Origin of the sequence: Lactiplantibacillus dongliensis, from assembly GCF_005405105.1 — a bacterium.
GTDB classification, from domain to species: Bacteria; Bacillota; Bacilli; order Lactobacillales; family Lactobacillaceae; genus Lactiplantibacillus; species Lactiplantibacillus dongliensis.
Genome location: NZ_BJDK01000025.1, coordinates 1 through 51,825, shown reverse-complemented (window position 1 = coordinate 51,825; position 51,825 = coordinate 1). Strand labels below are relative to the sequence as shown.

The window sequence follows — 51,825 nt, the reverse complement described above, 5'->3', positions numbered from 1 at the left end:
TAGACCCTACACATTTGATTCGTCGAAACTTTGTTCAGTTTTCAAAGATCTAAATCTATTTGGTTGATTACCTCAACGCAACTTAATCATCTTATCATCATGATTTAAAACTGTCAAGAACTTTTTTAAATCAATTTAATTTGAATCATTTGGTTGGTTGCCTCAAACGCAACGTTAATAAGAATAACAAAACATTTTTAAGCTGTCAACAACTTTTTTTATTTTGTTAATGAACTTATTTGTTGGCCGGTAACAGCAACGAGTAATACTATACCAGTATAAAAATACTCGGTCAAGAGATTTTTGATATTATTTTAAAATAAAAGAACTTATTAGTCATAACTAACAAGTTCCTACTATATAAGAGCCTTTTTAATTAAATTGTGCTTTGACGTAATGACTCAGCCGTAAAACGACTGGAAAAGCAATGACACCACCTAAAACGGCTTGCACGGCATTGGTCGGAATCCCAATCAAGCCAGTTGGAACAGCATATAGAATTGAATCTGACACAAAATATCCGACAACCATCACCAGACCGCCAACTGACATCGCTACTAATTGACGACGCTTAGACTTACCAGCACCTAATTGGCCAACTAGCCAGCCTTCAACACCATGCACAACCAAAGAAAATAACATATACTGTGAATATCCAGAAATCAGATCCAAAATAAAACCACTTGCACCGCCGACGATTACCCCACCACGCCGACCAAACAATAAAGCCGCAATCATAATCCCAGCATCACATAAATTCACATTACCATGAGTCATCGGTACTGGAATAATCAATAACCGCGAAATCACCACAGTCACCGCAATTAATAATCCTAATAACGCAATCGTACGGGTCGAAAGCTTCGTTGATTGAGGCTGCATAGGCCATCTTCCTTTCTATCTGTTAGCGAAAGTTTCCACTTAAATTATGAGCAATTTTTAATTCGATTTTAATTTTACTACATTTATTCGAAAATAACAGACTTGCACTAACAAAAAACGTCTTCGAGACTTATCTCAAAGACGTTTTTCTGATTCGCTTAAACTAGTTAACCCGCGCTAAGAAATACTTCTTCTTACCACGACGAACAATCACAAACTTACCATTAAAGGCTACGGTTGGATCGATCTCAGCATCAACATCCGTGATTTTTTCACCGTTAATCCGGATCGCACCGTTTTTAATATCTTCACGTGCTTGACGACGTGATGGTTCAAACTTGGTTGCATCAACTAACCACAACACAATATTTTGCTTTTCAGTTGAGACTTCAGCTGAAGGTACCCCTTTGAAACCTTGTTCGATTTCATCAGCATTCAAGTTTTGCACATCACCAGTAAATAACGCCTTGGTAATATTTTCAGCTTCAACAACAGCTGCTTTACCATGGACAAATTCCGTCACTTCTTCAGCTAAGCGACGTTGCGCTTCCCGCTTTTCAGGCGCCGTCTTAACGGTTTCTGCTAATCGGTCAATTTCTTCATGGCTCAAGAACGTGAAGTACTTCAAGTATTTCACAACATCACGATCATCTTGGTTAATCCAGAATTGGTAGAATTCGTAAGGTGACGTCTTTTCTGGGTTCAACCAGACAGCCCCACCCGCCGTTTTACCAAACTTCGTGCCATCAGCTTTCAACAATAATGGGATCGTTAAGCCGTATGCTTTAGTGTCATTGCCTTCCAAACGGTGAATTAAATCAGTTCCGGCCGTGATATTGCCCCATTGATCGGCACCACCAATTTGTAATTGGACGTGTTCAGCCCGGTATAGATGTAAGAAGTCGATTGATTGTAAGATTTGGTACGTAAACTCGGTGTAAGAAATCCCGACTTCAAGTCGACTAGCAACCACTTCCTTATTGAGCATCGTGTTGACACTGAATAATTTCCCGTAATCCCGTAAAAAGTCAAGTAAGGATAGCTTCGACAACCAGTCATAGTTATTGACGATTGAAAAGTTCTCATCAGAGCCAAACAACTTATGCATCTGTGCATTCAGGCCATCTTCGTTATGCTTGACCTGGTCCATCGTTTGTAAGACCCGTTCAGAGTTTTTCCCAGAAGGATCCCCGATTGCCCCAGTCCCACCACCAACGACGACGTAAGGATGGTGACCAGCTAATTGGAATCGTTTCAAAATCATAAAGGGAATCAAATGCCCGATATGCATACTGTCACCGGTAGGATCAATCCCACAGTATAGGGAAACAGACTGTTGTTCAGTTAATGCTTTCAAACCAGCTTCATCAGTCTGTTGATTGATGGCGCCGCGCCACTTTAAATCATCGATAATGTTCATGTTGGTTCCTCCTAAAATTAGTTACCGGCTAAAACAAAAAACTCGCCCCTGTTTAAAAACAGGGACGAGTTTACCGCGTTACCACCCAAGTTATCACTAAAAATCGTGATCTCTCATGATTAATAACGCAATCAGCCGGCCGAAATGGCAGTTCACTTTATGTAATTCATCGCTAGTCACAGCTCGGTTCGCACCATCCACCGAGTCGCTTAACTGTTGGACTAGCCACTACTCATTAAAGGTCACTACTTTTAATTGTTATCTCATATCATAAGCAATCCAGCCTGAAAAGTCAATCACGCTTTACGGGTTCGCATCGCGTTAATCAACGCAACCAAATTCAGGACAATCAAGACTAACAAAACACCTAACGCGACCGTTGAGCCCCAAGCTGTACGTTCAGCATTGGTCCCACTCGCTTGAGTTTGGACAGCCGTAATAACGGCAGACACAATCGAGGTCCCGGTTGCCCCCGCAAATTGTTGCAACGTATTAAAGACCGCATTACCATCGGCTTGCTGGGCAACGCTTAATTGACCCAAGCCACTGGTCATCGTGTTCCCCATCGTCAAGCCCATCCCAATCATCAATAAGATGTACAGGCTTAAGATCAATTCACCCGTTAAGTGCCGCCCCAACACTGTAAACAACGCTACCGCAATCGCTAGAATCATACTTCCAGTGAGAATCGGTTTCGCCGCACCAAAGCGATCCAAAATTCGCCCTCCTAAAGGCGCAAAAATCGCCCCAATCGCTGCCCCAGGTAACACAAACAACCCAGCTAATAACGCCGACTTGCCATTTACCAGCTGAATATAATTCGGCAAAATAAAGGCTAAGCCCAGCGCATTGATTTGAACTAAGAAGAAGCCGAGTAAATGCCAATCAAATGACGCGGTTTTAAAAATGGACAGGTTGATCAATGGCTGCTTAGCTCGCCGCGTCAACCCGATAAAGGCCGCTAACCCCACTAGCCCTAAGCCTAACCAACCCAGCACTAGCCACGGTTGCGTCCCTAATCGTTGCAAGTTGCTAAAGGCCATTGTAAAGCCAACAAAGACAACCACGATTGCTAGCCACCCGGCAACATCAAACCCAGCTTTCGTTGTGGGGGACGCCTGACGAATGGCAAACAGCCCCAGCACTAACGAAACGATTAGTAACGGCACTAGCAAGATGAAAATCCAATGCCAGCCTAAATTACTGACAATGAGCCCTCCAAACGTCGGTCCTAAAGCGGGGGCAATCGCCGTAATTAACGTCCCAATTCCCATCAAGGTGCCCCGCTGCTGATCAGGGGTCCAATCTAAAATGATATTGAACATCAATGGCAGGGCAATCCCCGTCCCCAATCCTTGAACAAGTCGCCCGACCACTAACATTGGAAAACTAGCGGCACTGGCATCAATCACTAACCCGGCCATAAACAATAAATTAGCCGTCACAAATAACGAACGCGTCCGAAAGCGCCGTTTTAAAAAGGACGAAATCGGGACGATCATTGAGACCACCAGTAAATAGGCGGTGGTCAGCCACTGTACCGTGGCCGTATTAATGTTAAATTGCCGCATTAAGACCGGAAAGGTGATATTCATCGCCGTTTCGACAATCACCCCACAAAATGAGAGTAGTCCAGTTGCCACGACCGCTAAAATTAATTTTAAGTCGACTTTTTTAGTCATCAGTTCAACTCCTAACAATTAATAGTTCTAATACGAACTAATTAACTAGTATAACACACGCTTTCAAATTTTAAAGGGGTGACTCTACGTTGACTTACCAGACCAGCTTGCCTATAATGCTCATTAGTTAAATAACGAACTATTAAGGAGATGCGGCTTATGCAACATTCTATCGGTATCGCAATCAAAAAGGCCAATAATGCTTTATCTCGTGACTCGGATCATTTTGCGAAGCAATTGGGCTTGTCTGGCATGCAAATCAGTACGATCAACTTCATTGCCGACCATGAAGCCACGCAAGACATCTTTCAACGTGATTTAGAACATGAATTCAATATCCGTAAAGCAACGGCCTCTAGCTTAGTGACGACCATGGTAGCCAAGGACCTCTTAATTCGCGTGCCCGCTGCCAACGATGCTCGTTACAAGCGGCTACTGCTGACACCTAGCGCCCGCCAATTAGCCACAAAGATTGAAGCTTTCTTCGAAGCTAGCGAACAGCGTATCCAAGCTCTACTCGGTCCAGCCTTCGACTCAACCTACACGCACCTAACCCAGATCAGTACTGACTTTACTGCGAAAGCAACCGATCAATCAAAAAACGACTAGCCAATTGGTTAGTCGTTTTTTGATTAAGCTAAAGTATTTTCGCCAGTCGCAAATAGCACCGCGTGACCACCCATTAAGACACGATCACCTCGCCATTCGCAATCTAATAAACCGACCCGCGCCGAAGCCTGTTGTGCACGTAAATGATGCTTGCCTAAGCGTTGGGCCCAGTATGGAATCAAGTTCGAGTGTGCTGATCCCGTCACCGGATCTTCATCCACTTGCAATTTCGGGTAAAATGCCCGTGAGACGAAATCAAATGTCGTATCTGGTGCCGTCACAATGACGCCTAACCCCTGTGTCAACGCTTTAACTTTCGCCAAATCTGGCTGTAATTGTCGCACGGTGGCCGCCGTGTCATAGACTAGAAACAAGTCCCGCGCCAAATAAGCTTTAGTGGGCGCACTACCCATTGCCGCCGCAAATGCTGGCTTATTTTCAATTGGCTTGGGCATCAAGCTTGGAAAGTCCAAATAGTAAGTCTCACCGGAACGGGTCGCAAACAACGGTCCCTTTTGCGTTTGGAAGCTCAACTTGTCAGCTGCTGGCTCATAATATGTAAATAGCACGTAAGCGGTGGCTAATGACGCGTGTCCGCATAGGTCAATTTCTTGTTCTGGGGTAAACCAACGTAAATCGTAGTGATCGCCATTTTTAACCGTAAAGGCCGTCTCTGATAAATGATGTTCCAACGCTAATTGTTGCATCACCGCATCGGCCGGCCATTGATCTAAAACATAGACCGCCGCTGGATTACCTTTAAAAACGGCATCATTGAATGCATCGACTAAATAAAACTTCATCTTCGCCACTTCCTCTAACTAGACTTGTCAAAATCGACATGTGCTAATTTTAATCTAATTCAAATTATTTTGCAATCGTTTTATCATAAATCCAACTAACTCGCGAGTACGCCATATAGCTAGATATGCTTGGTGCTAGTTGGATTACATTGCCACTCTGGTTGGCCCAGCATCGGCTGGAACGTGGTGGCCGCGTTTGCGAGCCAAAGTACGGTCTCGCAAGCCGGGGGTTATCTAAGCCGAAAACCACGGCTAAGATAACCGACACCACTGAGCCAATGCTGGGCCGCCCGTCGTTAAATAACGGGAATTAAAAAAATTAACAATTGATATTTTAAGTTCAGCTATTTAGCCGAGATATTGAATGCTAAACTACTCAGCCGTATCACTCCAGCATTTTAGCATCCAGCCGGCAGAATGATTACTCAATTAAATTGGATCAGTCCGCAACTGAACACAAAAAACTAGGGATTCAGAAGTCATTTGCTGATTTCTGAACCCCTAGCTTAAATTCTGCTTGGTTAATAATGTTTCAACCACTTAACACTTAGTCCAATGATCCGCCTGATCGGCAAAGTGTAAGTGAGGCATCGTCACTAATCCGTGCTTTTGTTGTCCCACCGCATCGGTCAATGTTAACGTTCGTTGACCAGATAATTGCCAATAACCATCGAGCTGATGTTCCCCAATTGTTAACTGATAGCTGCCGTCAGCTCGTAACTTTAATCGTTGATCGGCTAGCCGCCAAGTTCCAATCACGGCCGTTGGTTGTACCGCTTGCGCCGTCCCCGGATCCAGCTTTTGGACCGTTAACGCTGATTTAGTCACCCTAGTTGGCACAACCGGTGTTGTCAGCTGACTGGCACTGACCGTTGTGACCCCTAATAGGCCAATCATTAAACAACCCCAAAGAAATTTTTGCATCCTGCCACTTCCTTTTGCGACACAAAAGGCGCTGGACTAGCCAGCACCCTAAATTGTGGTGCTTTAATGACGTTGCGCATCCGCCGCAATCTTTAACGCGGTATTGGCTTGTTGCCCCTTAACTTGGTAGACCTGATCAGCTTTTTGCCATTTAACGGTATTCGCTTGACCAGATTGTGCTTGATCATAGACCGTCACAGAACCATGGGTGACATTAGTCGTTGTTAAGTTGTGCTTTTCAAGCTGATTATTCACTTGTTGGGCAAACTTAGCGGGATTCTTTTGCACGTCGGCCGTATTGGCAATCGCCGTTACTGACCAATTATTCGTGTTCCAATGGACATAAACGCGACCCATCGTCCCTTGCAGCTTAGCGGTAGTCCCATTGCTTAACGTCACGGTATCACCTTTGACATTGTTAATGTAATCAACCTTATCAGTGGCAGTATGCTTAGTATTATAAGCTGTCTTCTGGTAAGTCGCGGTTTTAGCGCGCGTGCCTGACTTCACATAGCTGACCCGATAATTCGACTTCGTCCCGCTAGCCGTCGTTGCTTTGACCGTTTGATCCGTGGCTTTAACCGTCGTTGGGGCTGCTGTTTGACTAACAGTCGTTACATTGTTAGAAGCGGCATGCAGCACATGATTAACCGAGGGTACAGCGATTAGTCCAATCGCTAACGCCCCAGTGGCCGTCGCGATTCCTAATTGAAGCTTTCGTTTAAATTGCATCAAAAATAACCTCCTAATTCGTCACGTAGTTCTTATTAGCTGTGATATATTGTCCATTAGTCGTCACAAAGTAACGTGAGCCAGTCGAACGGCGACCAACTTTTTGAATGGTTAGCTTCGTTCCGGCGGCCACCCCATTTTGCCGATAAGCCTTCTTCAATGATGACTTCGAATAGGCATAAATCTTCCTAGTCGTCGTAATCGTCTTACTGCTTGGCACCGACTCGAGGTAGGCAGGGGTAGAATATTTCACGTTAGCACTGACATAGCCTTGACTCGTCTTTAACCGGCGAACTTTACCGTTTTTGATCATCTTGGCTTTTAGTTGAGTCCCCTTCTTATACTTAGCGCCGACTTTATGTTTCAAAGCAGCATCCGAATACAAGTTTAAATTACTGGTTAAATTATAGGCGCCATGTTGTCCATACCAGTAGGCATCAACATCTTGTGATAAGACCCATTGATTCAAGCCGCTCAGGTACAGTGCTTGGGCTGAATTACCACTATTAACCGCTTTTACGGCTGTAATCTTATAGAATTTCTGTTTAGCACTACTTGGAATGGCAGTATTCGTTCCATAATAAGTTGACGCAGCCTTATGCACATAGGCATGCTGACCCAACTTATATTTACTGTATGCCGTCGGTTTGGCGGGAGTCACCGGCGCTGGCTTGTTGCTCGAATTGTTGCTCGTATCAGTGGTGACATTATTCGTCACCCCGCCAGCTGCCGTCCACCAACTAATCGGATGCACACTAACCGTGGCGCGACTGTTATCAATGTACTTGTTCAACGCTGACATGTAATAAGCGTCCGTATATTGCCACAGCGCAAATGGAATCGTTGGTGTATAAGAATAGTTGGCAATCCACTGCGCATCAAAGGTCTGCCGCGCCGTATTGGCATACGTCGTTGCAAAGGATTGATAAGAATAGAAAATTAACTTTTTATTCGTCAATGATCGCATCTCATCATACCAAGCTTTAACCGCCGCATTGGTTGTCCCAGACTTAACCGTATTGACTTCAAAGTCCAAGACGTAAAACGCCGCATTTTTATTGGATCGATTGTAGAAATCTTTAGCTTCTTGCTTAGCATCGCTTGCACTCACAAACTGCGAGTAAGCATATTCGCCAAATGGCACCCCGTACTTCACATACAAATTCGTATTATTAGCCGCGTATTTATCAATATAGTCTGAACCATATTGACGCCGGTTAATAACAAACGACACATTTGGCTTCATATTCTGAACCTGCGTAGCCGTTAACTTCCCCTGCCATTCAGAAATATCGGGAATTGCGGCCGTTGTCGCCGCATTAGCCGTGACCGTTTGGGTAACACCCAGACTAACGACTGCCAACGCCGCGATAGCTAACCCCTTAGCCGCAGTTTTTAATTGTTGTCTATTCAATGTTTGACCTCTCTCTGTTGTTTAACAACGTTTACTCACTAACTCAAACCCTGATTAACCCGTAGCCCCCCTTAAAGTTATGTTGGAAAACACCTAATTCGTTAAACCTTTTGTCATCCCTTAATTTTTATGTACAAAAAATTCAATATTTTCCAATTACTTTAATAATAAGCTAGTTTTCTTTAGATTCGACAACATTAACGTTGCAATTAAGTTACACAACCTTACAAAAGTTTGAAGAAAATGTAATAATTGAAAAAATTCACACTGTATTTTATTTCAGTTGCGTTGGATTTCAGTGACTTGTAGCCTGATACTATAGAATTTGAATGCTTGATGCTAGTTGGTTTAAGTTGTCACTTTGGTTGGACCAGAATCGGCTGGAACGTGGTGGCCGCGTTTGGAAGCCAAAGAACGGTCTTCCAAGCCGGGCTTTATCTAAGTCGGAAAATCACCGACCAAGATAAACGACACCACTGAGCCAATTCTGGCCCGCCCGCCGTTAACTAACGGTGGTTAAAAAATTAACGATTGATTACTTTCAGTTCAGTCAATTTAGCCGAGCCGTTGGTTTCTAAAATGCTCAGCCGTGTCGTTGGCCTTAATGCGAGTGGTCTGCTCGGACTTAGACCAAGGTCAGTTTTGAAGACCGGGCTTCAAAATGGCTCATGGCATTCCAGCATTTTAGGAACCAACCGGCAGGCAACAAGTTCAACTAGCACCAAGCGTAATTTTGGTGGGGGATGACGTGAGATATAGTTGGGGGTAAGACGATATGGTTTATTAGGTTGGCTTTTAAGTTGCCGAAATGTGCTCACTTGACCTGTCCACTCCACTTGGCTAGGCAATGCTCATGGGCAACCCGGTCGCACTCACACTCTTATTTGAAACGTGCTCGTTCAGGCTGAGGATTCCGCTTGCTACGCTAAATGACCATCCGGAAAGCCCGCCGGATACTCATTTGGCTAGGCAATGCTCACCCTCAAACCACCTTCACTCACACTCTAAATAAAAAAAGCTCACGAAATTCGCGAACTCTCCTTTTACAAACACTTATTCATTTTACTGACAATAACTGAACCTCACCGGTAGTCTGCCGATGCTCCTCCAAAGATTTTTATCCAGTTAATTACGAAAAAAATACTGTGTTGGCACGCCAAAATCATCATGCAACTGCTGGACTTCTGCCGTATTCCAATGCGACCGACCGTGGAGTTTGTTCCATACCGTGTTCACACTGCGACCGATTGAATCTGCCAAGTCCTGCTGGGTAATCCGATTCTGCTTAAAATAAGCCAATAACAACACATCATTATTAGGTTCCATTTGACCACCCTCTTTCTTTTGTTCCCCATAAGGGAATCTTACACCAATTAAGCGTTATCATCAACATTTAATTATAGCTTTTACCAAAATTATGGGTAAAATAGGGATGAGGTGGCAGTGGATGTTAGCAGATGAACTAAAGCGTACCCGGCGATCAGAAAAGTTAACCTTAGCCGCGGTTTCGCAACAAATTACAGCTCAATACCATGTCCGGATCTCACCTTCCATGTTATCACGTTACGAAAATGGCTACTCAATCTCGATTAATCATCTCTTTGCCTTAGCCGCTTTCTTTAACATTAATTTAGATCCGCTCGTGCAAGAATTTGCGCGGACTGGTGAGCGTTATCAGACTCGATAGCTAAAAAAATCCCGCTTAGTCAAATTGACTGAGTGGGATTTTTTTAATGCTCTAAAGTTAACACGATGGCTTGGCGCCCCATCTGCTGATAAGCCGCAGCAAAATCGGTCCAGTTGACCGCTTGTTGCTTGTGACCATACGGATTATTAATGTAAATCACCTTTTTAGCGCGGTTAAAACCAACAATCACCACACTATGCATGTCATAGGTCACTTTAACCGGACCAGTCGGCGTCTGCCACGTCTGTAAGCTGCTAACCGGGGCAAACGTCAATGTCGTTATGGTCCAGACGGGCCGGCCCTTTTCCAACTGCTTAATTACCGCTGAGAAGTCCGAACCGGTCAAATCTTTGACCTGACTCGTTTGCGTCTTAGCTAACCGATAAATAGGGCCATGGTTAACCCCTAATCCCGGTTGATCACCAGTAATATCACCAACAAAACCCGTATTCGGGTTACCACGTTCGCCATTGTCATAAGTTAAAGGCACGCTCGGCAATTTAGCTGCTAACGCATTCTTTGAGACATCCAGATGATGATAGGCTAACATCATCGCTAGTGACGTGACTTCACACCCATTATAAAGTCGTGGCGCCGTCATTTGATTAATCAATGGCACATCTAACTTGACCTGCTTGGTTACCTTGGACTTAGCCGTAGTAGTTGGTTTCGCAGTCAAGGCGGCATCGATCCAATCCGAGACTTGGGCCACGGTGACACCGGCCACGGCTAAAACAACGCCGATAATCAGCACTACCGGCCACCGGCGCCGCTGCATATGTTTTGGCATGCTTTCACACCTAATTTCTATCATCGTTAATTAAGTTAATTAATAATATAATTCATACTATCCCTGATGATGATAACATTAAATATATTACAAAATAACTCCAGCTTCCGCTTAAGCAACTAGCGGCCAACTGACATCGACCGTTAAGTAATCGAGTAAGCTCAACGCCCGACGCGTCGGCATTGCGGTTAACCAATCATGTTGCATCGCACGCGTGTAGATTGCCGTGGTTGCAGCCGTCGTCCCTTCAATTAACGTAAAATCAAGCTGACTATGACGCAACTGCCGTTCCATCATCCGAATGGCCGCCAATTGTTGCCGTTGTCGTCGTTGCTGATACCATTTCACCTGACTTTGCGTTATCGATAAAATACTATCCGGACTAGCCAGCATCAATCGCGTGGTTGGCTGGGCATTTAAAACAGCGATTAAGGATTGTGTTTGCGCAACCAGCGCCTTAGAATCTAATTGAGCTAAGATAATATCTTGATCAATTGCCGCCGCAGTTAACCCACCACGATCACTCAGGTCGCCAGTTAACACGGTAACGTCGGCGGGCCAGTCCGAACGATGGACCGCGGGGGCGTAGACGGTTAAAGTAACTGCCAGCATCTGATCAATTGTTTGTAAAAGTTGTTGAATGCGTTGTTGCGGGATAATCCCCGCGATTAAGATATTTTGCATCCTAATTAGCCCCTTTCAATACTGCTTATTTTGATAAGTTATAGGGTACTAGCTTCTAGTTAGTCGAAGGCAAGCAAAAAGTTACCTTTTTTTGCAAATTTTACGTGGCAACGATTACAAATTGATTTATGATTAATAATGTCAACTTACAAACTGTTTCTAGACTAAATTTTTTAACAAATGAGGTGTTATATCTATGGAAGCGCTCCTGTACGCTCTCTCGCTAACCTCGGGCGGCTATGAAATGATGATTTTTATGCTAGCCTTCCGAGAGTATCTGACTTGGAAATTAAGTGCGGTTTGGGTCAGCCTAGTCATCTTCTTCGGGATATTTGGCCAATTAGCCACGGTCTGGTTTCCACAAGTGCCACTTGTCTTTTTCTGGGTCGTCCCCATCACCGTCGTCAACACCATTATGAGTGCCCGGCTACTGTATACCAAATGGATCTTGATGTTGCCGTTATCAATCTTTTTAAACGCCGTCAAACGATTAATCGGCGGCTTGGCCGGGGTATTTTTAAAATGGTTAATGTCTTCCGATGCCCCCATGCGCTTACGGCAATCGATTCACATGCATGATTGGGCAGCCAATCTGAACTTATTTGGCGCCGTCGTCATCTGTTTACCAATCATTATCATCATCGGGCTGCTCGCCCATCGATGGGTGGTTAACGTTTCAGCTGCCGACTTTTTCCAACACGCCAAGATCGACCATAGCGACTATTGGCTGGTCCTATTATTCTATGGCCTATATATCCTGGGATACGCTTACGTCCTAGAACTAAACGTTGTTTTACAAATGTACGTGGCAATTGCTGCTTGCATTATTTTCGGCATTATCGGCTTTTACTTAGTCAACAGCAAAAACAGCCGTCTCACCGATGCCCAATTGCTCCGGCAAATGTCCAGTTATAATGAGCTGCTCAGCCATCGGAATCAGGAGCTCCACTTATTCAAGCATGACTACCAAAACATCTTATTAAGTATGTCACAATATATTCAAAATCAAGATGTCCAAGGATTGCAGCACTATTTCGAAAATGAAGTCCTCCCGGCTGGTAATAATTTAAAATCCAGCGCGGGACCTGAACAACTCCGCGACTTACAAGCACCAGAAATCAGCGGCTTGATTTACTCTAAATACGAGGCAGCCGCCAGTCGCCAAGTCAAGTTACAACTAGCCATTTTACAACCGATCAAACTGCAACCCAATGCGCATATTAAAATCGTCCGGATCTTAGGCAACCTATTGGATAACGCCATTGACGCTGCCAGTCAAGTCGATCATTTAGTTAATTTATTAATTACTTTGGACCAACAAGCTCACACCGTTCAATTCGTGATTCAAAACAAAATCTCGGCTAACGATACGATTAATTTAAGTCGCATCAAAAAGAGTCGTTTTACCACTAAACCAGGCCACTTAGGGTACGGCCTTAGTAGTATTGAGCAACTGGCGACTAAGGAAGTTAACGTGGCTTATCAGATTGCCGAACAAACCTTTACGGCCACGTTAACAATTGAAAATCCAGTCACCGATACTCAGCTTTAGAAAATCTTAATTTGCTAAATTCGTGAACTTATTTACAATTAAGGTAACGACTCTGAGTGGAAACGGTTACATTTACCGATCAGGCCACTCTTTGGAAAGGACTTGAAATCATGTCACAATCCGAAGACCAGATGGATAAACATCTACAAAATGCCATCTTTGGTGCGCCGGTCTTACATCCCGACGAACAGCATCGTAACTTAGGGACTTTTCACGAACGCTTAGACTTGGGGATTACCTTTACCCAAGCGCTCCTGCGCGACTACTCGCCTGAATTACGAACCGAAATGTTAGCTCATCCCAACTACCAATTGTTACTGCATGGGCTGCTAGACCAAGATATTCTCGACCGTTATATTTGTTTAGCAACTAAGAATCAAATTCGCTTCGCCATTCGTAACGACTTGATGTATCAGCATCAGCCCGATAGCTTAGCCATTGCCTTAGCTGCTCCCATGGCGATTCATCCACCAACGATCAATATCGATGACCGGTTTCCACTAACGCCGTTGACCCCCACTTCCCCGGTGCGCCGGCAATTATTGATTGACCGGATTCACCAGCATCTGGATAAGAATCGGTCCGTATTTCGACAACGCCATCATTTGGAGTGAGCATTCAACTTGCCACTGGGTTAAGCATCCATGACTCACGATGTTAGTTAGGACTACCGCCTACCAGTTGGTGCTAAAGTAACTAGTTACACTTAGTGCTAGTTGTAATTGCCGCCTGCCGGTTGGTTCCTAAAACGCTGGAACGCCGTGGGCCATTTTGAAGCCAAAGTTCGGTCTTCAAAACTGGCCTTGGCCTAAGTCCGAGTAAACCACTCGCACTAAGGCCAACGACACGGCTGAGCATTTTAGGAACCAACCTCTCGGCTAAATAACAGAACTGAAAACATTTTTTAACACCTGCTAGTTAACGTCAGGCGGCCCAGCATTGGCTCAGTGGTGTCGTTTGACTTAGCCGGTGATTTTTCCGGGTTAGTCAAAGCCCGGCTTGTGAGACCGCTCTTCGGCTCACAAACGTGGCCACCACGTTCCAGCCGATTCTGGGCCAACCAGAGTGGCAAGTTCAATCCCAAGCCCCAAGCGTCATCAAGGTTTAAACAACACGTAAAAACAATGCACCAGAAAAGCCGCCCTGAAACGAATCAGGACGGCTTTTCTATTAAAATAAGTTTAAAATTGCAATCGCAATTGGCGGCACTAATAACGCCGGCAGTAAATTCAATGTATTGATCTTTTTAATATTTAACAACCCTAAACCAGAAGCTAAGATTAAGATACCACCAACAATCGTAATTTCATTAATCAACGTGGTGCTTAGTGCCGAGCGCAAGACTACCGCCAAGACGTAAATCGACCCTTGCCAGAGAAATAACACGCCCGCTGCAATGGCGATACCGAACCCAAACGTTGACGCTAGCACAATCGAGGTAATTCCATCTAACATCCCGTTAGTAAATAAGAACGTATAGTCATGTTTCAATGCCGCTTCAATCGGGCCCAGAATCGATAACGAGCCGATGCAATACAATAAAATTGCTGTCGCCAGCCCCTCCGCTAAGTTACCGCCAGAAAACCGGCCGACTAGCTTATCAAAGTGCCCTTGCAGATCTAACGCCTGTCCAATAATACCGCCCAGTGCCAGGCTGACAATGAACAAGACCGGATACTTACTTTGCGGCATCCGCTGAACGACCGCATTAATCCCAATAACTGTTGCCGCTAAACCTAGTGCTTGCATTAAAATATCATGATAAGCCGGCTTAATCCCGTGCTTAAAAATACTCCCTAATGTACAGCCAATTAAAATCATACTGACGTTAAAAATCGTGCCAATCATGCTGGTTCACCCCTATTTGTTAGTTTCTCTAGCATAAAGTCTCTAGTTACTAGAGGGTCAAGTCGTAATTGGCAACTGAATTCGCGTCACCGATTGACTGACATCATCGGTAATCCCATAATCAATTAGCGCCGTCTCTAAGGCGGCCGCCCGGAGTTGCCAATGATGCTCACGGCACATGGTTAACAATTGTTCATAATATGGACCGGCCTGCTGATGCGTTCCCGCAAACGTGAGCTGCAGTGCCGCGCCGCCCGGCAATAGCTGTTGACCAGACTTCGGCTGATCCCCTGGTTCAAACGCCAACAATATGCCACTATATTGATCGAATCTACCAGCCCTCAAGGCGTCTACTGACAATGACAAGGTGATTTTGCCCAAAAAGACATCTTGTGCCAGATCATAACGTTCCCGCAACTTGGCAATCACCAATTCAATATCGTCCTGCGCAGTATAAGCTTGCCGCAAATATAACACTGGTTGCGGTGCTAATGTCACCAATTTAGGGACGCTTAACTGTGCTTGCTCAGCTTGTTCAATCTGCGTTAGTCGCGCCGTGAGCCGTTGATCGATGGTGTGCAACGTTGCTAGTTGCTCAGCGACCGTCGCTTGTTGCTGATGTAAGAGTTGTTTGAGTTTCGGCAAGTCGCGCGCGGCGAAAAAATCAGCGATTGCTGGCAAGCTCACTCCCAGCGCCCGAAAGTACTTAATCGTACTCAGGCGCTCAAATTGCGCCGTTGAATAATAACGATAATGACTGGTCGCGTCAACTTTAGCTGGCGTTAACAACCCCAGCTGGTCATAATAGCGTAACGTTGGTATCTTCACATCAAACAACGCCGCCAACTGCCCAATCGTAAAATACGCTTGCATCTTATTCCTCCCTCATGGCAAACAAAAAGGGCTGCTTAACAGTCCTTTCGTTAATTTCAACTTTACTTGGTCCCGGCCGCAGTCGTTTTGCCCGCACGAATCTCAGCTAGATATTGCGTACTTTGATCGGCATCAAATTCATGCTCTGACTTACCAATAATCACGGCAGCCAGTGAATTACCGGCCACGTTGACCACGGTCCGCCCCATATCAACTAACCGGTCAATCCCGGCGATAAAGGCCAACCCTTGAACCGGGACGCCAATCGATGAGATGGTTGCCAGTAAAACGACAAATGAAGCGCCCGGCACGCCGGCAATGCCTTTGGACGTAATCATCAAAACAATCAATAACGTAATCTGCTGACTCAATGACAAATGAATCCCATAAGCTTGTGCTAAGAATAACGCTGCTAATGATTGATAAATCGCTGACCCATCCAAGTTAAACGTATACCCAGTTGGAATCACAAATGACACGATGCCTTGACTGACACCATACTTACCCATCTTATCAATAATCTTCGGCAAAGCTGCTTCCGAACTAGCCGTTGAAAAGCCCAGCACCATTTCATCACGAATCACCCGTAATAAATGCCAGATATTTAACCCGAACGCCCGCGCAACTAAGCCCATCACGACCACGATGAAGATCGCCATCGTCACATAAGCTAAGATAATAAAGTAACCTAGCGGCGCCAAGGCTTTCAGACCCATTTGGGCAACCGTCACGCCAATTAGGGCACAGACCCCAATTGGGGCGGTGTGCATGACCCAATTCGTCACTTTGAACATCGCTTCTGCTACGGCGTTCATAAAGTCTAAGATCACTTTTCCTTGGTCACCAATGGCGGCAGTCCCTAAACCGAAGAAGACGGCAAAGAAAATCACCGGAATCATATCGCCATCCGCCAATGATTTAAACACATTGGTTGGGATGATGCCCATGATTGTCGACCAAATACCATTATGTGAGACCGTCTTGGCGGTAGCGACATATTGACTAATATTACTGCTATGGAGCTGATGAATATTGATGTAATCCCCGGGGTGAAAGACGTTGCCGACTAGTAGTCCTAGGGCAATCGCTACCGTCGTCATCAGTTCAAAATAAATAATCGTCTTGCCGCCAATCCGGCCAAGCTTTTTCAGATCACCCATATTGGCAATCCCCGTAATTAAACAAGCCACCACAATTGGCAACACAATCATCTGAATCAGACTGATAAACATCGTCCCAATATTTTGCATTGCCGTAATCGCGGTCTGATTCCCATAAAAGACCACGCCTAGGACAATCCCAAGGACTAACCCGACCAAAATCTGCCAACCTAAGCTCAATCGAAAATGGTGATACCGTTTCATTTGTGTCCCCTGCTTCACATCGCTCGCTCCGTTCCCATTTCTAGGTATTTTGGCTAAAAAAGCCAAACAATATTAACAGTTTAGCACAAATTATTAAGAAATGAGAAACTAATGTGAAAGTAACCGTTTTACTTAGTGTTTTTTCGTCAAGCGGTCATAAATCGCAGCACTGACCCAATCGGCCGTCCACATCCATAAGACGTGCCCGATTGCTTCTGAAACGTGTTCTTCGGTCGGCTGATCTTTGGCACTTGGAATCGTTCCGAGCGCTGGTAAGAGCCCATGATGAAATGCCGTCCAGATACCTAAACCAAAGAGCGCACTACTACCAGCTTGGGCCTTGGGATGTTTGCGAGCCCATAAACTATAGGCCACTGCAAAGGTCGTCGAAAAGCCGAAGTGCATCATATAGCTGACTGCAGGCAATTGTTGACCAGAATACGTATAGGTGGCATGGGTGACGCTAGCTGGTACCCCAACCTGTTGCAATAATTGCTGTGGTGGATTCGTTTGATCCCGGTCAGCCGTCCGTGGTGGCAAGATATTCTCCCAGCCAAGCTTCACTAACCCTGAAATCACCCCACCAGTAATCCCCGCGATCATCGCGGCTTTTTGATTAAACTGCTTTTTAGTCATTTCCTGTTAACCTGCCTTTCACATCATTAACTTTATGATACCAGTCGTTTACTTACAATCGAAATATTTAATCCTTGCGCTTGGTGATAATTGAAGTTGCCGCCTGCCGGTTGGTTCCTAAAACGCTGGAACGCCATGGGCCATTTTGAAGCCAAAACCCGGTCTTCAAAACTGGCCTTGGTCTAAGTCCGAGCAGACCACTCGCACTAAGACCAACGACACGGCTGAGCATTTTAGGAACCAACCTCTCGGCTAAATGACCGAACTGAAAATAATCAAGTGTTAATTTTTTAATCTCCATTAGCTAACGGTGAGCGGCACTGAATTGGCTCAGTGGTGTCGTTGATTACCAACAAGCTTTGAATTAACAATTATTTTAACTAATTGGCCTACCGGTTTCTAAAACGCATCGCTGCATCGCTAGTCCTTAGTACACCGGCATTTCTCAGGCTTTGATCAGTAAGCTTAATTAGTGCCAATTTGAACTTTACAGTTCATTTTTTGTCAACCTACTTGTCAAAGATAACAAATGCTGGTATGCTTTAGCTATTCATTTATCACCTGATAAACAAAAGGAGACTTAAAAATGTATTTAGGATTAAAGGAAATGTGCCATGAAAAACTACGCTACACATTACTCAGCGGCGTCTTATTGCTGATTGCGCTCGTCGTCTTCATGTTGGCAGGCCTGGCAAACGGGCTTAGTAATGGGAATCGTCAAGCTGTCGATGCTTGGCAAGCGCGTATCGTTTACTTAAATAAAAATGCCAATCAAACCATGTCGGCGTCACAACTCAAGCTCGCCGATCAAAAAAAGCTGAGCGGTAAGCAGATCGCCCCACTCGCAAGTCTGTCAGGAACCTTGCGGACGACTAATAACCATTTAAAAACCACCGCCAGTGCTTTTGGCACGAGCCGGACTAGTTTCTTAATGCCCAAGCTGGTAAGCGGGCATCAGATTAATGGCAAAAATCAAGTTCTGATTTCTGCCGATTTAAAAGCGGCTGGCTACAAACTCGGGCAAAAAGTTCGCATTGGCACGACTAAACAAACGGTTAAAATCGTCGGCACTTATGGCAAGAGCACCTATATGATTGCGCCAACCCTATATACCGACATCGCCACCATGAATCGACTCAAAGGCGCGCCCATTACTAGTGGCGATCAACAGACCGTTAATGGCTTTGTCACTAAGGAATCCAGCTTCAAAAACGCTAAACACGGTGATTTAGAAAAGTTAAGCATCGCCACTTTTATTAATAAACTCCCCGGCTACAGCGCTGAACAATTGACGTTAAATACGATGATCTATTTCCTATTCGCCATTGCCCTAGCCATCATCGGGATCTTTATGTTCGTCTTGACCTTGCAAAAACAACCGTTATTCGGCGTCTTGAAGGTCCAAGGTATTGGCACCGGCCATATTCTGGCAGCGTTATTGACGCAAAGTATCGCCATGGCATTAATTGGGATTGTCCTCGGCTTAGGAATTACGGTTGGGCTCGCCCAAATCATGCCAGCCGGTTTACCATTTGTCGTTAACTGGCCACAATTCGGGCTCTACAGTCTAGCATTACTGGCAGCTTCCGTTGTCGGCGCATTACTCTCATGGCGGACCGTCGCTAAAATCGATCCCGCGGTCGCGATTGGATAAGGAGGATTTTCAAAATGACACAAGCAGTCTTAGCATTACAACATATCAACAAACAATTTGGCCACGGTCATACCGCGGTCACGGCGTTAACGGACGCCAACTTTGAAGTCAGCGCCGGTCAATTCGTCGCCATCATCGGCCCATCCGGTTCTGGGAAAAGCACCTTTTTGACCATTGCCGCTGGTCTACAAACGCCTACCAAGGGGCAAGTCCTCTTGAATGGGACGGAACTAGCCGCCCAATCCGAAAAAGCTCGGTTAGCGTACCGCTTTAATGAAATTGGCTTTATCTTGCAGAGCTCGAACCTCATTCCCTTTCTGAATGTGACTGAACAATTGAAGCTCGTCGACAAGATGGCCAAACGCCCCTTTCAAAAAGATCGGGCCGCGCAGTTGTTAAAAGAACTCGCGTTAAGTGAGGTTGCCACTGCCTATCCAAGCGAACTTTCTGGTGGTGAACGACAACGAGTCGCGATTGTGCGCGCCCTTTATAATGACCCTAGCGTGATTCTCGCGGACGAACCTACGGCCAGCTTAGATACGCCACGCTCCATCGATGTCGTCGAACGCTTAGCTAACGAAGCCCACCAACACCAAAAAGCCATCGTCATGGTCACCCACGATCAACGGCTCATCGGCAATTGCGATGTGGTTTATCAAATTGAAGATGGCGTGATGACGCGGCAAAGGGGCTAATTAAAATTGCTGTTCCAGTTGAATTAAACGGATTCTGATTAATACAAAATGACCGCCAAGCAAAATTTGCCTGACGGTCATTTTTTTGTTTGACTTTATGAATCAACGCTGATCACTTTAAACCAAAAAGTTCAGTAACCTAATCTTGTGCAAAATGCTCAATAATGGCGCATAAAGCAGCACTCGCACCTTGTCCAGCACGCTCATCATAATAAGCTTGGAACCGCTCATCGGCTTGGTACATTAACGCTAAGTTGCGATGCATGGCAGCCGTATACTTAGGCCAGGTGTAACTCAGCCATTTTTTATGATTGCGATATACTCGTTGGGCGGTGGTTGTTGTCACATCACCACTCGCCAAAACCACCTTTAAATCCGCAATTAATTGCTGTTCCGTGGCTTGCATCGCGGCATAATCCGCGGCACTCAGCTTCGCAAATTGATGGTTGGCTTGTGTTAACGTCTGTTCATCATACTTATCACGTAACTCGTCACCATAATTCGCTTCATTTTCAGCTAATTTAGCCTGTTTGAAAGCAGTAAACTTGTCTTGATCCGTCATCTCGACGCCTCCTCGTTGGGTCTTAATCGTAGTCTGAACGAGTGTCAATAGGGTATCCAATTGCTGGCGTTGTTGCAATAGCTTTTGATATTGCTGTTCCAACGCTGTCACCACAGCTGATGCCGGTTGATCCAATAATGCTGGAATATCCGCTAGCGGTACTTGTAGACTGCGATACAAGCAAATCTGCTGCAACCGATTAACTTGCACCGTTTCATAATACCGGTAACCATTGTCGCCAAGATAAGCTGGTGGCAGCAAGCCGATTTCATCATAATAACGCAACGTTCGGGCACTCACGCCAGCTAGTTGCGCCAACTGTTTAATTTGATAAGCCATTGTCTCTCATTCCTTTCAACACCCTTAGTCTAAAGGCTGACGTCGCGTCAGGGTCAAGCAAAATTTAAAAAAAGACGTACATTTTGACATGTACGTCCCCATTCATTAATTTGCTTGCGGTAATTTGTAGCGCAGGACCCGATAAACTAACGCAACCACATAGACGGTTAAGAACCGATCCAGATAGTCGGTGCCAACTTGAATCAAAAACACCGCTAACGCCTTGTTCATCCCGGTTCCCAGTAAGACTTGCACCAGCATACTGGACCCAGATGACGTAATCCCATGGAATAACAACACCGTAATCAGCGTACTCAGTAGCGTGCCTGGTAACGAAATGACCAACGCCAGCCACCAATTCTGCCGAAAACTCGCGGGTTTGATCCGCCGATACATCAAGCCGGCCACTAGTCCAATGACCAGCTGGATTGGCATGAAGAATAGCGAATAGAGATCGGTCGTCGCCACTAGCAGACTAGTGGCACCCCCGACGAGCATCCCACATAATGGCCCAAAAACAGCCGCCGCTAACACCGTCCCAATCGAATCTAAATAGATCGGTAGTTTTAACATCAAGGCAATATTACTGCCGACAAAATTCAGCGCAATACATAGCGCTAATAGTGTCAGCGTGCGCGTTTTTATTTTTTTCATGCGCCCACCGTTAATAATTGCGTTAAGACGGTCGTCAAATCTGGTTCTGTCGCGCCCGCAACCCGGGTTAAAAATAGCCGCCAGAAAGCAACTACATCCACTTGCGTCATCACTTGACTATTCTTCGGCCGGTGCCAGAAATCATGGTCATCGACCATCGATTGCCCGCGAGCGACATCATCAGTCGCCACGACCGTTGTATAAGCATCGAATCCAGCTAAAATCGCCGGATTAATCACCACCGCTACGGCCAACGGATCATTGATCACACAACCGATAACCCGCTCGTATTCCCAATGAAAATCAAAGTAAAAACGCGTGATCTTTTCAATAAAGCCACCCATCGCAGGATTAATCGCTTTAATGTATTCAAGTAAACTCGGCGTCAAGACAATCTTGCGCGTCACATCCAAACCGACCATCTTAATGGGTACCGGCATTAAATCAAAGACCGCTTTTGCGGCATCCGGATCACACCAAAAATTATATTCGGCGACCGGTGAACAATTGCCATGACTCTTATAATTGCCACCCATTAAGATAAATTGATCGACTTGATCAAACAACGCCGCATCGCGTTGTAAGACTTGCGCGATATTGGTCAACGGACCAAGAGCAATCACCGTCACCGTTGGATCTTCACTTAACGTGCGTTCAATAAACGCCACCGCATCTTGCATCGCATGCACGTTAGTGACGGCTGGTAAGTGACTATTACCGAGACCATCCGTGCCGTGCGTATCCTGGGCACTGGTATAAGGGACCGCTAGCGGCCGATTAGCACCAGTATAAACCGGGATATCTAACCGATCCGCCAAAGCCAACACTTTTAACGCGTTTTCAGCGCCAATATGTGTGGGAACATTCCCACAGACCGTGGTAATCCCAATCACGTTTAACTCTGGGGACTTCAGCGCTAATAGTAGCGCCAAACTATCATCGATGCCGGGATCGCAGTCGATAATTACATTGCGACTTGCATTCATTTCTCCTACCTCCGATTAACATGAAGTTCTTGGTTTTTTATCCTGGGAAGTTTACGAACCAGGCAGTCAACGGACCAATCCGACTGACTAATGTTATAAATGCAAGTTTAAGTATACCGTAAAATGGCCGGTAAAACAGGGCTTATTTGCTGACGAAATGCGCCACCCATCCCGTTAAATAATCCTGCCCGGTCCGGTTCACTAATAAGTGGCTAGTTGACTTAATTAGCCACGCTGGTTGCATTTGGGCTAAGGTCAGTTTTAAAGACCCCAATTGCGCTTCAAAACTGACCTTGGCGTGCCAGCATTTTAGCCGCCAACCGTGGCACACCGTAAATTTAACTCGCACTAGCCGTAGTAATTTAACGCCAAAAAGACTATTCTATGTCTGTACCGAACAATGTCTAACTCGCTGATAAAGCCAGTATTCACTGCTTAGCACAGTTTGAATCTAGGGGTGATTTAGGATGGATAAATCAAGACTAACAACTGATGCGCTGGCGAAACTACCTACGGATCAATTCTATCAACAACTGCAGACGAGCCAACACGGTCTCAGCAGTCAACAAGCGGCCGCCTTACTGACAAAAGTCGGCCCGAACACGATTCAACAAACCAAGTCACGTTCACAATTGAAAGCGTTTCTTAAAAATTTCACGAGCTTGATGGCCCTGCTACTATGGGTCAGCGGCTTCATTGCGATGTTCACTGGTATGATCGAACTGGGGATTGCCATTTGGGCGGTTAACCTCATTAATGGCTGTTTCAGCTTCTGGCAAGAACATGCCGCCCAAAAAGCAACCGATTCGTTGAAAGAAATGCTACCGACTTATACCCACGTTATTCGTGACGGGGCCACCACGCAGATCAATGCTACCGACCTAGTCCCTGGCGACGTCTTCACGATTCAAGCCGGTAACAGTATTTCGGCCGATGCCCGGATCATGCAAGCCACCGCCTTACAAGTCGACGAATCCGCCCTCACTGGGGAATCGCTGGCCGTCGATAAACGCGCCGCTTACGCGAAAGGCGACGGCAAATTTGCTGAAAGTAATGTCGTCTACGCTGGCACGGTGGCAGTCAATGGGACGGCCACCGCCGTTGCCTTACAGACTGGGATGCAAACGGAATTCGGTCAGATTGCGACTTTAACCCAACATCAAAAAAACACCGTCTCGCCACTGACAGCCGAACTAGATCGGTTGACGCGACAGATTTCACTGATTGCCATCTTAATCGGCGTTATTTTCTTCATCGCCGCCATCTTCTTCGTCCACTATCCGGTCGCTAAATCCTTTGTCTTCGCACTAGGGATGATTGTAGCCTTTATTCCAGAAGGCCTACTGCCAACGGTAACGTTGTCGTTAGCGCAAGGTGTCACCCGGATGTCCAAAAAACACGCCTTGGTAAAGGAACTCAGCAGTGTCGAAACACTAGGCGAAACGACCGTCATTTGTTCTGATAAGACTGGGACGTTAACCCAGAACCAAATGACGATCAACCACGTCTGGTTGCCTGATCAGATCTATAAAGTCAGTGGTCAAGGCTATGTGAACAACGGCCAGCTGCTCTACCAGCAACAGCCTGTCGACCTAACTACCGCACCTGACTTAGCCTTGCTACTGCGAGTTGCCGCCCTTGATAATGACACCGAAATTCAACCCGGCAAGACCCCGCAAGCCAAGCCTAAAATTATGGGGACTCCGACCGAAGCGGCGCACCTGATTTTAGCGCAAAAGTCCGGCCTGGATTTGAAACAACTGGCTGACCGTTATCCACGCGTTCAAGAATTGCCATTTGACTCTGATCGTAAACGGATGACCACCATTCACACGCAACCAGCTGGGCAACCGGTCATTTATGTCAAAGGTGCCCTCGACGGCATCTTAGCCATTAGTGACACCATCTTGGAACACGGCCAACGCCGACCACTAACCGATGCTGATATCCAGCGTATCAACGCTGCTAACCAGCACTATGCCGGTGAAGGCCTCCGTTCAATGGCGATTGCGACCCGCGCGTTTGATGGGCAAGCGGGCTTACCAAGTGATCCGGCTGACTGTACGATTGAAAATACTGAACAACACTTAACGTTTGTTGGCTTAACCGTCATGGCTGATCCGCCTCGGCCTGAGATTTATGACGCCGTTGCTAAGTGTCATCGGGCCAACATTCGCATTATTATGGTCACCGGTGACAGTCCGTTAACGGCCAAAAGTGTCGCGACTAAGATTGGCATTACTAGCGACCAAGCTCGTGTCATTACCGGTGACGAACTTGCCGCGATGAGCGCTACCGACTTACAAGCCGCAGTTAAAGGCGAAGTGATTTTTGCCCGCGTGGCGCCTGAACAGAAGTACCGGATCGTACAAGCCAATCAGCACAATGGCGAAATCGTGGCCTCAACTGGTGATGGCGTTAACGATGCGCCGGCCTTGAAGCAAGCTGATATTGGGATTGCCATGGGGGTCACTGGGACTGACGTGGCAAAAGACGCCGCAGATATGATTCTCACCGACGATAACTTTGCCTCAATCGTGGCTGCGATTGAAGAAGGCCGAACCGTTTATAGCAACTTGCAGAAGTTCCTGCTCTATATCTTGAACAGTAACGTGCCGGAAGCCGTGCCATCCGTCCTCTTCTTATTCTCACGCGGCCTGATTCCGCTACCGTTAACCGTGATGCAGATTCTAACGGTTGATCTCGGAACCGATATGTTACCCGCACTGGGTTTAGGTGCCGAAAAAAGTGAACCTGGTGTGATGGATCAACCACCGCGGGCACGCAATGCCCACCTGTTGAACAAAGCGATTATTTGGAAAGCCTTTGGTTGGTATGGCTTGATTGCGTCAATACTCTCAACCGTCGCCTACTTCTTCGTTAACTGGCTGCATGGTTGGCCAAACGTCGCATTAGCTGGCAGTGGTGATACCTACATTATGGCCACCACCATGACACTAGCGGCCATCGTCTTCTGCCAAATTGCGGCAGCTATCAACTGCCGGACAAAAGTCAACTCAGTCTTTAGCGTTGGGCTCTTCAGTAACCATCATGTTTGGTGGGGAATTATTTTTGAAGTTGGCTTATTAGCGGCTTTGATGTATATTCCCGTCCTGCAAGGCTTATTCAATACTACAGCCATCATGGGGCGTGATTGGCTACTACTGTTGAGTATTCCGATTCCGTTAGTTCTGATTGAAGAAGGTCGTAAAGCGATCGTTCGTCAACTGAATCATTGATTGTTAAAAAAGATGCTGATCGCCATGATCAGCATCTTTTTGTTAGGCTAATAACCAATCAACAATATTCATGACTGGAATGCCATCAATCGATTTTACATTGGGATAATAACGTTGCGTAATTAGTAACTTTGCATAGTTATCTTTAATATTTACTAAATTATCGGTTTCGTGGGAATTCTTAGGTAATTCATAGGTCACTTGAACATACAACAACTCATCAACTCGCCGCGCCACAAAATCAACTTCAACGGCATCCATCTTTCAAACATCGACGGTATAGCCGCGCCGCCGTAATTCTAGATAAACAATAGTTTCTAATTGACCACCATAATTACCTGGGCGCCGACCAACCGCATTGCGTCTTAGACCAGCATCAACCATGAAATACTTTCCAGCCGTTCGTAAATAACCACGACCACGTAAATCGTATTGGCGGGCACGATAAAATAAAAATGCATCCGCCAATAACGTTAAATAACGTTCAATTGTATGATTACTAGTACTGATACCTTCACTTTTTAGAGTATTAGCTAACTTAGCTGGCCGTACTAACTGACCAATATCATCAGCCAAAAAGCCGACCAGTGCTTGTAATGATTCACTGTCACGAATGTTAGCGCGCATGAACACCTCATTCAAAACGATCGTATCATAAATACCAGACAACATATCATCTTTAACAAGTTCATCAGCTAAGACAACAGCTGGAAAGCCACCATAACGTTCATATTCTTCAAAAGCTGCATCCAGATTACGACTATCTTCAGCAATATCTTTGGCTGCCAGAAACTCTTTGAACGAAAATGGATAGATAGGAATCTCAACATAGCGCCCACTTAGCAAAGTTGCCAACTCACCAGATAGCATCTTAGCATTTGAACCAGTCACAACAATGTCACAATCGTAACTAGCATGCAGACCGTTCACAACGCGTTGCCACCCTGTGACCATTTGAATCTCATCAAGCATGATGTATTGATGCTGATCTGCATGTAGCAATGGCTTTAACAAGTCGATTAACTGTTGCTCACTACGGACAGCTAACAAATCAAAAGTTTCAAAATTAAAATAGATCAGTTGTTGCGCCGAAATACCTTGCTGGAGCAAATAATCTCTGTACAGCTTAAGCAAGACCGATTTTCCGGAACGACGAACACCGGTAATAATCTTAATCAGATCTGTATCCTTTAACTGGATTAATTTATTTAAATAAGTTGGTCGTGAAATCATCTCTTCAGCCCCAATCACTTTTGGAAGTATAGTTCCATTTTAGAATCGACAAACAAATAGTTGAGGTCAATTTTCCTCAGAATTTTCTCAGCGTCGGCCACGGCAAACATGTTACAATAAGATTACAAAATTTAAAGTAGGTGCCCAATTTATGCGCAAAGTTCAATTTTATGGTGCAATGTCGATTGATGGCTATTTGGCCACCAAAGATAATCGCCTTGATTGGTTGTTCCAAACTGGCGGTGCCGATCAAGCACCCACCGCTGAGTTTATGCAACAAGTCGATACCGCCATTATGGGGCGGCACACGTACGAATATACGATGGAACAAACCACTGACCAGCTGATTAATCCGTATAATCCACTCACTAAAAATATCGTGATGACCTCACAGCCCGAAGCCGGGACCGAACATACGACATTTACGAACGTCGAAGTCTCAACCTTAGTGGCTCAATTAAAAAGCGAACCTGGTCAAAACATCTGGATTGTCGGCGGTGCCGGCGTCTTAATGCCTCTATTGACCGCCGATTTAATCGATGATTTATATATCCAAATTGCCCCAGTCTTATTAGGCGATGGGATTTCTCTCTTCACAGCGGTCGACTATAGTCGTCGTTTCGAATTGGTCGCAACTAACCATTACGGCCAATTAGCCGAAGTTCATTATCAACGCTAAACCCCAAAATAACCAGCTCACTAGTTAATCACTAGCGAACTGGTTATTTTTAATGGCCGTTACTATCAGCCAACTTACTTTGATGTTGGATCGATTGCCGTAGTAATAGCGGCGCAATCAACGTGGTTAAGATAATCGCCGTAATGACGGCCGAATACCGGTCAGCGGATAACAGCTTGCCTTGATACCCAATCTGAGCAATGATCAACGCCATTTCACCACGCGAGACCATCCCCGCCCCAATCTCATAGCCGCTTGTCCAACTGAAACCAGCTAACTTGGCGCCAATCCCGGCACCTAACAGCTTCGTCACAATCGCGGCCACGGTGATAACTACAATAAACCAGAAATCACTCAGAAAGCCGTCAAATGACATGTTCAAGCCGATACTAACGAAAAAGACCGGAATAAACACGGCATTCCCAATCGGCTGAATATGCTCATCGATCACTTGATGATAATCCGTCTGCCCCACCGCAATCCCCGCGAAGAAGGCCCCGATTACCGCACTCAAACCGATAAAATCAGCCAGATAAGCCAAGCCAAAACAAATGACCAATGACATTAATGTCACCGACGTTGGAATCAATAACCCATCACCAATCTTCATCAACCGGGGTACAATCCACTTGACCACCGGAAAGAGGGCCGCAAAGAAGGCCACTTGAATCGCCAACGAGAGCCCCAGATTAGTCGGTTGGCTGTTGCCACCCACTTCACCGCCGAAGATACTGACCATCAAGCTAAGGATCAGCACGGCCAACACATCATCAACCACCGCAGCACCCAGAATCGTGGTTCCTTCCTTACCGTCTAACGCGTTCAATTCCTTTAATACCGCCACTGAAATCGAAACCGAAGTTGCCGCAAATGTCACGCCTAAAAACAAGCTTTCAATGTTATTTAGATGAAAAAGCTGACTACACCAGTCAATCACGCCGACCGGTAAGATCACGCCTAAGACCGCGACAAATAAACTTGGTCGCCAATACTTTTTCAATAATTTTAAATCACTTTCTAACCCGGCCATAAACATCAAAATAATCACACCAAGCTCGGCGAAATCACCAATAAAAGTCGTCGCATGTACCCAACCGAGCAATGCCGGTCCCAGTACGATTCCGCTCAAGAGCTGACCAATCACTGCTGGTAAGCCCATCCGAACGCTTAGATGACCAGCCACAGCCGTTACAATCAAAATCAAACTCAACGTGCCTATATAACCCAAAATTTCCTCCTAAAAAAGGACACCGCAAAAACTCGACCGCCCAACCCAAAAGCAGTCCGAATTCTTGAAGTGTCCTTCAACCGAATGTTCATAATCTGTGTAACTAGTATAGCATATTTTCATAATCATCGGCAGCAACCGCCCCTATTAGGCCGTGCCCAAGCTTTACTCGTTCATCCCACCGCACTACCAGATCCACGGAATCAGTTCCTTAGTCGTCGCTTGGTAGTGTTGAAAGTCAGCGCCATATCGCTTAGCCAGATAGGCATCGGCTTGCGGAATATAGGTCAGCACAAACATGGCTAACAATCCTAGCGGAATCAATAACGCCCACCAATTACTTGTCATTAACGCCATACCTAAGACCCATAAAACATCGCCAAAATAATTGATATGGATCGCATAGTGGAACAATCCGCCAGTGTAGAGCCGACCACGATTTTTCGGATTGGCTTTAAACGGCTTGCGTAACAGTTCCGCAGTGGTATTCACCACACTCCCGATGATAAAGCAGCCACTACCAATCACTACCATCCCCCAGCGCGGAGTGATCTGCCAGATTAGTAACGCTGGAAAGCCTAAATAATACAACGCAAAAGCCAGGCTATTCCCGATTGCCTCGGTCCAACCAATTCCTCGCGGTAACCAAATAAACATCATGCCCGTTAGACGTCCGAAAACGACCAGTAAAGCGAGCACCATTAAGCCCCGCGCCCACGAATTCAGCGGCGTCACCATCAACCAATATCCCGCAATCACGAGATAAAGGACCTGCATACTCAGAATAAATAACTTGGCGCCCAGCGTCGCTCGATGAATCCCAAACATCGCCATAACCTCCCCTACACTTCATAATTTCAGTATAGCACGGTTTAACCGGCCACTAGTAAAGCCTATAATAGATTCATGCCACTCAATTCACGAAAGGACGATGACTGTGACCCACTTAGTTGATTTTCGCCAACGTTTTTGGTTTTTAGTCTTCTCGATTCTACTCAACTCAGCCGGTAATGCGCTTACGATTGCGACTAATCTTGGCAGTGCCGTCTGGACCGGCTCCAGTGTCAATCTGGCTAACTGGATTCATATTCCGCTGGGAACCACCTTATTACTGTACGGGATTGTGGTAACTATCCTTAATCAGCTGATGCTCGGTCACTTCGACCGCCGGCGCTTCATTTCCAATTTGCTCTATATTCTGCCATTCAGTTACCTCGTTGAATTTATCGGTTACTTCTGGACTTGGCTGGGGATCGGTCACTTACCGTTAGCGGTGCGCTTAGTCATCAACTTGCTAGGCTTACTAACCGTGGCGGCAGCCGTCTCAATCTACCAACGGTGTAACCTGATTCAACACCCCAACGACGATCTATCGTACATTCTTCGTTTTCGGTTCCTGCATGGGTCAGCCATTATCGCTCAATGGACCAGTTACCTACCGCCAGTGATCATCACCATCCTGGCCTTTATTGCTACCGGGCAACTGCGCGCTATCGGGATTGGCACCCTGTTTGCCCTGCTAGCTCAAGGCGCAATCATGGGCTGGTCCGATACACATGTTTTTCCGAGCTTGAAACATCACGTTGACGTTCCCAAAGTCAGCCACCATGCCAGTTAAATTAATTTTGCCAGTAAACCGGTTACATTAAAAACAACCGTTGACAGGCCGCTAACTCAGCTCTGATAATGAACATAACGCTAAATGATGGGATCGATGCTGATGAATCTTGCACAACTAACCAGTCAAATTATCTTGATGTTTATCCTAATGCTAGTCGGCTTAATGATTAATAAACTCGGCTTTATGCACGGACAGACGTCAACGGATCTGACAAATATTTTATTGTACGTCGTCTCACCCTGTCTGATTATCAAGGCCTTCGAACAGACCTTTTCGGCTAATCGGCTTCAAATGCTCGGCCGGGTGAGTTTAGGGATTGTCATCATTTATGGCCTCATGATTGTCATTACCCAGCTGGCCTTTAAACATGTTAACGACCCCAACTTACAGCGCATTATGCGGTATGGTTCCGTCTACTCCAACGCTGGCTTTATGGGTATTCCGCTAACTAGCGCCTTATTTGGCTCAACCGGCGTCTTCTTTGCCGTTGCCTCACTGGCTGCATTTAACATTTTCAGTTGGACTCACGGGATCACCCTCTTTACCGGTAGTCAGGGCAATCGCCGTGAAAATATCAAGCAAATCGCTTTAAATCCCAACATCATTGCTATTATTGTGGGCCTTATTTTATTTATGGCTTCGCTACACTTACCGACGATTGCTAACAACGCGGTCACTTACGTCAGTTCAATCAATACACCGTTATCGATGATTGTGATTGGAAACAGTCTCGCCGACGTGACCTTCAATCGTGAGACTTTCGACAAGCGGCTCTGGTGGGTCTTGTTATTACGCAATCTTTTATTTCCTTATCTGGCCATTGTCGTCTTAGAATTCATGGGAATCACCGGGATTCCGTTATATACCACGGTCCTAATGGCTGCTTGTCCGGTCGCAGGGATTGTCGTGCTCTTCACCTTAAAAGTCCACGGTCACCCTGCGCCAGCTGTCGCGTTGATGAGTATTTCAACAATTCTCAGCGTTGTGACGATTCCGCTGGTCTTTGCCTTGGTTAATCTACACTAATTCAATAATTACTGGATGTAACTCTAAAAAGTTCTTGCCATCAACTGATGCTGCAAGAACTTTTTTTGTGACTCTGCTGCCATAGTAAGTTGGTAATTGCCGATTTGATTTAACTATTATAAAAATTATAACCATCATAGTCGTTTATATTAGGCAATTAAAGATTAAATTTAGCCTTTTTGGAGGATAATTACTTGATAAAACGACCCATTTGAAATAATCTTAACCATATAACCCGTTTAAAAAAGTTAAAGGAGCATAGCCATGAAATTATTAAGAGTTGTTGTCGATGGACTTGACATGTTTTCAAAAAGTTTTGATCTTAACCTCATTACGACCCAGCGAGTCACCGAAAATAATGAAGATAGTACGACTAAGCTGTTCAACCGGATTTATCTGAATAACATAATCGCGCTCATTGGGAAGAATGCTTCCGGTAAAACAATGGCCTTAAACTTATTTGAATTCGCAGATCGTGTTTTTTTACAAAATGAACCCTTAAATCATATTAAGAGTCGATACACCTTAATAGGTGACCACTTTACTTTTAAAACCTATTATTATGAAGAAACTGAAAAGATACTCTATGAAGTGATCTCAACGATCAAAAAAGGCCATGATACTAAACAAACCCTGTCGTTTACTAAAGAACAAATCTCATCTAAAAAAATCACTCAGCAAACTAATCGAACAAATATTTTTGTTTTTTCTAGCAATAACTGTCTAAACATTGCAACTCGTCCAGATAACCTGTTACTGCCTGATGACAACACTTATTTCAGAACGATCACTAAACAGAAAAACGACCAACTGTCCATACCTAAAATTACTAATTTTTCATCACAGGATCGCGATGACAGCCTTATTTTATCGGAAATATTGTCAGATAAACGGGGCTATCAACTGCAAAATAAAATCATTGCTTATTTGGATCCGACTATTGACTATATCCGAGCATTAAATGCCGCTGACGATCCAACTCACTCAGAATTATTTGAAATAAAGTTCAAGAACAAGACTGAGTCAACCATTATCAATCACAAAGAACTGCCGCTAACCCTTTCATCAGGAACAATCAAGGGATTAAAACTATTCTTATCTGCTTTTGGCGTACTAGCGTCTGGGGGGATTTTTATTGTCGACGAAATTGAAAAGCATTTTCACCTGGCCATTGTGCAAACAATAATGACGCTCTTTGCCAATCCAGAGTTTAATAGGCAACGAGCAACATTAATTTTCACGACCCACAATGCTCAACTGTTAAATTTATTCGATCGCAGCGACAATATCTTTATTTCAATCAGGAAGAACGGTCTGATGGCACTCATTCGCTTCAGTAATGAAGTCAGCAGAAACGATCTTAAAAAGAGTGACATTTATGAAAGTGACTTTCTGGGTGGCACTGCACCATCTTATGAAGCTTATGATGCCCTGACTGAACTCATGTTATCGTTAATCAACGTTTCAAATGAGGATTACAATGATGCCGTATAGTGCCATTATTGTTGAAGGCACCGCTGAAAGGATTATCATGCAACGCTTGCTACAGGCAAACTATTTAATCATTTCAAATACCGAACTGTTGGGACGAAAAATATTGCATACTCGCAACGCCAAATTATTCGCAAAACAATATTTATCTCATAGCTTTGAAGAGAAAGTACAGCTTTATCGCATCTTGGACTCAAAAAAAGAAGTTTTTAAATTACCTAAAGCTTACGAACAAAAGGTACAAGTAATCAATGTTCTCACTACACCTGAGATTGAAATGCTACTGATTTGTAGTGAAGGACTACTCTCGACTTTCAAACAGATTAACGGTAAAAAGCCAAGTAACTTCATGAAGGATAAGCTACATTTAAATGTTAAAACGACGACCTTCAATGAACATTATTGGAGTGCCGACAAAATTGTCAAAGCAGTTATTGACTACCATCGAACCAGCGCTACAAAAAATGAATTTGGAATTTACAATCTTTTACGTCCAGACGTGATCAAGCTTGTTCAAAGGTCTATCAAATAAAAGAATCACACTTACTTGGGGACTAAGCAGCCCTAAGTAAGTGTGATTTTTTTGCACTATCCCATTTTCATTTGGCATAATGTCAGTTTTTTTACACTTAATCTATCCATATTAGCTAATTAGTCACCCTTCAGCCGCAACAGTTCCAACGCATCACTATACTGATCAACTGCCGCTTGAACCGCTCGCATGAACTCCGGTGACACATCATGATCTTGCAATGTCAGCGTATTGGTCGCATCAAAGTCGACTTGTAAACTCTGCCCCGCTTGCAATCCATATTGCGTCACTAGTGTGGTTGGCAACTTAATCCCCAAGCAACCATCCACCGTAGTAATCTCAACCGTATTCGCCATCTTAACCCCTCCCATTAGTGGTTTTAGCATAGCATGCTCATGCTAAAAAAGCCGACCATTCCACTTACAAATGACCGGCTGATTCACTGAGCACGTTAACGCCACGATATTAGCCGGTAACTTAAAGTCGCACTAATCTCATCGACCGACCGCTGCTACAGCAGTTCCGTCCTAATCCAAGTCCCACAATAAGCAACCGTTAAAGCCCTAAGCATGCTCACCAAAGTTATCCGCTAAGCTAACCTGCTCGACCGAGTCTATCCCGCCACCTAACCGCTTGTTCAGTGGTATACTTATTAGTTGCGTGATTTATAAAAAATTTAATACTGAAAGGACTGTTTTATCAATGCCGACTAACAATTCGACTTTACCATTGGATGCCGATGGTAAGCCGTATCATCGGACTTGGTTAGTGCTGACCTTGCTAGTAGGGACTTTTTCAACCTTTATTACCCAGACCCTGCTAACAACGGCCTTTCCAACTTTGATGACTTGCTTCCACATTTCGGCAACCGCGGTCCAATGGTTGACCACTGGGTTCATGCTCATTATGGGGATTATGATCCCAATTAGTGCTTGGATGCTGACGCGAATCAATTCTAAGTATCTGTATCTGGCCGCCATGGTGATTTTCGGACTAGGAACGGTGCTAGCCTATCTCTCCGTTAGCTTTCCGATGCTACTGATTGCCCGGATGATTCAGGCCATGGGGGTCGGGATCTCAGCCCCGGTCTTCCAGACGATCATGTCTTCCGTCTATCCCCCAGAAAAACGAGGCTCTGCGATGGGCACGGCCGGGATCGTTATCGGGTTAGCCCCGGCGATTGGCCCGACACTGTCCGGTTGGATTATCGATAATTATAACTGGCGGGCACTCTTCCTATTCATTATGCCATTTAACATACTAGTCATTATCGTATCCCTATTCACCCTCCGCAAAGTCTTGCCAACATCGAAACAACCGATTGATTGGTGGTCGGTCTTAATCTCCACGATTGGCTTTGGGAGTATGCTCTATGGCTTCTCCTCAGTCGGTGAATCCGGCTGGGGTGATCCAATCGTCTTAACAACGCTCGTCATCGGCCTAATCTTCATAGGCCTCTTCGTTTATCGGCAGTTGCATATGGATCAGCCATTATTGGAACTTCGGGTCTTCAAGATTCCGGCGTTCACGTTATCCAGTATCTTAACCGCCCTCGCCTATATGTCGATGATGGGGGTAGAAATGCTCTTACCGCTCTATATTCAAACGGTCTTGGGGCGTTCCGCCATGGATTCCGGGCTAATTCTGTTGCCCGGTGCCATTATGATGGGGATTATGAGCCCCATTACCGGCCGGATCTTCGACCACATTGGGGCGCGCCGGTTAGCCATGACTGGGATGCTCTTATTAACGCTAGGAACGGCCTTCTTCTTATCGATTAGTGCGACGACGCCCATTATTTGGATTGTGGTGGTCTATGCGATTCGAATGTTTGGGTTAACAATGGTCACGATGCCAGTTACCACGACGGGGATCAACGCCTTATCATTTAATCTCATCTCACACGGAACTGCCGCTAATAATACGTTACGTCAAGTTGCCGCTTCGATGGGTACGGCCGTCTTAATCAGTGTATACTCGAGTGTGGCTAAGTGGCAGATGCCAGGTCATGCGCTACTAGCTAAGGCGCCGTTACAATATAAGGACGCCGCCGTGACTGCCACACTGACGGGTTATCATATGGCGTTCATTGTCTCTCTAATCTTTTGTGCCTTTGGTTTCGGTCTAACTTTTTTCTTAAAAGCGCACCACTCCATCAGCGTACCAAAGGAGGACGATAACTAATGATCTTAATATTACTCATTATCTTTGTCTTCGTCTTCTCTTGGAGCATGATTTTCTTGCCGCATGGTGTGCCACGGACCAGTTGGAATAGCTTGAGTTTTGTCATTATTGCTGGTGCTTTGATGATGATTGTTCTAAATAATAACTATCATTGGGGCATGCAGCAAGTCACCACCACCCAATCAGCTAAACTCTTACCGTTAAAATCACCTAAAGCCGCACTGGGAGTGAAGCAACTAGGTACCGGTTCAGAACAAATCATCGTTTATCGAACGATGACTAAACCAAGCAAGTTACAACATACTTCCGCAACAACGACGACCACGATACAACTAAAGTCTGGTATTCAGGCAAACGTAAAGATTGAATCAACTCGTTGGCGCTACAAGAACCAACTTGCTAAGACATTCTTTAGCTTAGGTCAACCTGACGGCGCTTTGGTTAAACGCCATTATACGTTTACGTCACCTCGAGCTTGGCACACAATCTTAATTCCCGCTAAAGCTAAGTAATCGTTCATTTTAGATAAACTTAAACCGGCATCAAACACTGTTCCATGTAAGCAGGAAATAACATAACGTATTGAAACGCCTCCCTTGATCACATATTCTGTGACTAAAGGAGGCGTTAGTTTTTCATTTTTTATGTTTAATGGCATTCCGCCTGAACCTCTTCGGTCCATGGTAAATAAGCCTTCAACTGTCCAAAATCACTTGGAACTGACAGTTGTGGGATCTTTTCTAATAGATACTCGATATATTTTCGTGGTACCAAGACATTCGCTTTAGCAGTCTCAATAAGGCTTAAAAATAATGCATTAGTATGGGCCCCTCTTTGGCTAGTACTAAACATCCAATTCTTGCGTCCAATGACCGCTGTTTTAATGTGCCGCTCCGCGGTATTGTTGCTCAAATCAATTTCAGGATCATTTAGAAATTGCATTAGATGTATCTGCTGCCGACGTGCATAATTCACGGCCTTCCCTAAGGACGAACCAGAAAGAACATCACATTTATTTAACCAGTCAAAGAATTTTTCTGCGATTGGACGACTTTCTTCCTGCCGAATTCTTAACCGTTCTTGAAAAGATACAGATTTTAGATCAGTTTCAATCTTAAATAGCTGATTTATCATTTCTAACGCAATTTTGGCTTGTCCTTTAACCATATTTACTGTTGGACCAGTTTCAATAAACTTTCGACGGCTGTGTGCCCAGCAACCTGAACGTATCTGGATTGTGGTTAACGCATCATATGCTTGATAACCATCACATTGTAATCTACCTTTAAAACCGTGGTAAACTTTCCAGGAATAACTCGTTCAGACATGATGAAGACCCCATAACTTTGATGAATTAATCATATCAAGATTTTGGAGGACTTAAAATACGTCATGTTATTTCCTGCTTACAAATAAATTGGTTTCCTCATAAAGTTCCTCATCAACAGCCGTTGACAAAGAGCCTTTATTAACATACCTGCATATATGTTGCTTCACAAACCTGACTTAACTAACCCTAAGGTATAAAAAAACGCCCAGCTACGAGAGCCAGACGCTAAAAGATAAATAATCATCAATTGATAAAACTTATCTTTAATAAAAATCATTTAAAACTGAACTATTCAGCGTAGTTATTGTTCCCAGCATCGGGAGCTGGAGTAGTAGAAGCAGCTGAAGTAGTAGTTGTATGAGTGTAATACAACGTGATTGTGCTACCATAGTTAACCTTAGCATTTTGTGCTTCAGTTAACGCTTTATTATAAGTGTAGACATTAGTAGTCTTAACACCATTAGTAGTAGTTGAAGTACCAACTAGTTGATACAATGGCTTGCCTGAAACAAGTAAACTCGATTCAAGTGTTGGCATTGAAACAACCGTACCTTCAGTACCAGCAAATGCAGCTTGTTGTGCATCAGTCAACTTAGGATATGCCTTAGCTTCTAGTAAACTAGCAGGTAAAGCCGTAGCAGGTTTTACACCGTCACCAGCAATCTTGAATGATACTTTAGAAGTAGCATTAGCATTCTTAGCAACTACCAAGTTGATAGTGCTACCAGCTTTGATGCCAGTAAGTGCAGTCTTGTTAACTAAATCAGTTGCTGAGAATGTGTAACCAGTACCTTCAAGATAAGTTGCACTGTTCTTAGTTAATTGAGCTGCAACATCAGTAGTCACATCGGCATTAACAGCAACAGACTTATCAGTAGGTGCTACATTAGCAGTCTTGATTAACTTGCCACTAGCATCTTTATAATTAACAGTTACAGAATTAGCCGCAGCTGGTGCTGTCTTAGTCAAAGCCTTTGCATAAACCCAACCACTAACTGAAGGATTAGTAGCATCCTTGACATAGTAATATACTGAGCCTTCACGTGACTTCTTCTTAGCATCAGTAACAGTCAAAATATCATACTTAAATGGTGTGGTATTTGTAACCATCTTCTTAGCCTTGTATTGAGTGTAACGTGGATTGTTCCACGTTACATTCTTAGTACCGGCATTAGCAAAATAGTATGCTGATGCTTTATCAGTAGCACTCAAAGTTACTTGTTCAGTAGTCGTAGCAGCCTTTAAACCACCAGCAAATGCTGAAGTGCTCTTACCACCATAGATGTAACCGCGAACGGCGCCATCAAATGAAACAACCTTGTAGTATACTGAGCCGCGGCTAGTAGTTAATACACGGTAAGCACGGAAATAATCCTTTGAACTCTTTGAAGCAGCTAACTTAGCAACAGTTGCTTTTGAGGCAACTGTACGAGCAGACTTCTTAACAGTCTTTGGATATGAGTAAATGGCGTTTGAGCCAGTTGGAACCACGTTACGAGTTGTTGCATCCGTAGTTAACGTAACGTTTGATGTAGTCTTTGCTGAGCTAGCAGCGTTTGCGTTCAATTGAGCAACTGAAGCAAATGATAATGCGGCTAATCCAACAAAAACTGATTTAGCTAAAGTAGATTGCATAATCTAAACCCCTCCATAAAATATATGTGTGACACTAACGCCAGACTATTTCGTTTGACGATATAACCTCAACGTGCTTTCAGTATATAGCATATTTCCGAGAGTGTAAACCTTTAATGCTCAAAAAATTTAAGATTCCCTAATTATTGAAACGCCCGTCCCACTTGAATTTCATTCTGCCAAACGAAATAGAACCAGTCTTTTCCATGTATAATCCGGTGAAGTTTGAAAGCCGATTTTGAACCGTTTTCATATTATACCGAGTCTTCTAAGGGGTTCGACCGTCGAGTGGCAATTTTTAAAGATCACTCACAAAAATTTTGTCTTTGTCCTATTTGTGCATTCAGTCACCAGGCTCAACCAATTTGATTGATTGCTCACATTACTAACGGTTTAACAAAATACTTATTAAAATCAAGGCACTGGTCACTTGTAACGTCCCCACGCCTAAACCGTACAAAGCAAGCTTTTTGCCGGCCTTTAAGAAGTTCGCGAGATTCAAGCGCAAGCCAATCGCGGCTAAAGCAATAATTTCAAACCAACTACTCGTCACATGCGCCGCCGTTCCAATAATCGCTGGCAAGCTGACTAGACTATTGATTGCACATAGAATCAGAAAGCCCGCCACGTACCATGGCAACCAATGTCCACTACCGTTACCGCTAATCTGCGCTTCTTCAGCGACTTCTGCTTCCAAATGCCGTTGGTGTAAGCGACCAAAGATCAAGACGACCACGACCAGCATCATGATCCGCATAATTTTAAAAATCGTGGCGAATTGCACGGTTGCTTGGTTAACCATACTAGCTGCCGCCACCACTTGGCCGACTGACTGCAAGGTTCCCCCAATCAAAGCCCCTTTAAGAATAGTATTCCCACCGAATAGCCCGATTCCGAGCCACGGCAACGTCAGCATTAAGACCGTTCCCATCAGATTGACTAGGGTAATAATCATGCCTTTATCGTCATCATCGGCCTCAATGACTGGCGCAATCGACGCAATCGCCGATGAACCGCAGACGGCATTGCCACCAGCCATTAATAACCGTTTGGATTCCCCAAAGCCTAACTTTTGGCCCAACCATAAAGCCCCCACGATGGTGATCGACATCTGCAGTAGAATAAAGCCCACACCCCAAATCCCAATCTTACCAATCGTTTGAATCGTCATGGTAGCCCCTAGCAGCATGACGGAATACTCCAATAATTTACTTTCTGAGAACTTGGTTCCCGCCTCTAAGCTTGGTTGTTTTAAGACCGTATTACCGGCCAGGATACCGATTAAAATGGCAATCGTGGCCGCCCCTAAAGTTGGGACGACCTTGGCAACGAATTGACTAATAATTGCAATCACTAGACTGACGATTAAGCCAGGTAAAATCTGTCGTACTTTTTGCATGCCTACGCCTCTTTCCTTCGATTAGCCATAGTATACCGAGATTATTTACATTTGAGAAATAAATCTTTATGATAGTAACTATTAAGAAATCTAATAGAAAGCCAACACAATCATGCTAAAACAGTTACAGACTTTTAAAGCCGTCTATGAAACACGTAATTTCTCACACGCCGCTGAACAACTCTTTATTTCACAGCCGACTGTTTCCATCCAAATTAAACAGTTAGAAACCGACTTGCAAACGACTTTGTTTACTCGCAATGGTCGCCAAGAAATCTTGCCAACTGCGAACGGCACACTATTGTATCGGCAAGCCCAGAAGATGCTCGAACAATGGGACGCCACCAAACTCGCGATGCAAGCGGATACTAAGTCAGCCCGGCCGCTTTGTCGCATCGGGGCGTCACACACTACCGCTAGCGTCGTCTTACCAACATTGCTGCGTCACCTAGCACCACTCAGCAGTCAGTTCAACTTTCAAATTACTTGGGCTAATTCCGCGGTCATCTTAACCCAAATGACCCAGCACAAACTGGACTTCGGCCTAATCGAAAAGCCACTCGTGACCGATCATCTAGACCGACTCGCCTTTGGTCAAGACGAACTTGTCCTTGCCGGTGACTTTCGTAGTCCCTTATGGCTGATTCGTGAACCAAACTCTGGCGTCCGGCATTATACTGATGCTTATCTAAAAGCCAACAACATCACCCCAGCGGAAACCATGATTATCCATAGCAACCAAATTATCGCTGATCTCTTGGCCCAAGGTATCGGACAAAGTATTATTTCAGAGCATGTCTTAGCCCCCACCGTTCCCACTAAAGCGTTACCGGATAATTATCATCGTCAATTTTATTTACTGACTAAGACTAGTCCAACCCCGCAATTGCAACCCGTTCAAGATTTGATTGTGGCACAACTTCAACATTGGCGTTAACAAAAAAAACGGTCACTACTCGGATTTTTCCAAGTGGTGACCGTTTTTTACAACTAAGGGTTCAAAAATTAGACTATTTTCAATTGTCCATAAATCACATATTAATAGCAACTACTATTAAAACACCCTCGGCAAATTGCAAGTATACGATTCATTAGCGCAAGGCGGACTGGCTGACGAGACCGCCTTGTGGCTCGCAAACATGCCCACCACGTGCCAGTATCAATCCAAGTCAACCAAAGCGGTAACTCACTGGAATTAATCGGCTAGCACTGAACAACCAACTAATTAACAATGGCTTGCCACTGTTGCCAAACCGCCGCCTCTTGATACTGTTGACTGCTCTGATAAGCGCCGTCAATTAAATGCTGATGATGCTTAGGTTTCGCTAATGTTTTCGTCAAACTAGCGGCCAATTGATTAATCGCCCCATCGGTCACCAGATAACCATTCACGCCTGATTGAATCACATCACGCGGGCCATAATTAATATCATAAGCCACGGCCGGGACCCCGTGACTTAATGCTTCAATCAGTGACAACGGTTGGGCATCGCTCTCGCCAGTGTACACATAAGCCCCAGCTTGATCATAGACCGTTGCCAAGTCCGGTTGATAGCCAGCAAAACGAACGGTATCACCGAGCTTTAATTGTTTGGCTTGGGTCTTAAGTTCTTCTAACGCGGCCCCATACCCATAAATCACCAAAGTAGCATCGGCAATCGTCTGCCGTACTTGTTGGAAAGCCGTTATCAGCTGATCTACCCGCCGGCCATGGTCAACACGACCCGTATAAATGATTTGATGCGCTTGGCGCTGGGCTAATCGAATCGCTGGGCGTTGGGCCTGCGCTTTTAAGACCACTGCTTGCGAGATGGTATAAATCGGGGTTGGCGACTGCCCGCCTAACCACTGCGCCAAGTCCTGCCGTTGCTGGTCCGTACTCGTAATCAAGCCATCGAGCTGGTCTAAATGTTCATGAATACCATAGACATAGGCATTATTTAAATTCGAATAGACCTGGTCTTGCGGATCAACCGCATGCGGCGTTGGTAACCAGAGATATTTTTGCGCTGGCGTCTGCATATTGATCACTGGCCATTGGGTGGCGAGTGGCCGGTCTGCAATAAAGGTATTATTCAACCCATTTTGCCGATTGAGTTCATCCAGGAAGAACCGATACCACTCGTTTTCTCCATTAAAGTAGTAGTCCTGGCCCTGGTAATTAATCAGCTTACATAAGGAAACATAATTCCCGCCATGATCATTATGCGCATAATACTGTTCCGCTAGCCGACTACCATCTGGCCGATAAAAAATATCCGTTATGGGGTCACCAGTCGGCGCAAAGAATTCATCCCGGGCCTTAAAGCCACGTTCATCATAATCTGTTCGCTGAACCAGATTACCGAACCTATCAAAATTTTCAATAAAGTACACATGACCCACCGTGCTCGGGACAAAGTGGACTTTAGCTACTAAGCGGTCGCCATCACTGATCTCACTCACATTGGGATTTGGCTTAATCGTGTAGTCTCGTGGGACATTCAACGCTTCAATCTTGACCACTCGGCTGACAAACGTCTCGGTTCCCCGGAAAAAATCGAATAGATTGACGACCTGGGCGTCTGCAAGGTTAAACCGACGCATGTTTTGATGTAGCAAGGCATCAAAGTGGCGGGTCACCAGTTTAGCGGGGACGTGTTGGTCCGCAAATAACTGAAGCCGCTTGAATTCTGCGTGTTCGACGCCGGAATTCAACGCCATCAGATATTGATTCACAAAATAATACATTAGCGTCCCTCCCCCGCATAAAAACGATCCGCGGCCGCTATCAACGGTTGCCAGGCTTGCCAGACCGCGTCACTGCTATAACGTTTCGCATCGGCATAGGCATTCGTGCTATACGTTTGTAATTTATCTGCATCGCTAAGCAAGGCCACCATTGCCTGTGCTAAGGCGTCCACATCATTAACCGGCACTAACTCACCATCGCGACCTGCCTGAATAATCGCGCGTGGCCCGTACTTCACATCATAAGCAATCTGTGGCACCCCATGTGACTGACCTTCTAGTAGCGCCAGAGCAAAGCCTTCTGCTCGCGACGTTAGCATAGCGAGTTGGGCATCATCATAAACGGGCGCTAAGTCTTGCGTATAATCATTGAAAGTCACTGCCGCCGTTAGCTTTAAATCGGTTACCAACTGGCGAAGTTTTTTACCCGTATCACCATTCGCATAACCCCAAAAATCCAAACTCGTTTGAGGCAATTGCGCGTGAACCTTTTGAAAGGCTTTAATGACTTGATCCTGTTGCTTTTCTTCAGATAATCGCGCCACAAAGATGATCTTACCGGGAGTTCGCCGATCCCAAGGCTGGTGAGGCGCCGTCAAAGTCGCAGCGGGCACCACCCCCACTGGAATCGTATAAACTGGCGGTTGATTACCATAGCGATCCTGAAAATCTTGGACTTGTTGTGGCGTGGCCGCGGCGACCCCTTGCCAGTCCGACAAATTATTTAACGCATAGGCGTAATTATAATTTAACGTGGCTGACTTAGGATGAGTGGGGTCATTAACATGATTACTATGCAGATACATGACTTTAAACGCTTGGGTCCGCATCCGTAACGCGGAATACGCCAATTCGTATGTCCGATCAACGATAAAGACGGATTGCGGCTGTTGGCGATTCAATTCGTCCAAGAAGAACCTGGTCATCGCTTGTTCACCCACAAACGACCAGTTTTGACCATGATAGTTAATGAAGCGATAGAGTGAATTTTGCATCGTATTTTGCCGGTTGGGCATATGGAAAGTCTGATAGACCACTTCACCAGCTGGATTAAAGACTTGTTCACTGGCAACTTGCCCCTCGGCCGTATAGAACTGTTCTAGCCCTTTAAAACCGCGCGTATCATACCAATCCGTCTTAACTAAGTGCCCGGTCGGATCATACAGCTGCACATTATTGAGTTGGTGATAGTCCGGCGCAAACGTATTCACTCGCATCAATAAATGTTCATTTTGATAAACGGTATAATTATGCCCGTCAGCTTGAATCCGTAGCTCTGGAGCTAGCTGCAAGTCAGCAATAGTCAGCTTAACGGGGGTAAAATCAGTCGATTGTTGGATAAAATCAAATAAATTGATTTGGTTGCGTTCGGCAATCCCGGCCGTTTTTAACGTCCGGTGTAAGGACAAGGAAAAAAAGCGCGTGACGATTTTGGCTGGCAAGTGATGCTGGTTGAATAAGGCCAGTCGCTTCATTTCCGCATGCTCAATCCCTGACTTTTTGGGATTGATACTGGTATTGATAAAGTAATACATGTTCCGATCGCTCCCTTTCAAATAACAGCTAAATCCGTGCTAATACCCTGAATTATAGCAAAGTTTCTCGTTAAAAAGCGGCCTTTCAGTCGTGTTTTAAGCTTTTGCCAGTAATTTTCGTCATCTTGGCTTCAAGTTAACTCGCCAAGTATCTTCTATATTATATGCCTCAATAACGTCAATAATATAAAGTGATAAACATCCTCATATATTACAAGACGTTACAATAATCAACCTTTATTACAAATCACCCTAAAAAACGTAACTTGCCATTGACGTCACTGCAACATTCACCCGTTATACTAGATTTTGTTGTTTGGTTGACGCGCACTAATCGGCGTTGATCAATTTATCGTTTTAATTTAGCCAAGACAAAATACAGGAGTGAAACTATCTATATGAAGATTAAAAGTTTACTATTATCGACCGTTGCTGCAGCTAGTTTGTTCGCAATCGGGTCAACTGCCGCTAACGCTGATACAGTAACCGTTAAATCTGGTGATACTGTTGCTAAGATTGCTGCCGCCCATAACACGACGGTCTCAGCCATCGAAACGGCCAACAACCTCAGCAACGTCAACTTAATTTATGTCGGCAATCAATTGGAAGTTAATGGGATGAGCACCACAAGTTCAACGTCTACCAGTAACGTTTCCACGACCGCTACCACGGCTAACAATGCTAATACTAGCGCAACCACTCAATCAACTAGTCAACCTAGCACTGCTAGCACCACCCAGACGGCTAATACCGCAAGCACGAGTACGACAAGCACCACTTCTGGCTCAGATTCATCAGCCAAAGCTTGGATTGCTGGTAAAGAATCCGGCGGTTCATACTCAGCTGCTAACGGGAACTACTACGGTAAATATCAATTAAGCAAATCTTACTTGAACGGCGACTACTCAGCCGCTAACCAAGAAAAAGTCGCTAATAATTATGTCAGCTCACGCTATGGCTCATGGTCAGCTGCGAAAGCGCACTGGTTATCAAACGGCTGGTATTAAGCATTACAATTCAAGACAACGTTAAAACGCCAAACCCTTTTGATTGGGTATGGCGTTTTTTTGAATAGCTAAAATTATTATCAATAACAAATTTCGGAACTAGTCAACATGCAATCCATAGTCCTCCAAAAGCTTAAAACTTAGTCATTTGGATTTTAATGTGATCCCACGGTAAAACATAACTGTCTTTTTCTGAACTTTCTTGCTGTTCCTTCTTATCTGGAATGCCCTCAAAGGTACCGAGTTGCAGCGTCGTATTATCAAAATCTAAACGTTTATCAGTCTCAGGTAACATACACTGACCACACTCCTCTCTGCTATGAATTATACTTGAGATATTTTATATATTCAACAAACATCTCATCTTGTTTCAAGATATCAAAAATCGGCAAAATACTATTATTTAGCTTTTGTTGTAAACTATCAAACGATTCTAAAAACTTAATTGCTGCCGTAACTTGATTGTGCTGATTTTTTTGAACAAGCGACCACCATAACTCAAATTTTAAATTAGAGGATTGCATTCCGTCGTTCAAAAAATTAATTGCTTCACGATAATTAGTTAGCTCAACGTTAAAATCCGTAGCTAAAAAATGATAACATAACCATACATTCATCAGATATGTCACACATTCATCTTGGCTTTTTTTAACGTCGCTTCCATCTAATATTGCCATTCCTATTAAATAATCGTAAAGAACTTTAAAAGACTTTGGTTGATGGCGTAGATAATCAATTGGCAAATTATTCAACCGAATACGATACTTACTGTCCCGACACTGGTGATTCTTTTCTAAGTTAAGCATAAATAGTCTAATCCCAGTATCAAGGATGGCATCAATAACCTCTAATACTTGTTTTTCACTAAGACTAATTTGACTACCTATATCAGTCGTCCCACCTAATTTTTGATACCGTTCAGTTGCAATACCGTTATTGTGAACGAAAATATTGCGCATTTCAAAAATACGAGTTATCAACGTTTGAAAGTCATCTTCATTTTTATCAAATTTATTCTTGAAAACTTTTGTAGTTGTACAAATTTTAAGATAATCGTTTAACCAACTCGCCACTGAAGCATACTGACTACGTCGAATAAATGCTTCAATCAATTCAGCATGTACATTTTCAATACTTCCCGCTGCAAGTAACCCTTCAAAGGTAATCGTTTGTTTTGCAACATACGCTTTAGGACTATAAACATGTAATAATTCAAAGGCTAATAAACTTCCGATTAAGATTTCAAAAACACTGCACGCATTGACAACCAGCAGGCTATACTGCTTTTGCAATTCACTTTGTGCCCTACTACGCTCTAACTTGTACTGTCCGATCAGACTCCGAACATAGTCGTTAGTCGTACTAATCTGCGCACTATCAGCATCATATCTTAAATGTTCAAAAATAAACTGCACTTCTTTAGACTCACTTTGAACATCGGTCAGACCACCCTTTTTCAAATCTAAAACACGTTGAAATAGTCTCAAATCAAATCCTTGGTGCTCAAAAATACTCTCATCTAGCCCTTTCTTCAAGGCGAATAAATCAGTCTCCTGCATAACCATCATACTGACAATAAATGTTTCAAAAATCTGAAAATGTTCCCCCAACAGCTCTTCGTCCATTTGACATCCCCCAAACATGACCAATGCAACTGACATTGCCTAATGATAGCATGTCAATCGCAGTTAAAATGCCGCTCATGATAATTTTAGGGAACGTTTGTTCAATTGCCATGTTTAACGAAATCGACGCGGCGTCTGGCCGAACACTTGCTTAAAACAAGTGCTAAAATACGCCGCACTTTGAAAGCCACACGCCTGAGCGATTTCACTAATCGGCTGCGTCGTCGTCCGCAATAATTGTTGCGCCTGTTGCAAACGAACCTGCTTTAATGTCGCTAACGGCGTCTGCCCGGTTTGTTGTTGATACACATGGTGCAAATAATATGGGGCACCGTGGGCGAGTTGTGCCAATTCAGCTAACGTCAAGGACTCCGCATAGTGGGTTGCAATAATGCGGTCGATCTCGGTCACCCATTCTGTGGCCGTCACCGGTTGCCCAGTTGGCCGACAACGTTTACACGGCCGGAAGCCAGCTGTTAGTGCGGCTTCGGCGGTGAGAAAGAGTTTCAAATGCTCCGGTCGTGGCAATCGCGAATGACAACTCGGTCGACAAAATATGCCAGTACTCGTCACCCCATAGAAAAAGCGACCATCTTGGCACGCATCGTTGGTCTGAATCGCTTGCCAGCGTTGCGCAGTTAAGTTCGCCATCTCCACACCTCCTGACTTTTTCTAAAGTATACGCCCAACAGCTGATAAATACTGAATTTCGTCAATTAGAAAGCAAGATTTTAAAACTTTCACCACCGTAATCCTGCTATACTAACCCTACTAAACGAAAACGGAGGTCAATCAAGATGCAACTCATTTTAACCAATATCACAATTCAACAACGGCATTATTGGCTAGGCAGTACCCCTCGCGGTTTAGCTTTTGTCGGCAGTCCCAACGGTGCCGCTGACGAATGGTGCCACTTTTTCCCGCAAGCCACTACCACCTTTGACGAACAAGCTAATCAAGCTGCCGGGCAGGCCTTGGATGCTTATCTGACTGGGCAATCAACGACCTTCGACTTACCGCTCGATCAAACGACCGGGACCGCGTTGCAACAACAAGTCTGGCAGGCATTGCAACAATTACCCTATGGTCAGACTTGCACTTATTCGGATTTAGCGGCTCAACTCAACCGCCCCCAAGCCGTCCGCGCAATCGCCTCAGCAGTTGGCCGTAATCCATTACTAGTCGTTGTCCCCTGTCATCGCGTCCTTCGCAAAGATGGGCAACTCGGCGGTTATCGCGGCGGTCTTCCCATGAAACGCCGGCTATTAGCCCTTGAACAAACCAACTGAAAGGCGTTGCAGTCCCCACCGAATTATGGCATGCTTAAGACATTCTAATTACAGGGGGCGACACCATGCTATCGGTAGCACATATTAGTAAGCATTTTGGCAGTCTGCATGCACTTAATGATGTCTCTTTTGACGTTCATGATGGGGAAATCATGGGACTGATCGGCCAAAACGGCGCTGGTAAATCGACAACGTTTCACAGTATTCTCAACTTTTTAAAATTTGATGGTGCCATCACTTGGAACGGCCAACCACTGAGTGCCGATGACTACAATCAGATTGGCTACTTGCCGGAAGAACGCAGTCTCATGTCCAAGCTGACCATCACCCAACAAATCGTCTACTTAGCTCGCTTGAAAAATCAACCGGCTAACGTGATCAAACCTAAAATCAATGACTGGATGCAACGCTTTGCCGTTAAAGGCCAGCCGACAGATAAAATCAATAAATTATCCAAAGGGAACCAACAAAAAGTCCAACTAATCTGTACGTTGATTCATGAACCGCAACTGATTATTTTGGATGAACCGTTTAGCGGTTTAGATCCCGTCAATGCGGACCTGTTAAAGCAAGCAATTGTTGCGGCCAAACAACGGGGTGCGGCCATTATCTTCTCCAGTCACGATATGAGTAACGTGGAAGAAATCTGTGACACCCTCGTGATGTTGCGCAACGGTGAAGTTGTCTTGAATGGCACAGTTGACGGTGTCCGCGACCAATTTGGCCGGACAAGGTTGTTTCTGACAACCGATTGGTCCGCTGAACAGTTATCGACTTTAGCGGGCGTCGATTCGGTGACTGCCATTGGGCCAAATCATTACCGGCTCAAGCTCACGAACGCTGACGCTGGTCCGGCTATTTTTGACGCGGTCACCAAGGGCCACTATATTCAAGAATTCAGTCAACAACCGCCAACTTTAGACGAAATTTTCCGAACCGAAGCGGGAGGTGTTGACCATGAATAAAACATGGATTGTCACCAGTGAAACTTATCTACGGCAAGCTAAATCATGGAGCTTCTTGATGCTGATTTTAATGCCGTTCCTATTCATCGGCTTAACCTTTGGGATTACCTACGTGGCGACGCCTAGCAAAGATAAGAGTGACATTGCCGTCATCAGCCAGGATGCCAGCTTACGTCAAAGCTTCTTGAAAACTAGCGGCGTCCAAACAACCAGTAAGTACCAAACGGTCAATGCCGCACAAGATGCCACTAAGAAAAGTGATATTAATGGCTATATTGTACTAAAGACTAAAAACAATCGCCAAGTTAGTACGGTATTCCATGGGCCAAACGAAATTGCCAGTGGCGATCAAGCTAAAATCCAACGCTTTCTAAGTCATTTACAAACACAATTAAATGTCCAGACAGCGAAGTTAACAACTAAGCAAACTCAAGCGTTAGCGGTTCAGCCATCCTTTAAGCAACAATTACAAAAAAAGACGGCCTCGGATAAAGCCGCCAAAACAATCTCATTTTATATCTTAGTCTTCTTCGTTTACTTGATTCTGACGACCTATTCGTCAATTACCGCGCAAGAAATTGCGGCCGAAAAAGGCACCAAGATTATGGAAGTCATCTTCTCCAGTACGACACCGCGCAAGTATTTTAACGGTAAAGTCTACGGGGTGTTGTTAATGATTGTGACCCAGTTGCTAGTCTACTTACTCGGCGGGGCATTAATCGTTCAACTGGCCCAACACAGCCGCTTGACCGCTAACATGTGGTCACAGTACGCGCCGATTATCGGGAAAGTGCTGCATAACTTATTATCAATCAATATGATCTTTGCCTTAGCCGCAGTACTACTCTATACCGTAGTCTCGGCGTTTTGTGGGGCTTTGGTCACGCGCGTGGAAGATGCCAGCAAAGCGTCACAACCAGTTATTTACCTGAACCTGCTAACCTTTGCGATGGCAATGGCCTTTCAGGGTAGCCCAACTAGTGGCATTGTCACGGTGTTCTCCTATATTCCATTCTTCTCGTCTTACTTGATGCCGTTACGCTTGATTAACGGTACCGCGACGATGGGAGCCGCTGTACTTTCACTAATTATCTTATTAGCGACTGTCGTTGGTAGCATGTGGTACATCGGTAAGATATACGGTGGCTTGATGTTGCAGACCGATGAACTTGGGTTCTGGGGTAATTTGAAACGCGGCTTAAGCTTGAAATAAACAGCACTAAAAATGGCAACGCCTTTGATAGGTCGTTGCCATTTTTGTATTGCTAATCACTAACTGTTTTCGCTGACTTGAGGTTTTACAGTTAACCCTTCCAAGGAGTTCAGCTCATGCCATTTAGCGTTGTCGCCAATAGTAACTACCACTCATTAATAGTAATAGACTTAATAGTCCAATGAACCCGGCCCGTTTCGTCACCTGGTGCTGTTCACTAGTACGTGGTAACTTTCGATTCGTTCGATTAACCTGCTGTGTCGCTGCAGTCGGCAGAGCCTTAGTTGCTGATTTTTTAGCGACACTATTTTGACTAGTAATGGCATCGTCAGCTGCCTGATCTGGCTTAACCTTAGTAGTCGTTTTGGCAACTGATTTAGCTGGCACTTTATCCTTAGGTTTAGGTTTAGTCGTAGCCGGTTGTTGTGGTTCACTCGGCACTGTCACGCTTTGTTTTTGATAAACATAAGTGACCGTCTGTGCTTGATTGCTCAGGATACCTTTCCGATTAGTTGGCAACTTGGCTTGATCTAACTTGTAGCCTTCAATAACCAATTGATAATCAGTGGTACTAGCATCATAGGCCTTACCAACCAGTTCACTAATAGTCTGATCCGCATGTACTGCCTTGCCATCAGGATCAACATACTTAACGGTGACTAGGCCAGCTTGAACTGGTAATGTTGATTTTGGTTGATAGACATATGTCACCGTTTGTAATTGTTCAGTAAACTTGCCTTTTTGATTAACCGGTAAGTTACTAGTGTCGAGTTCATAACCTGAGATTTCGACTTGGTACTCAGCCGTACTAACATCATAAGCATCACCAATCTTGCCACTTAAAGTTTTTGCAGCCTGAAGGTCACGATTATGGCCGTCAACATATCTTACTAGAACCCCTTTAGATGGCGTTGGAATTGGATCAATTTTAGGCCGATAAACATACGTGACTGTCTGGGCGGCTTCTCCGAATGTCCCTTTGAAATTACCCGGTAACTGACTAGGGCTTGTTTTAAAAGTTAAAATGCATATTGCTTCGTTCGCTTTTCTAAACCTGATATATTATTAGAAAAG

General features: G+C 44.8%; 47 protein-coding genes, 2 pseudogenes, 1 riboswitch and 1 other annotated feature. Of the genes and pseudogenes, 19 read left to right on the top strand and 30 right to left on the bottom strand.

Annotated features, from left to right (window positions below; translation table 11 throughout):
* Nucleotides 1–372 precede the first annotated feature (372 nt).
* The 3 genes from FFM80_RS10235 to FFM80_RS10225 all read right to left on the bottom strand — a co-directional run bounded on the left by FFM80_RS10235 (nucleotide 373) and on the right by FFM80_RS10225 (nucleotide 3,984).
* Nucleotides 373–882 (bottom strand): ECF transporter S component, encoded by a 510-nt coding sequence (locus FFM80_RS10235; RefSeq protein ID WP_137640702.1) that lies wholly within the window; start codon nucleotides 880–882, stop codon nucleotides 373–375.
* 163 nt (nucleotides 883–1,045) lie between these two features.
* Nucleotides 1,046–2,302: a tyrosine--tRNA ligase gene (tyrS, locus tag FFM80_RS10230; protein ID WP_137640701.1), complete on the bottom strand. Its 1,257-nt coding sequence runs from the start codon at nucleotides 2,300–2,302 to the stop codon at nucleotides 1,046–1,048.
* 57 nt (nucleotides 2,303–2,359) lie between these two features.
* Nucleotides 2,360–2,557, bottom strand: a binding site (T-box leader).
* Nucleotides 2,558–2,598: 41 nt separating this feature from the next.
* On the bottom strand, nucleotides 2,599–3,984 hold the full coding sequence (locus FFM80_RS10225) for a DHA2 family efflux MFS transporter permease subunit (protein ID WP_137640700.1): 1,386 nt from the start codon (nucleotides 3,982–3,984) through the stop codon (nucleotides 2,599–2,601).
* Nucleotides 3,985–4,143: 159 nt separating this feature from the next.
* On the opposite strand from FFM80_RS10225, the gene FFM80_RS10220 reads away from it, so the two are divergent.
* Complete coding sequence (locus FFM80_RS10220) at nucleotides 4,144–4,593, top strand: MarR family winged helix-turn-helix transcriptional regulator (RefSeq protein WP_137640699.1); 450 nt, start codon at nucleotides 4,144–4,146, stop codon at nucleotides 4,591–4,593.
* Between the two features lie 23 nt (nucleotides 4,594–4,616).
* On the opposite strand, the gene FFM80_RS10215 is transcribed toward FFM80_RS10220, so the two are convergent.
* The 5 genes from FFM80_RS10215 to FFM80_RS10195 form a co-directional block, all read right to left on the bottom strand.
* Entirely contained in the window at nucleotides 4,617–5,396 is a 780-nt protein-coding gene (locus FFM80_RS10215) for a PhzF family phenazine biosynthesis protein (RefSeq protein WP_137640698.1), read from the bottom strand.
* A gap of 540 nt (nucleotides 5,397–5,936) precedes the next feature.
* On the bottom strand, nucleotides 5,937–6,320 hold the full coding sequence (locus FFM80_RS10210; protein ID WP_137640697.1) for a hypothetical protein: 384 nt from the start codon (nucleotides 6,318–6,320) through the stop codon (nucleotides 5,937–5,939).
* Between the two features lie 63 nt (nucleotides 6,321–6,383).
* The gene (locus FFM80_RS10205) at nucleotides 6,384–7,052 is read right to left on the bottom strand and encodes a hypothetical protein (protein WP_137640696.1); all 669 of its coding nucleotides are present in this window, start codon (nucleotides 7,050–7,052) and stop codon (nucleotides 6,384–6,386) included.
* A gap of 13 nt (nucleotides 7,053–7,065) precedes the next feature.
* Nucleotides 7,066–8,466 (bottom strand): DUF5776 domain-containing protein, encoded by a 1,401-nt coding sequence (locus FFM80_RS10200; RefSeq protein ID WP_137640695.1) that lies wholly within the window; start codon nucleotides 8,464–8,466, stop codon nucleotides 7,066–7,068.
* 1,125 nt (nucleotides 8,467–9,591) lie between these two features.
* Nucleotides 9,592–9,792 carry a helix-turn-helix domain-containing protein gene (locus FFM80_RS10195; protein ID WP_137635782.1) on the bottom strand — a complete coding sequence of 67 codons (201 nt, stop codon included), beginning with the start codon at nucleotides 9,790–9,792 and terminating at the stop codon, nucleotides 9,592–9,594.
* 121 nt (nucleotides 9,793–9,913) lie between these two features.
* On the opposite strand from FFM80_RS10195, the gene FFM80_RS10190 reads away from it, so the two are divergent.
* Complete coding sequence (locus FFM80_RS10190) at nucleotides 9,914–10,153, top strand: helix-turn-helix domain-containing protein (RefSeq protein WP_171001081.1); 240 nt, start codon at nucleotides 9,914–9,916, stop codon at nucleotides 10,151–10,153.
* Nucleotides 10,154–10,196: 43 nt separating this feature from the next.
* On the opposite strand, the gene FFM80_RS10185 is transcribed toward FFM80_RS10190, so the two are convergent.
* Together FFM80_RS10185 and FFM80_RS10180 are read right to left on the bottom strand one after the other, a co-directional pair.
* Nucleotides 10,197–10,943: a C39 family peptidase gene (locus tag FFM80_RS10185; RefSeq protein ID WP_137640693.1), complete on the bottom strand. Its 747-nt coding sequence runs from the start codon at nucleotides 10,941–10,943 to the stop codon at nucleotides 10,197–10,199.
* Nucleotides 10,944–11,054: 111 nt separating this feature from the next.
* Nucleotides 11,055–11,627: an NAD(P)H-binding protein gene (locus FFM80_RS10180; RefSeq protein ID WP_137640692.1), complete on the bottom strand. Its 573-nt coding sequence runs from the start codon at nucleotides 11,625–11,627 to the stop codon at nucleotides 11,055–11,057.
* Nucleotides 11,628–11,871: 244 nt separating this feature from the next.
* On the opposite strand from FFM80_RS10180, the gene FFM80_RS10175 reads away from it, so the two are divergent.
* A complete protein-coding gene (locus FFM80_RS10175; RefSeq protein ID WP_223877336.1) occupies nucleotides 11,872–13,179 on the top strand; it encodes a sensor histidine kinase in 1,308 nt (435 codons plus the stop codon).
* A gap of 110 nt (nucleotides 13,180–13,289) precedes the next feature.
* A complete protein-coding gene (locus tag FFM80_RS10170) occupies nucleotides 13,290–13,793 on the top strand; it encodes a YueI family protein (protein WP_137640691.1) in 504 nt (167 codons plus the stop codon).
* Between the two features lie 556 nt (nucleotides 13,794–14,349).
* Here FFM80_RS10170 and FFM80_RS10165 read toward each other — a convergent pair.
* From FFM80_RS10165 to FFM80_RS10150, 4 genes are all read right to left on the bottom strand, one after another.
* Complete coding sequence (locus tag FFM80_RS10165; RefSeq protein ID WP_137640690.1) at nucleotides 14,350–15,027, bottom strand: DUF554 domain-containing protein; 678 nt, start codon at nucleotides 15,025–15,027, stop codon at nucleotides 14,350–14,352.
* Between the two features lie 57 nt (nucleotides 15,028–15,084).
* A complete protein-coding gene (locus FFM80_RS10160) occupies nucleotides 15,085–15,900 on the bottom strand; it encodes a MerR family transcriptional regulator (protein WP_137640689.1) in 816 nt (271 codons plus the stop codon).
* A gap of 62 nt (nucleotides 15,901–15,962) precedes the next feature.
* Nucleotides 15,963–17,264, bottom strand: a complete 1,302-nt coding sequence (locus tag FFM80_RS10155; RefSeq protein WP_137640688.1) for a cation:dicarboxylate symporter family transporter — start codon at nucleotides 17,262–17,264, stop codon at nucleotides 15,963–15,965.
* Nucleotides 17,265–17,396: 132 nt separating this feature from the next.
* A complete protein-coding gene (locus tag FFM80_RS10150; protein WP_137640687.1) occupies nucleotides 17,397–17,900 on the bottom strand; it encodes a YagU family protein in 504 nt (167 codons plus the stop codon).
* A gap of 586 nt (nucleotides 17,901–18,486) precedes the next feature.
* On the opposite strand from FFM80_RS10150, the gene FFM80_RS10145 reads away from it, so the two are divergent.
* Both FFM80_RS10145 and FFM80_RS10140 read left to right on the top strand, forming a co-directional pair.
* Nucleotides 18,487–19,554, top strand: coding sequence for an ABC transporter permease (locus tag FFM80_RS10145; RefSeq protein WP_137640686.1), 1,068 nt, complete (start codon nucleotides 18,487–18,489; stop codon nucleotides 19,552–19,554).
* A gap of 14 nt (nucleotides 19,555–19,568) precedes the next feature.
* On the top strand, nucleotides 19,569–20,249 hold the full coding sequence (locus tag FFM80_RS10140; RefSeq protein ID WP_137640685.1) for an ABC transporter ATP-binding protein: 681 nt from the start codon (nucleotides 19,569–19,571) through the stop codon (nucleotides 20,247–20,249).
* 139 nt (nucleotides 20,250–20,388) lie between these two features.
* Here the strand turns inward: FFM80_RS10140 and FFM80_RS10135 are convergent, their stop codons facing one another.
* The 3 genes from FFM80_RS10135 to FFM80_RS10125 all read right to left on the bottom strand — a co-directional run bounded on the left by FFM80_RS10135 (nucleotide 20,389) and on the right by FFM80_RS10125 (nucleotide 22,790).
* The gene (locus tag FFM80_RS10135; RefSeq protein ID WP_137640684.1) at nucleotides 20,389–21,150 is read right to left on the bottom strand and encodes a MerR family transcriptional regulator; all 762 of its coding nucleotides are present in this window, start codon (nucleotides 21,148–21,150) and stop codon (nucleotides 20,389–20,391) included.
* 105 nt (nucleotides 21,151–21,255) lie between these two features.
* Nucleotides 21,256–21,804 carry an ECF transporter S component gene (locus FFM80_RS10130; protein WP_137640683.1) on the bottom strand — a complete coding sequence of 183 codons (549 nt, stop codon included), beginning with the start codon at nucleotides 21,802–21,804 and terminating at the stop codon, nucleotides 21,256–21,258.
* Nucleotides 21,801–22,790: a nucleoside hydrolase gene (locus tag FFM80_RS10125; RefSeq protein ID WP_137640682.1), complete on the bottom strand. Its 990-nt coding sequence runs from the start codon at nucleotides 22,788–22,790 to the stop codon at nucleotides 21,801–21,803. Before FFM80_RS10125 ends, FFM80_RS10130 begins: the two co-directional genes overlap by 4 nt.
* Nucleotides 22,791–22,813: 23 nt before the next feature.
* A riboswitch (PreQ1 riboswitch) is annotated at nucleotides 22,814–22,858 on the bottom strand.
* 399 nt (nucleotides 22,859–23,257) lie between these two features.
* Between FFM80_RS10125 and FFM80_RS10120 the strand changes: the two genes are divergently transcribed.
* Nucleotides 23,258–26,029 (top strand): cation-translocating P-type ATPase, encoded by a 2,772-nt coding sequence (locus tag FFM80_RS10120; protein ID WP_137640681.1) that lies wholly within the window; start codon nucleotides 23,258–23,260, stop codon nucleotides 26,027–26,029.
* A 42-nt stretch (nucleotides 26,030–26,071) separates the two neighbouring features.
* On the opposite strand, the pseudogene FFM80_RS10115 reads toward FFM80_RS10120, so the two are convergent.
* Nucleotides 26,072–27,262, bottom strand: a pseudogene (locus tag FFM80_RS10115) (ATP-binding protein).
* Between the two features lie 151 nt (nucleotides 27,263–27,413).
* Between FFM80_RS10115 and FFM80_RS10110 the strand changes: the two are divergent.
* Nucleotides 27,414–27,941, top strand: coding sequence for a dihydrofolate reductase family protein (locus tag FFM80_RS10110; RefSeq protein WP_137640680.1), 528 nt, complete (start codon nucleotides 27,414–27,416; stop codon nucleotides 27,939–27,941).
* A gap of 49 nt (nucleotides 27,942–27,990) precedes the next feature.
* Here FFM80_RS10110 and FFM80_RS10105 read toward each other — a convergent pair whose 3' ends face one another.
* Entirely contained in the window at nucleotides 27,991–29,169 is a 1,179-nt protein-coding gene (locus FFM80_RS10105) for a cation:proton antiporter (protein WP_137640679.1), read from the bottom strand.
* Between the two features lie 186 nt (nucleotides 29,170–29,355).
* Nucleotides 29,356–29,997, bottom strand: a complete 642-nt coding sequence (locus tag FFM80_RS10100; RefSeq protein ID WP_137640678.1) for a methyltransferase family protein — start codon at nucleotides 29,995–29,997, stop codon at nucleotides 29,356–29,358.
* 109 nt (nucleotides 29,998–30,106) lie between these two features.
* On the opposite strand from FFM80_RS10100, the gene FFM80_RS10095 reads away from it, so the two are divergent.
* The 4 genes from FFM80_RS10095 (at nucleotide 30,107) to FFM80_RS10080 (ending at nucleotide 33,839) form a co-directional block, all read left to right on the top strand.
* Nucleotides 30,107–30,787 carry a YczE/YyaS/YitT family protein gene (locus tag FFM80_RS10095; protein WP_137640677.1) on the top strand — a complete coding sequence of 227 codons (681 nt, stop codon included), beginning with the start codon at nucleotides 30,107–30,109 and terminating at the stop codon, nucleotides 30,785–30,787.
* Between the two features lie 102 nt (nucleotides 30,788–30,889).
* The gene (locus FFM80_RS10090; RefSeq protein WP_137640676.1) at nucleotides 30,890–31,816 is read left to right on the top strand and encodes an AEC family transporter; all 927 of its coding nucleotides are present in this window, start codon (nucleotides 30,890–30,892) and stop codon (nucleotides 31,814–31,816) included.
* A gap of 264 nt (nucleotides 31,817–32,080) precedes the next feature.
* The gene (locus FFM80_RS10085) at nucleotides 32,081–33,310 is read left to right on the top strand and encodes an ATP-binding protein (RefSeq protein WP_137640675.1); all 1,230 of its coding nucleotides are present in this window, start codon (nucleotides 32,081–32,083) and stop codon (nucleotides 33,308–33,310) included.
* Nucleotides 33,297–33,839, top strand: coding sequence for a hypothetical protein (locus tag FFM80_RS10080; RefSeq protein WP_137640674.1), 543 nt, complete (start codon nucleotides 33,297–33,299; stop codon nucleotides 33,837–33,839). The genes FFM80_RS10085 and FFM80_RS10080 overlap by 14 nt, the downstream gene beginning before the upstream one ends.
* A 119-nt stretch (nucleotides 33,840–33,958) precedes the next feature.
* On the opposite strand, the gene FFM80_RS10075 is transcribed toward FFM80_RS10080, so the two are convergent.
* Nucleotides 33,959–34,195, bottom strand: coding sequence for a hypothetical protein (locus FFM80_RS10075; protein WP_137640673.1), 237 nt, complete (start codon nucleotides 34,193–34,195; stop codon nucleotides 33,959–33,961).
* A 346-nt stretch (nucleotides 34,196–34,541) separates the two neighbouring features.
* On the opposite strand from FFM80_RS10075, the gene FFM80_RS10070 reads away from it, so the two are divergent.
* Nucleotides 34,542–36,023 (top strand): MDR family MFS transporter, encoded by a 1,482-nt coding sequence (locus tag FFM80_RS10070; RefSeq protein WP_137640672.1) that lies wholly within the window; start codon nucleotides 34,542–34,544, stop codon nucleotides 36,021–36,023.
* Nucleotides 36,023–36,535, top strand: coding sequence for a DUF4811 domain-containing protein (locus tag FFM80_RS10065; protein WP_137640671.1), 513 nt, complete (start codon nucleotides 36,023–36,025; stop codon nucleotides 36,533–36,535). The genes FFM80_RS10070 and FFM80_RS10065 overlap by 1 nt, the downstream gene beginning before the upstream one ends.
* A gap of 136 nt (nucleotides 36,536–36,671) precedes the next feature.
* On the opposite strand, the pseudogene tnpC reads toward FFM80_RS10065, so the two are convergent.
* The 3 genes and pseudogenes from tnpC to FFM80_RS10050 all read right to left on the bottom strand — a co-directional run.
* Nucleotides 36,672–37,319: pseudogene (gene tnpC, locus FFM80_RS10060) on the bottom strand (IS66 family transposase); the annotation flags it as partial.
* A gap of 322 nt (nucleotides 37,320–37,641) precedes the next feature.
* Entirely contained in the window at nucleotides 37,642–38,988 is a 1,347-nt protein-coding gene (locus tag FFM80_RS10055; RefSeq protein ID WP_137640669.1) for a hypothetical protein, read from the bottom strand.
* A 385-nt stretch (nucleotides 38,989–39,373) separates the two neighbouring features.
* On the bottom strand, nucleotides 39,374–40,387 hold the full coding sequence (locus FFM80_RS10050) for a YeiH family protein (protein ID WP_137640668.1): 1,014 nt from the start codon (nucleotides 40,385–40,387) through the stop codon (nucleotides 39,374–39,376).
* Nucleotides 40,388–40,499: 112 nt separating this feature from the next.
* On the opposite strand from FFM80_RS10050, the gene FFM80_RS10045 reads away from it, so the two are divergent.
* A complete protein-coding gene (locus FFM80_RS10045; protein ID WP_137640667.1) occupies nucleotides 40,500–41,324 on the top strand; it encodes a LysR family transcriptional regulator in 825 nt (274 codons plus the stop codon).
* A gap of 284 nt (nucleotides 41,325–41,608) precedes the next feature.
* Here the strand turns inward: FFM80_RS10045 and FFM80_RS10040 are convergent, their stop codons facing one another.
* Both FFM80_RS10040 and FFM80_RS10035 read right to left on the bottom strand, forming a co-directional pair.
* Nucleotides 41,609–43,117, bottom strand: coding sequence for a glycosyltransferase (locus FFM80_RS10040; RefSeq protein ID WP_137640666.1), 1,509 nt, complete (start codon nucleotides 43,115–43,117; stop codon nucleotides 41,609–41,611).
* Nucleotides 43,117–44,652 carry a glycosyltransferase gene (locus FFM80_RS10035; protein ID WP_137640665.1) on the bottom strand — a complete coding sequence of 512 codons (1,536 nt, stop codon included), beginning with the start codon at nucleotides 44,650–44,652 and terminating at the stop codon, nucleotides 43,117–43,119. The genes FFM80_RS10040 and FFM80_RS10035 overlap by 1 nt, the downstream gene beginning before the upstream one ends.
* Before the next feature lie 398 nt (nucleotides 44,653–45,050).
* Here FFM80_RS10035 and apf point away from each other — a divergent pair, with 398 nt between their 5' ends.
* Nucleotides 45,051–45,659, top strand: a complete 609-nt coding sequence (apf, locus tag FFM80_RS10030; protein WP_137640664.1) for an aggregation-promoting factor — start codon at nucleotides 45,051–45,053, stop codon at nucleotides 45,657–45,659.
* Between the two features lie 133 nt (nucleotides 45,660–45,792).
* Here the strand turns inward: apf and FFM80_RS14515 are convergent, their stop codons facing one another.
* The 3 genes from FFM80_RS14515 to FFM80_RS10020 all read right to left on the bottom strand — a co-directional run bounded on the left by FFM80_RS14515 (nucleotide 45,793) and on the right by FFM80_RS10020 (nucleotide 47,935).
* On the bottom strand, nucleotides 45,793–45,954 hold the full coding sequence (locus FFM80_RS14515) for a hypothetical protein (RefSeq protein ID WP_171001079.1): 162 nt from the start codon (nucleotides 45,952–45,954) through the stop codon (nucleotides 45,793–45,795).
* A 22-nt stretch (nucleotides 45,955–45,976) separates the two neighbouring features.
* Nucleotides 45,977–47,284: a hypothetical protein gene (locus tag FFM80_RS10025; protein WP_137640663.1), complete on the bottom strand. Its 1,308-nt coding sequence runs from the start codon at nucleotides 47,282–47,284 to the stop codon at nucleotides 45,977–45,979.
* 114 nt (nucleotides 47,285–47,398) lie between these two features.
* A complete protein-coding gene (locus FFM80_RS10020; RefSeq protein WP_137640662.1) occupies nucleotides 47,399–47,935 on the bottom strand; it encodes a bifunctional transcriptional activator/DNA repair enzyme AdaA in 537 nt (178 codons plus the stop codon).
* Nucleotides 47,936–48,081: 146 nt separating this feature from the next.
* Here FFM80_RS10020 and FFM80_RS10015 point away from each other — a divergent pair, with 146 nt between their 5' ends.
* From FFM80_RS10015 to FFM80_RS10005, 3 genes are all read left to right on the top strand, one after another.
* Nucleotides 48,082–48,573 carry a methylated-DNA--[protein]-cysteine S-methyltransferase gene (locus tag FFM80_RS10015; RefSeq protein ID WP_137640661.1) on the top strand — a complete coding sequence of 164 codons (492 nt, stop codon included), beginning with the start codon at nucleotides 48,082–48,084 and terminating at the stop codon, nucleotides 48,571–48,573.
* A gap of 65 nt (nucleotides 48,574–48,638) precedes the next feature.
* The gene (locus FFM80_RS10010; RefSeq protein ID WP_137640660.1) at nucleotides 48,639–49,538 is read left to right on the top strand and encodes an ABC transporter ATP-binding protein; all 900 of its coding nucleotides are present in this window, start codon (nucleotides 48,639–48,641) and stop codon (nucleotides 49,536–49,538) included.
* A complete protein-coding gene (locus FFM80_RS10005; protein ID WP_137640659.1) occupies nucleotides 49,531–50,751 on the top strand; it encodes an ABC transporter permease in 1,221 nt (406 codons plus the stop codon). Before FFM80_RS10010 ends, FFM80_RS10005 begins: the two co-directional genes overlap by 8 nt.
* A gap of 123 nt (nucleotides 50,752–50,874) precedes the next feature.
* Here FFM80_RS10005 and FFM80_RS10000 read toward each other — a convergent pair whose 3' ends face one another.
* Nucleotides 50,875–51,777 (bottom strand): MucBP domain-containing protein, encoded by a 903-nt coding sequence (locus tag FFM80_RS10000; protein ID WP_223877337.1) that lies wholly within the window; start codon nucleotides 51,775–51,777, stop codon nucleotides 50,875–50,877.
* Between the last annotated feature and the right edge of the window lie 48 nt (nucleotides 51,778–51,825).

Bases quoted from the DNA above. Each gene is read 5' to 3' on its own strand.
- FFM80_RS10235 (WP_137640702.1), bottom strand. From the start codon at position 882: ATGCAGCCTCAATCAACGAAGCTTTCGACCCGTACGATTGCGTTATTA.
- tyrS (WP_137640701.1), bottom strand. From the start codon at position 2,302: ATGAACATTATCGATGATTTAAAGTGGCGCGGCGCCATCAATCAACAG.
- FFM80_RS10225 (WP_137640700.1), bottom strand. From the start codon at position 3,984: ATGACTAAAAAAGTCGACTTAAAATTAATTTTAGCGGTCGTGGCAACT.
- FFM80_RS10220 (WP_137640699.1), top strand. From the start codon at position 4,144: ATGCAACATTCTATCGGTATCGCAATCAAAAAGGCCAATAATGCTTTA.
- FFM80_RS10215 (WP_137640698.1), bottom strand. From the start codon at position 5,396: ATGAAGTTTTATTTAGTCGATGCATTCAATGATGCCGTTTTTAAAGGT.
- FFM80_RS10210 (WP_137640697.1), bottom strand. From the start codon at position 6,320: ATGCAAAAATTTCTTTGGGGTTGTTTAATGATTGGCCTATTAGGGGTC.
- FFM80_RS10205 (WP_137640696.1), bottom strand. From the start codon at position 7,052: ATGCAATTTAAACGAAAGCTTCAATTAGGAATCGCGACGGCCACTGGG.
- FFM80_RS10195 (WP_137635782.1), bottom strand. From the start codon at position 9,792: ATGGAACCTAATAATGATGTGTTGTTATTGGCTTATTTTAAGCAGAAT.
- FFM80_RS10190 (WP_171001081.1), top strand. From the start codon at position 9,914: ATGTTAGCAGATGAACTAAAGCGTACCCGGCGATCAGAAAAGTTAACC.
- FFM80_RS10185 (WP_137640693.1), bottom strand. From the start codon at position 10,943: ATGCCAAAACATATGCAGCGGCGCCGGTGGCCGGTAGTGCTGATTATC.
- FFM80_RS10180 (WP_137640692.1), bottom strand. From the start codon at position 11,627: ATGCAAAATATCTTAATCGCGGGGATTATCCCGCAACAACGCATTCAA.
- FFM80_RS10175 (WP_223877336.1), top strand. From the start codon at position 11,872: ATGATGATTTTTATGCTAGCCTTCCGAGAGTATCTGACTTGGAAATTA.
- FFM80_RS10170 (WP_137640691.1), top strand. From the start codon at position 13,290: ATGTCACAATCCGAAGACCAGATGGATAAACATCTACAAAATGCCATC.
- FFM80_RS10165 (WP_137640690.1), bottom strand. From the start codon at position 15,027: ATGATTGGCACGATTTTTAACGTCAGTATGATTTTAATTGGCTGTACA.
- FFM80_RS10160 (WP_137640689.1), bottom strand. From the start codon at position 15,900: ATGCAAGCGTATTTTACGATTGGGCAGTTGGCGGCGTTGTTTGATGTG.
- FFM80_RS10155 (WP_137640688.1), bottom strand. From the start codon at position 17,264: ATGAAACGGTATCACCATTTTCGATTGAGCTTAGGTTGGCAGATTTTG.
- FFM80_RS10150 (WP_137640687.1), bottom strand. From the start codon at position 17,900: ATGACTAAAAAGCAGTTTAATCAAAAAGCCGCGATGATCGCGGGGATT.
- FFM80_RS10145 (WP_137640686.1), top strand. From the start codon at position 18,487: ATGTATTTAGGATTAAAGGAAATGTGCCATGAAAAACTACGCTACACA.
- FFM80_RS10140 (WP_137640685.1), top strand. From the start codon at position 19,569: ATGACACAAGCAGTCTTAGCATTACAACATATCAACAAACAATTTGGC.
- FFM80_RS10135 (WP_137640684.1), bottom strand. From the start codon at position 21,150: ATGGCTTATCAAATTAAACAGTTGGCGCAACTAGCTGGCGTGAGTGCC.
- FFM80_RS10130 (WP_137640683.1), bottom strand. From the start codon at position 21,804: ATGAAAAAAATAAAAACGCGCACGCTGACACTATTAGCGCTATGTATT.
- FFM80_RS10125 (WP_137640682.1), bottom strand. From the start codon at position 22,790: ATGAATGCAAGTCGCAATGTAATTATCGACTGCGATCCCGGCATCGAT.
- FFM80_RS10120 (WP_137640681.1), top strand. From the start codon at position 23,258: ATGGATAAATCAAGACTAACAACTGATGCGCTGGCGAAACTACCTACG.
- FFM80_RS10110 (WP_137640680.1), top strand. From the start codon at position 27,414: ATGCGCAAAGTTCAATTTTATGGTGCAATGTCGATTGATGGCTATTTG.
- FFM80_RS10100 (WP_137640678.1), bottom strand. From the start codon at position 29,997: ATGTTTGGGATTCATCGAGCGACGCTGGGCGCCAAGTTATTTATTCTG.
- FFM80_RS10090 (WP_137640676.1), top strand. From the start codon at position 30,890: ATGAATCTTGCACAACTAACCAGTCAAATTATCTTGATGTTTATCCTA.
- FFM80_RS10085 (WP_137640675.1), top strand. From the start codon at position 32,081: ATGAAATTATTAAGAGTTGTTGTCGATGGACTTGACATGTTTTCAAAA.
- FFM80_RS10080 (WP_137640674.1), top strand. From the start codon at position 33,297: ATGATGCCGTATAGTGCCATTATTGTTGAAGGCACCGCTGAAAGGATT.
- FFM80_RS10075 (WP_137640673.1), bottom strand. From the start codon at position 34,195: ATGGCGAATACGGTTGAGATTACTACGGTGGATGGTTGCTTGGGGATT.
- FFM80_RS10070 (WP_137640672.1), top strand. From the start codon at position 34,542: ATGCCGACTAACAATTCGACTTTACCATTGGATGCCGATGGTAAGCCG.
- FFM80_RS10065 (WP_137640671.1), top strand. From the start codon at position 36,023: ATGATCTTAATATTACTCATTATCTTTGTCTTCGTCTTCTCTTGGAGC.
- FFM80_RS10055 (WP_137640669.1), bottom strand. From the start codon at position 38,988: ATGCAATCTACTTTAGCTAAATCAGTTTTTGTTGGATTAGCCGCATTA.
- FFM80_RS10050 (WP_137640668.1), bottom strand. From the start codon at position 40,387: ATGCAAAAAGTACGACAGATTTTACCTGGCTTAATCGTCAGTCTAGTG.
- FFM80_RS10045 (WP_137640667.1), top strand. From the start codon at position 40,500: ATGCTAAAACAGTTACAGACTTTTAAAGCCGTCTATGAAACACGTAAT.
- FFM80_RS10040 (WP_137640666.1), bottom strand. From the start codon at position 43,117: ATGTATTATTTTGTGAATCAATATCTGATGGCGTTGAATTCCGGCGTC.
- FFM80_RS10035 (WP_137640665.1), bottom strand. From the start codon at position 44,652: ATGTATTACTTTATCAATACCAGTATCAATCCCAAAAAGTCAGGGATT.
- apf (WP_137640664.1), top strand. From the start codon at position 45,051: ATGAAGATTAAAAGTTTACTATTATCGACCGTTGCTGCAGCTAGTTTG.
- FFM80_RS14515 (WP_171001079.1), bottom strand. From the start codon at position 45,954: ATGTTACCTGAGACTGATAAACGTTTAGATTTTGATAATACGACGCTG.
- FFM80_RS10025 (WP_137640663.1), bottom strand. From the start codon at position 47,284: ATGGACGAAGAGCTGTTGGGGGAACATTTTCAGATTTTTGAAACATTT.
- FFM80_RS10020 (WP_137640662.1), bottom strand. From the start codon at position 47,935: ATGGCGAACTTAACTGCGCAACGCTGGCAAGCGATTCAGACCAACGAT.
- FFM80_RS10015 (WP_137640661.1), top strand. From the start codon at position 48,082: ATGCAACTCATTTTAACCAATATCACAATTCAACAACGGCATTATTGG.
- FFM80_RS10010 (WP_137640660.1), top strand. From the start codon at position 48,639: ATGCTATCGGTAGCACATATTAGTAAGCATTTTGGCAGTCTGCATGCA.
- FFM80_RS10005 (WP_137640659.1), top strand. From the start codon at position 49,531: ATGAATAAAACATGGATTGTCACCAGTGAAACTTATCTACGGCAAGCT.